Here is a 48,205-nt window from a genome sequence, read left to right as displayed (position 1 = left end):
CCCCTGCACCGGTCCGCGCTGTGCGTACGCCTGCGCCTGCGAGGGCTGCGCCAACCCCGGCGCCACAGCCGAAAGCCCAGCCCCGCCCGAATCCGCGGTCGTCGGACGGGATGCGATCCCGGCAAAAAGGCCGGGTTGGCAACAATCAGAACTAGATGGGAATTTTACCGCGCGTCCTGGTCTGCGCGCGGGTCGTTCCATTCCGCGGCGATGCCGTAGCCGCCGCGCCGCGTCAGCCAGAACATGCCGATCAGGTCGAAGATCCCGGCACCCAGCCGACCGAGAAAGCCGTATTTCGACACGCCAGCGAGACGCTCGCGATCATTGACCTTTTCCTCGCGTACATCCCAGCCGGCCCGCTTCACCAGTGCCGGCAGGAAGCGGTGCATCGAGGCGAAGAAGGGCAGGTCGCGGAACGCCGCCGTGCGGATCATTTTCCAGCCGCAGCCGGTATCGGTCGCGTCGTCTCGCAGCACGAAACGGCGCACGCCATTGGCGACGCGGGACTGCAGCCATTTGAAGCCGGAATCGTTGCGGCTGTTGCGCTTGCCGGCGATGATGCCGAGCCGGGGCGGCGCGCCGGGCGCGATGATCTCGGCCCAGAGGCGCGCGGTATCGTGCGGATCGTTCTGGCCGTCGCCGTCGAGCAGCTGGACCCATTGTCCCCGGGCCGATTTGAGACCGGTGAACAGGGCCGCCGACTTGCCGCGCCGGGCGACATGATTGAGCACAATGACCGTGTGCGGGTGTCTTGCCGCAGCCTCGGCCAGCTCAGCGCTGGTCGCATCGGCTGAACAATCGTTGACGCAGATGATCTCGAACGTGATGCCGGACAGCGCCGAATGCACCTCGTCGATCACGGGGTGCACGTTTCCCTCCTCGTTGAAAAACGGAATCAGGACAGAAAGCGCTGGAGAGTTCACCATGTATCCTCCCGTATAGAACATGTCTGCGGCGCGCAATTTTCGTGCTCAGAACGGGCTGAAAAATGCACGGACAAATCCACGAATACAGCACGGAAAATGCCCGGTCAGTGCCCGTAGCGCGCCAAGGCATGCATTCGATTGCACGAACATGACGTTCCGCCTGTGCCCGACCGCCAGAATCGGGTCCGGTCCTGACGGGTACGTGTTGCCAGACTTGCCAGATCAGCCCATCCCAACGCGCATGAACCCTTCCATAGAGACGATCCAAGAAAAAATCCGCGGGCTCGAGCTGGAACTCGAAGCTGAATTCGCCAAGCAACGCACGGGCCTGAAATTTGGCCTGGAGCGCGGCCGGGTCAGGTTCGAGGAAGAGGTCAAGCGACGCCATCGCCAGTTGCGCACGCACCTTGCGCGTTACGTTTTCACCGCCCGACCGCTTGTATGGCTCTCCGCACCAGTCATCTACTCGCTGATCGTGCCGTTTGCAGTGGTTGATCTCTGGGTCTCGATCTACCAGGCGATCTGCTTCCGGATATATGGCATCCCGCAGGTCCAGCGGCACCGGTACCTGGTGTTCGACCGTAGCGGGCTGGCCTATCTCAACCTGATCGAGAAGCTGAACTGCGCCTATTGTTCCTATGTGAATGGCGTGATCGCCTATGTCCGCGAAGTCGGTTCCCGCACGGAACAGTTCTGGTGCCCGATCAAGCAGGCCCGGCGTGTCATCGGCGCCCATGCCCGCTATGCCGGGTTCGAGGAATATGGGGATGGCGAGCATTACCATGAGCGACTGAAGGCGCAGCAAGCCGAGGTCAGGACGACACAGGACCCGGCCGTCCCGCTGGCAGACGGCTGAGACCGGCACATCGTGACCTGCAAACAGACTCGAACATGCGAGGCGACCGGAATACCGGGCGCTGGTTCACAGCAGTCGTGACGGAAGCTGCGACGGAGGCCGCAGCTTCCGAGAGGGCCTAGATGCGCGCGAAATCGTTGCGTGCGAGGCTGGCGACCGTGTCGAGCGTGACGGCCTTGTCGCCCAGACGGCGGCGCTGCAGATCTGACAATTCGAACGGCGCAGCATGGCCGTAATTTTCAGCCCAGACGCGGTCGACTTCCGATTTGGAGAGAGCGGCGGTCATTTTGACTTCCGACATCTCGTCCTCGTTGGAGGAATGCTTGGTTCCAGGCAGGTAGATCGTGCCGTTCGAGAAATCGACGGCGAAGGCAACGAGTCCGGGAATGAGGAACAAGAGCAGGCCGATGCCATCGAGAATGGCGACGCTCGGGTCGATGCGCCCGCCGGACTGGCCCTTGCGTTCGGGATAGAGAAGCGTGCCACAGCCGGAGAGGGCTGCGGCCAGAACGGCCGTTGAGCCACCAATCAGAAATCGGCGTTTGGTCGTGTCCATGAGTTGATCTCCCGTGATCGGACCGTGCTCACACGCAGGGCCCCTGACCCTTAAAGCCGCGGGCGGGTTAAAGGTTCCACTCCCTGGTTGCCATGCCTGCCGGGGCAAACCTCCAAGTCCCGGCGAGAGGGTTACACATCCCTGATCATTTCCAACTGGTAAACGAACGCTCACGAAATGACGGTCCCAAGTTTGGCGGATATTTGTCTAATTGCGATAGAAGAAGGGTAGCTCAATTGGGGGGGCAGGATGCCAGGCTCGATCAGATTACGCGATGTTCTTGAATCGCTCACGTTCTTCGCTTTCGTTGCAATTACAGCGCTTTGCCTGTCATTCACCTTTTCCATGGTGGTGTACCAGCTCGGCTTGCCGGCGAACCCCAGGGTATTCGTCCTGACCAATCTGGTGGTCTCGGCCTGCGTCGCCGTCCCGACAGCCGTGCTCGCGTCGCAGCATGAATACCGGCTGCGAATCTACCAGCGGCGCCTCGAGGCCCTGGCAGCGACCGACCCGCTCACTGGCCTCTACAATCGTCGTTTTTTCAGACAGGCGATGGATGACGAACTCAACCGCATGCGCCGGACGCGCCAGACGGCGGGCCTCGTTTTCTTCGACCTCGACCATTTCAAGCGGATCAATGATCGCTTTGGTCACAAGACCGGCGACGTCGTGTTGCAGGAAGTCGCTGAAAGCGCTTTCGCCGAATTGCGTGGCCCGTTCGACCGGTTGGGACGCTGGGGCGGTGAGGAATTTGTCATCCTGCTGAGCGATGTGACGTTGGAGCAGGCTGAATCCGTGTGTGAGCGGATCCGGATGCGCATTGAAAGCCTCACCGTCGAGCACAAAGGCCAGGTCATTTCTGTTACGGCGAGCTTCGGCACATGCCTGCTGGCACAGGGCGGCAATGCCGACATCGCACTTGAAACCGCAGACGCAGCGCTCTTCGAGTCCAAGAATTCGGGACGTAACAAAGTGTCGTCGCGCCGCGCCCTGGAGCTTGTCGCCTAGTCCTGGCCCATCGTTGCCAAGGCCTGCGCCACGTCCAGTTCGGCTGACAGTTTGTCGACATAGCGTGCGAAACTGCGCGCATAGAGCGGTCGGCTTTCGGCCCACCATTCGCGAATGCCGGGATTGCTGAGCGATTCCCGGAGGCGCGCTTCAGAGCCTTCCCAGAGTTCGTCCTCGAACACGCCGAAGCGGCGATGCGTGTGCAGCACTTCGAAATGCCGGAACGAGATGCTGAGGAAGTTCGAGACACGCAGGAATTCGGCCGGGGTCCAGGTTTCGCGACCGTTTTCACGCGTGATCAGTTCGGCCAGTTCGGCGCTCTCTGCGATGCGGCCGAGATTGGACGAGAGAAGCTGGGCCGATGTCTGCGCCGCAGCCATGCGGGTGAGATGGGCATTCTGGCGCAGTTGCAGGCCGATAAAGACCAGAGTCAGGACCACGGCGCCGGAAGCCATAATATTGGCGATCGTGGCAATCGTATCGAGATCCATGCGGCCCTCCCCGTTTTTCCGCCATCAAGCGCCGAGGGGCAGCGGGCGTCAACGGGAGCGGGGTGACGGCGTCCCGCGTCTGGGCTAGATGCGCTACATGTTCACGACCACGCTCATCACCCTTGTGCCAGACGCCTTTCCCGGGCCGCTCGGCGTCTCCATCCTGGAGCGCGCGCGTGAAAAGGGGATCTGGAGTCTCGAGACGGTAGACCTGCGCACCTTTGGCGTGGGCAAGCATCGCAATGTCGATGATACGCCGGCCGGCGGTGGGGCGGGCATGGTGATCCGCCCGGACGTGGCTGCGGCGGCGATTGACGGCATTCCGCGTGACGGGCGGCCACTTATTTATCTGTCCCCGCGTGGCAAGCCGTTTGACCAGCAAAAAGCGCGGGACTGGGCGGCCGGGCCGGGGCTCGTATTTTTCTGCGGTCGCTTTGAGGGACTCGATGAACGCGCCATCGAAGGGCGCAATATGGAAGAGGTATCGCTGGGCGACTTTGTATTGGCGGGAGGCGAAGTAGCGGCGATGGCCTTCATCGAGGCGACGGTGCGCCTGCTGCCCGGTGTGGCTGGAAACGAGGCCTCGCTGACAGAGGAATCCTTCGAGCAGGGCCTGCTGGAACATGCTCATTATACGATGCCGCGCGAGTGGGAAGGCCGCCCTACGCCGGACATTCTGCTGTCAGGTGACCACAAGCGGATAGAAGAATGGCGTGCGAACAGCGCAAAGACGTTGACAAAGCAGCGTCGCCCCGATTTATACGCCGCTTACTCCAAGACCCCCAAATTCCAGCCGCCGGAGACTGGCGATGAATATGATTGAACAGCTTGAGGCGGAAGAACGCGTCCGTGTCCTCGGCGACAAAAAGATACCCGCATTCTCGCCCGGCGACACGCTGGCGGTGAACGTGAAGATCAAGGAAGGCGACCGCGAACGCGTCCAGCGTTTCGAAGGCGTCTGCATTGCCCGTTCGGGCGGCAGCCTGAGCGAGAGCTTCACGGTTCGCAAGATCTCCTTCGGCGAAGGCGTCGAGCGGGTTTTCCCGCTGGTCTAGCCACTGATCGAGTCGATCGAAGTGAAGCGCAAGGGCCGCGTCCGCCGTGCGAAACTCTACTACCTGCGTGATCGTCGCGGTAAATCGGCGCGTATCGCCGAGCGTACGACGGGCCACGGTATCGAGGCTGTCGAGATCGCCGTCTCGAAGACCGAGCGCCGTCGCCAGAAGGACGCCGAGAAGCTGGCCCGCAAGGAAGCTGCTGCGGTCGATCGCGAAAACGCTGCCAAGGCCAAGCTCGAGGCTGAAAAAGCCGCTGAGGCTGCCGCTGAGGCCGAAGCCAAGGCCGCCGAAGCTGCTGCGGCTGCCGCTGCTGCCGAAACGCCAGAGGCTGCTCCGGAAGAATAGGCTCTTTCAGGCCAACCAGATCAAAAACGCCCTTGCCTCCCGGCAGGGGCGTTTTTCGTTCAATCGCTGTTGATTGGCTTGAGCCGGCCCTCCCGCCTTCCCAAATAAGGGGGGTGACCGCGACGGCATGGTGCAGACGGGCCGGTGCGGGCTTCCATCGCCCGCATCTGGCGCTATTGTGCGGCGCAACAGTGAGGAAGAACAATTCGAATGGCCGGCAAGACACTTTATGACAAGATCTGGGATGCGCATGTCGTCCATACCGATGCAGCCTCGGGCGAGAGCCTGCTCTATATCGACCTGCACCTGATCCATGAAGTGACGACGCCGCAGGCTTTTGACGGGCTGAAGACGGCGGGCCGCAAAGTGCGCCGCCCAGACCTGACACTGGCCGTGGCCGATCACAATACGCCGACCGAGCACCAGGCGCTTGGCATGGCGGGCGTGATCGATCCGGAAGCACGCAACCAGCTTGAGACGCTGACGCGCAATGTCGCCGAATACGGCATCGAATATTTCCCCATGGGCGATATCCGCAATGGCATCGTGCATGTCGTGGGGCCCGAACAGGGTCGCACCCAGCCCGGCATGACGATTGTCTGCGGCGATAGCCATACCTCGACCCACGGTGCCTTCGGCGCCTTGGCGCATGGTATCGGCACTTCGGAAGTCGAGCATGTTCTGGCGACGCAGACCCTGCGCGCGCGCAAGATGGGCAATTTCGCGGTGGAGGTATCCGGACGCCTGCAGGACGGCGTGACCGCCAAGGATCTCGCACTGCACATTATCGGCCTGATCGGCACGGCCGGTGGCACGGGCCATGTCATCGAGTTTCGCGGCGAGGCAATTGAAGCCCTGTCGATGGAAGGTCGCATGACCTTGTGCAATCTCGCGATTGAAGGCGGCGCACGGGCGGGCCTGATCGCGCCGGATGAGAAGACACTGGATTATATGAAAGGCCGCCCGGCCAGCCCGAAGGCGGGCGCATGGGAAGTGGCCGAGACCTATTGGAAGACGCTGTATTCCGACGATGACGCGGCCTGGGATCATGTTGTGCGGATTGACGGCAGCGCGGTCGAGCCGACGATCACCTGGGGCACCAGCCCGGAACAGGCGATCCCGGTATCGGGCAAGACGCCTGTGCCGGAGGAGATTGCCGACCCGGTGAAACGCGCCGCTGCCGAGCGGGCGCTGGATTATATGGGTCTTGAGCCCGGTGTGCCGATTGCCGGAACGCCGGTGCAGCGCGTGTTTATCGGCTCGTGCACGAACAGCCGGATCGAAGACCTGCGCGCCGCTGCCGCGATTGCCAAGGGCAACAAGGTGGTTGACGGCGTGCGGGCGATGGTCGTGCCCGGGTCGGGCCTGGTGCGGGCGCAGGCCGAGGCCGAGGGCCTCGACATTGTGTTGATGGAAGCGGGCTTCGAATGGCGCGAGCCGGGCTGTTCCATGTGCCTCGGCATGAACCCGGACATCCTGTCGTCGGGCGAACGCTGCGCGTCGACCTCGAACCGGAATTTCGAAGGCCGGCAGGGACGCGGCGGACGCACCCACCTGATGAGTCCGGCGCTCGCTGCGCGCGCGGCCATCACGGGCGTGATTGGCTGACAAGGCCCGCAAAAATCGGAGATATCCAATTGGCGGCGCCTCGCCCATAAGAGAGGCATTCAATTCAGGAAACGCGACATGACCCGATACACACTGCACGGCATCTTCGCCTCCGGCCCGACCTACAAGGTCGGCCTGATGCTGCACATGACAAGCACGCCCTTTGACTATGTTCATGTCGACCTGCGCTCGGGGGCGCACAAGGCGGACGCCTTCCTCGCCAAGAACCGGTATGGCCAAGTGCCGGTGCTGGACGATCACGAGAAGGACATTTGCCTGTGCCAGTCCTCGGTCATTCTCGACTACCTGGCCGACGAGACGGGCCGGTTTGGCGGCAAGGACCGGGCTGAGCGCCTGCGCGCGCGCGAATGGCAGCTCTGGGGCGCCGGACAGCTGACGACGGGCATCTATCGCACGCGGGCCCTGAAGCTCGGCTTCTTCCAGTTCCCGGAACAGGTCGCTGAAGCGAACTTCAACGCCGCGAACGGCGCGCTGAAAGAACTCAACGGCCTGCTCGACGGGCGCGACTGGCTGGTCGGCGCCGGGCCGACGATTGCCGATCTCGATATTTACGGCATTGCCGCCTATGCCCATCAGGCAGAGGTGGATCTTGCGAATTATGCCCATTTGCGCCGCTGGATGGCGAAAGTGGAAGCGCTGCCGGGGTTCAAGAATGTCGACACCGCCTTGCCAAAGGAAAGCGTGAAGGCGTGATTTCAGGACTCGACCATATCGTGCTCGTCTGCCCGGAGATTGTCTCCGGTACGGCGGTCTATGCGGCGCTGCTGGGACGGGCGCCGGACTGGCAATCCGTTTCGGAAGATGGCGCAGCGACCGCCATCTTCAGGGTCAACAATACGGCGCTGGAACTGATGGCGCCGCAGGGCGATGGCCCGGTTGCCGAGCGCCTTGGCGAGATCATTACAGAGGATGGCCCCGGCCTGAAAAGCCTCGCCTTCACGACAGCCGATATCGAGCATGCCCATCATCGCCTCACCCGGCGCGGGCTCAAGCCGCACGAGATCATGCCCGGCGAAAGCCGGAGCGATATCAGCGGCAAAACGCGAACCTGGCGCCGGTTTCGGTGTGACGATGCGGAAACGGGTGGAATCAAGACATTCCTCATCGAGCATGTGACCGGGGCGCTGGTGCCGGCGGATGCGCCGGATGGCGCGGTCGTCGGCCTTGACCATATCGTCATCAACACGCCGAACCCGGACCGGGCCGCAGCGCTTTACGGGGCCCGGCTCGGCCTTGACCTCGCGCTCGACCGGACGGCGCCGGAATGGAAGACGCGTTTCCTGTTCTTCCGGACGGGCGGCCTCACGTTCGAAGTAATCAACCGTCTCGGCGAAGACCACGATGCCAGCGCCAATGACACGATCTGGGGCCTGACCTGGGAGGTGCATGACCTCGCAGCCGCGCATGAGCGCCTGCTGGAGGCCGGGTTCAGCGTGTCGGAGATGCGCAAGGGCCGCAAACCCGGCAGCCATATCTTCACCGTTCGCGACGGCACGCTGAATGTGCCGACCCTGTTCATTTCCCATGACCCGAAATAGAATGACCCCATGAAAGCTTTCCGTACCCTCACAGGCACCGCCGCGCCCCTCATGGAGAAGGGCAAGCCGATGTCGAATGTCGACACCGACATGATCATCCCGAAACAATTCCTGAAGACGACGACCCGCACCGGCCTGTCGAAAGGCCTGTTCCACGAGTTGAAAACAAAGGCGGACGGCTCGGAAAATCCCGATTTCGTGCTCAACAAGCCGCAATATGCCAAGGCGAGCATCCTGATCGTGGGCGAGAATTTCGGCTGTGGCTCGTCGCGTGAGCATGCGCCATGGGCGCTGCTCGACCAGGGCATCACATGTGTCATCGCCCCGAGCTTTGCCGATATCTTCCACAATAATTGCTACAAGAACGGTATCCTGCCCGTGCGCCTGCCCGTGGATGTGTGTGAACGGCTCGCTGCGCAGGCGGGCGGGGCGAACCATGTGTTCACCGTCGACCTTGAAACCCAGATGGTGACGACGCCGGATGGCGCCCAGCACCCTTTCGATGTCGATCCGGGCCGCAAGGCGAACCTGCTCGAAGGTCTCGACGAAATCGGCGCCTCGCTCACATCGGCTGATGACATCAGCGAATTCGAAACCAAGCGGCGCCTGATGACGCCGTGGCTGGAGCCGGCAATCTGAACCGATCACCCGTGGAGGGAAATGGCATGTCTCGATGGAAATTCGCACTCGCTGCAATGGTGGCCCTGCCGCTGCTGGGCGCCTGTCACGGGGATATCTTCAGCATAAAGCCTGAAACGAACGCGAGCGTTCCGAAAAAGACGCCTGACGCGGACCCGGCGCCGCAGGCAGAGCCATCTGATGATGCCGAGACGCCCCCGCAATGATCGTGATCGAGGGCACCGTGCGTATTCCGCCTGCCAGGCTGGACGCGGCGCGCCCCGTGATGGAACAGATGATCCGTGCCAGCCGCGCCGAAGCAGGTTGCCTCGATTATGCCTACAGCGTGGACGTGCTGGACCCGGGCCTGATCCGGGTGTCGGAACGCTGGATGAGCCGTGAGGCACTGGCGGCGCATTTCAAGACAGCGCACATGGCGACATGGCGGTCTTTTTTCCCGCAACTTGGCATTACCGATCGGTCGCTGCGCCTTTATGAGGCAGAGCCTGAGCCGATCTGAGCCGGAGGCATTTGCAGGACAGATTCCTTGCTTGCGGCCATAAGCGCTCGTATGAAACTCGCAAGGAAAGTGAAGGATCCGGAAAATGAAACGCAAACTTGCCCTCGTATTTGTGCCTCTTTTCGTGGCGCTCGTGGCAGCGTGTCAAAGCGCGTCCGCACCGACCGAAGCCGCAGCACTGGCAGTTGTTGCGCCGACTGTTGCTCCGCCCGCCGCCGCCGAGACCGAGGTCGCTGACGCCACCCCGGAATCAACGGAGGATGTGAAAGTCGCGTCAACCGATGTCAAAGTGATCTGCCGTTCGATCAAAGTTACTGGCTCGCGATTCGCCAAGCGCGAATGCAAGACTGCTGACGCCTGGAAAAAATTTGACGAATACACGAAGCAGAACGCCAGAGAAGCCACGGACAAGGTCCAGCGCGTTGGCACAGGCAGCTCGACAGGCGGTACCTGATTGCGCCCTGCCACTTTGACGTAGAAAACCATCAAATCATGCACAGGAAATTAGAGATGAAATATATCACATCTGCCATTTCGGCCCTGATGATCGTTGGATGTCAGGCCGCGCCGGTCGTTCCTGAGGCCGTAGCTCCCGCCATGGCGACGGCTGCGCCTGAGGCGACTCAGAACGTCCAGGTTGCTGACGCGGAGGACGATATCTCGTGCCGTTCGATGAAGGAGACGGGCACCCGGTTTATCAAGCGGGAGTGCAAGACGATCACGGCCTGGAAACAGTACGATGCCTACACCAAGCAGAACGCCAAGGAAGCGACCGATGGTTTCCAGCGGCTCAGGTCCGGCTGTTCGACCCAGGCACAAGGCACCTGCTGATTGCGTGCAGGGCTTTGGGGCGTTAGACGCCGTTGCTCAGGGCACGCGCGTGTATTTCGCCTGTGCCCATAGCAAACATGTTCAGGAGGCGTCCCCGTGACATCGCAAACTATCCTGCTTCTGCCCGGTGACGGCATTGGCCCCGAAGTCATGGTGCAGGCGCGCCGCGTAGCCGAAATTCTCGTGCCCGACCTCAAGTTCGAGACAGGTCTTGTGGGCGGTTCCTCGTTTGACCTGCACGGCGAGCCTCTCACCGAAGATACGCTGGAGAAGGCGCTTCGCGCTGATGCGGTGCTTTTGGGTGCGGTCGGCGGGCCGAAATGGGCAGATGTTGCGCGCGACAAGCGTCCGGAGGCTGGCCTTCTCGCACTGCGCAAAGGACTCGATGTCTTTGCAAACCTCCGCCCGGCCTATTGCTTCCCGGCCCTGGTCGACGCCTCCAGCCTGAAACGCGAGATCATCGAAGGCCTTGACCTGATGATCGTGCGCGAGCTGACCAGCGATGTCTATTTTGGCCAGCCGCGCGGCATCGACGTGGATGATGAAGGCTATCGCCGCGGCTATGACACGGCGGTCTACACGCACCCCGAAATCGAACGCGTCACACGCGTGGCGTTCGATATCGCCCGGGGCCGGTCGGGCCGGGTCTGTTCGGTCGAAAAATCGAACGTCATGGAGTCCGGCCTGTTCTGGCGGCAGGAAGTGACGCTCGCCCATGCCGAGTTCGGCGGCGGTATCGACCTGATCCACATGTATGCCGATGCCTGCGCCATGGAACTGGTCCGTGCGCCCAAGCAGTTCGACGTCATCCTCGCGGGCAACCTGTTCGGCGACATCCTGTCGGACGAAGCCTCGATGCTGACTGGCTCGATCGGCATGCTGCCATCAGCTTCGCTCGGCGGCCCTGGTGTGCCTGGCTTGTATGAGCCTGTGCACGGGTCGGCGCCGGACATTGCCGGTCAGGGCATCGCCAATCCCTGCGCGATGATCCTGTCGCTGGAAATGGCCCTGCGCTGGTCGCTGGACCGCGAAAAGGCGGCCGACGCGCTGTTTGCCGCCGTCGGCAAGGCGCTCGACAAGGGCGCGCGCACGAAAGACCTTGGCGGCGACCTCGGCACCGAAGGCATGGCTGACATGATTATCGCCGCACTCTGAGTCGTCCCGCCGCGATTGTCGTGCTGCCGAGCCTGTGACATCTTCCTCCAAAAATAGTCGGAGGAAACGAAATGACATATGCAGGCAGCCGCCTTGTGCACGATGCTGATAGCCACCTGATGGAGTCGAGCGACTGCCTTGACCCCTATTTCGAGGCGAAACTGCTCGCGCGCTATCATGATCTTCCGGTCTACAAGTCGAAGACATCCTTCGACGATTTCGTGAATGGCCAGCTCGGCGCGCATGATGATCCAGCCTTCCGCGCGGGCGTGGCCGAGAACATTCTCCTGCGCAAGAATTACGAGGCGCATGGTGCCTTCCGGTCTGCCGACCGGCCTGAAGTGCTCGACCTGCTCGGCTTTGCCAGCCAGCTGGTGTTCACGACGTTCTGCCTCGGCAATTTCGGGCTCGACCAGGGCGACGACATGGAGCTCTGCTACGCTGCTGCCGAGGCTCATAACCGGATGATGACGGACTTCTGCGCGGTCGACCACCGCCTGTTGGCCACCGCCTATATTCCACTGGAAGATATTGACCGGTCCATCGCAACCGCGCGCAATGCCATCAAGATGGGCGCAAAGGCGCTGATGGTGCCGTCCATGTGCCCGCAGCATCATGCGCCGAGCCATGTCGGCCTCGACCCGGTCTGGGCCATGGCCGAGGAGGCGAGCCTGCCGGTTCTGTTCCATGTCGGTGGCGAGGACAAACTGAACCCGGTCTACAAGGAGAATGGCCTTCCGCCCGTGCCGGACTTTCATGGCGGCGACGACAATTTCACCTCCGTCAGCTACATGCCGATCCCGAATGCCGCCATGCAGACGCTGGCGACGATGATTTTCGACGGCGTGTTCGATCGATTCCCGAACCTGAAATTCGGCGCCATCGAGCTCGGCGCGTCATGGGTGCCCGGTTGGATGCGGTCGATGGATTCAGCGGCACATGCCTTCATGCGCAACGAGACCCGCCTGCAGGCCCTTTCGGCGAAGCCGTCCGAGATCGTGAGACGCCAGTTCCGCGCCGCGCCTTACCCACATGAGGATGCGGGCTGGATCATCGCCAATGCGGGCGAGGAGATCTGTATGTTCTCGTCGGACTATCCGCATGTCGAAGGTGGCCGCAATCCGCTCAAGCGCTTTGACGAAAGCCTGAAGGGTGCCTCGACACGTGCGGTGGAGGCCTTCTATTCCGGCAACTTCATTGACCTGATGGGCGAGGGCCTCGCGCCTGACCTGCGCCGGGAAGCGTTCCAGCAGGCCGGCTAGCTGTAGTCCGCGATCCGGCAGAGCAGGTTGCCGCGGAATTCGAAGAAGCTGGCACCGCGAATTTTCACGGTCTCGCCGGCCCGGATGCCGTTTGGAAGATCGACGGCGGCTTTGCCTTCGAATTCGATTTCGGCAGCGGCCTTGCCGGCGCCGGTGACGACATTGACCAGCCGCTGGCGGCGATAGGAAAAGGCGTTGCCTGACAGGTCTGCCACCTGACGCATCATGTCCTTGCCGTCGAGCCGCATCGACTGGCCGGAATTCGAAATATTCTCGAAGACGACGTCGTCGGTTACGCAGTCGATCATGCCGTCAATGTCGCGGGCATTGTAGCTGGCGATGTAGCGGGCAATCACTTCATCAAGCACGGACAGGTCTCCTAGGGCTCAGGGCAGGCTTTGGTCGTGCCTTACACATAACACGATGGCAACAGGCTTTGCACATGGGACAAAGATGCGTCATAAGCCTGCGGATTACAGGACGGAGCATTACATATCATGGCCACGCGGATTGCAGTTGTCGGTGCAACAGGAAATGTCGGACGGGAATTGTTCAATATTCTCGATGAGCGCCTGTTTCCCGCAGACGAAGTCTTTGCGATCGCGTCACGGCGTTCGATGGGCAAGGAAGTGAGCTATGGCGACCGGACGCTGAAATGCCACGACCTAGAGACGTTTGACTTTTCGCGCGTCGACCTGGTCCTGATGTCGGCAGGCGGCACGGTGTCGAAGCAGTGGGCGCCCAAGATTGCAGCTGCCGGCGCCATCGTGATCGACAATTCCTCGGCCTGGCGCATGGACAAGGACGTGCCGCTGGTCGTGCCGGAAGTGAATGCCGATGCCGTGATGGGCTATGCCAAGAAGAACATCATCGCCAATCCGAACTGCTCGACAGCGCAGCTGGTTGTCGCCCTCAAGCCGATCCATGACGCTGTCGGCATCACGCGGGTCGTGGTTGCGACCTATCAGTCGGTCTCTGGCGCAGGCAAGGACGGCATGGACGAGCTGTGGAACCAGACCAAGGGCATCTTCGTCAATGATGAGCCGACGCCGCAGGTCTTCCAGAAGGAGATCGCCTTCAACGTGATCCCGCAGATCGATGATTTCATGGAGAATGGCTTCACCAAGGAAGAATGGAAGATGCGCGAGGAGACGAAGAAGATCCTCGACCCCGCGATCGAGCTGGTGGCGACCTGCGTTCGCGTGCCGGTTTTTGTCGGCCATTCCGAAGCCGTGCATATCGAACTGGCTGGCCCGATGAGCGCAGCTGAAGCCAAGGCGCTCCTGCGCGAAAGCCCCGGCATCATGCTGGTCGATGATCCGAAGGAAGATCTCTATATCACGCCGAAGGAATGCGTTGGCGACTGGGCCACCTTCATCAGCCGCGTGCGCAAGGACCCGACCGTCGAGAATGGCCTCGCCTTCTGGTGCGTCTCGGACAATTTGCGCAAGGGCGCGGCCCTCAACGCGGTTCAGATCGCGGAAGAGCTGCTGAACCGGGGCGTGATCAAGTCCGAGAAACAGGCTGTCCCAGCAAATTAATCTGGCCACTTGGCTTTGATGCACGGGACCCAAATCTTGCCTGCGCAAGAATTGGGTGGCGGGAGCGTGCGGCTGGGCCTACATCGCAGGCCATGAGCACGCCGTCCTCCTCCCGCCTCGGATTCTCCGCCGCTCTCGGCGCCTATGTCATCTGGGGGTCGCTGCCGCTTTATATCCGCGCGATGAAACATATCGGTGCGGTCGAGTTTCTCGCCCACCGCATTCTGTGGTCGGTGCCGACCGCCATCCTGCTGATTGCACTGGCGGCGAACTGGCGCGATATCCGCACCGCGTTCAAATGGCACAACCTGAAATGGCTCGCTTTGTCGGGCCTGCTGATCGGGGTGAACTGGCTGATCTATATCTGGGCGGTGAACCAGGGCCGCACGATGGAGGCCTCGCTCGGCTATTATATCAACCCGCTGGTCAACGTCTTGTTCGGCATGCTGATTTTCTCTGAACGCCTGCGCCCGGCCCAATGGGTCGCCGTGGCGGTCGCTGCAATCGGTGTCGGCGTGATGACGATTGCCTTCGGCCGTGTGCCCTGGGTGGCGCTGGGGCTCTGCTTCACGTTCGCCTTCTACTCGGTGATCCGCAAGAAGGTGGCGATTGACAGCCGCGCCGGATTCCTCGTCGAGGTGGCGGTTTTGACGCCGCTGGCGCTGGCCTGGTTCAGCTGGTTCCTGCAGCAACCAGACGGTCGCCTGATGGGCACTGGCGGATGGGACATCCCCCTGCTCATGCTGGCCGGGCCGATCACCGCGACGCCGCTGATCCTGTTCGGGCTGGCGGCCAAACGCCTCAAACTCTCCACCGTCGGCATGATGCAATATATCGGGCCGACCCTGCAGTTCCTGATTGCAACGCTGGTGTTTCACGAGGCGTTCGGCTGGACCCACGCGATTGCGTTCGGGTGTATCTGGGCCGCGCTGGCAATCTATACGACCGACAGCGTGCTGGGTGAAGCCAAGGCACGGCGTCTTGCGCGCACCGCACGTCCGGCCTGAATGCAAAAAAGCCCTGACGGTCAGGGACCGACAGGGCAGGAATTGCATGTTGAGGGACCAATGTGTCCGATCTGATTGTTGCAATGCCCGTGCCAGATGGCGGTCAGATCGGCCGGCCCGTCGATACGCCAATCCAGACGGCAATCGCGACAAGTGCCAGCGCAAAGCCGATCCGGGCCGGCAAGGAGGTGCGCCAGCGCTCGAATGCGGCGCCAAGGCTGGCGCCCATGAGCACGATGGACACATGCACCCCAATGGCCAGGGCGAGGTGGATGAGGCCCAGAATAACAATCTGCTTCCAGATCGGGCCGGCAGCCGGGTCGGCAAACTGTCCCACGATGACGAGATAGAAGACGAGCGCTTTAGGGTTCAGGAGGTTCGCCACGAGGCCCCGGCGGAATCCCTCTCGCCCGTCATGCTGCAGGGCTGAGGCAGAGCCGGTGTCGGAAAAAGCCTCCCAGGCGAGATAGAGCATGAAGGCAACGCCGGCCCAACGCAGCGATTCATAGAGAACGGGCGATTCCGACAGCAAGGCCGACAGGCCGGTCGCGGCAGCAACCAGCTGGACAAACAAGCCCAGCGTCACGCCCGCGACGGCCATCATGCCCGCCCGCCGTCCTGATTTGGCCGACAGCGCGGCGAGCCAGCCCATATTCGGGCCCGGAGTCAGCTCGACGGCCGCCATGGCGATCAGGAAAGCCGGCCAATCGACATGACTGAGCATCTTAGAGACACCCGTAAACGGCGTTCACCAGGCGCACGGCGCGCGGGTCGCCGACGAGCACATTCGACTGCTTGTTCATGACATAGGCGCAGGTCAGTCGCCGGCCCGCGTCGGCGATGGCCATCGAGCCACCCCAGCCGCAATGCCCGACTGTATCCGGATTGGGCCCGAACAGGCCGTGCGTATTGCGCATGATGCCGGCACCGAAACTGGTCGACATGTTGAGCACAAGGTCCGGCCCATCGACCCTGGGTCGCACGAGGTCCTGAAAGGTGCTCGCGGGCATCAGCTTTGTGCCCGTCACCGCGCCATCATGCGCGTAAGCATCATACAGCGCGGCGACGCTTGCAGCCGTCCCATGTCCATTGGCCGACGGAATTTCGATTTCCCGCCAGATCGCACCGCCGCGATTGGGAGACGACCATTTGGTGCCAAAGGCGGCGCGCTTCGGCGCGGTCATCTCGCCCAGTTCGGGCAGGGCAGATGGTCGGCGAATGTCGGCGCAGCGTGCGTGCTCGCTGGCGGGCAGGCCGATATGGAAGTCGATTCCCTTGGGTTCGCAGACCGTTTCGCGCAGCCATGTGCCCAGCGTTCTGCCGCTGAGGCGACGGGCGAGTTCGCCGACGAAATAGCCCCATGTCAGCGGATGGTAGCCATGGGCGGTTCCGGGCGGCCAGAGGGGGGCGAGCTCGGCTATGGCCGCCGCGCAGGCGGGCGGGTCAAGCCAGAGGTCAGGATCGATTTCGTGGATGAAGCCGGGCAGGCCGGCCTGGTGGCTGACCAGCTCACCGATCGTCACCGCCTCTTTGCCATTGGCGGCGAATTCCGGCCAGATATTGGCGACCCGCGTTTCATAACCCTCATCAAGTTCCGCCACGAGCGCGGCCAGCACGATCGCGGAAATGCCCTTTGTGGTCGAATAGATCGGCACCAGCGTTTGCGCGTCCCAGGCCTTGGTCTTCTGCCGGTCGGCCCAGCCGCCGAGGAGATCAACGATGAGTTCCCCGTCCTGCAACACGGCAAAGCCAGCGCCGAGTTCGCAATCATCTGCGAAGTTTGCTGCGAACGCCTCCCGGACGGGTTCGAACCCCGTCGCGACGTGTCCTGAAACCGGAAAGTCTGGCATGGCGTTCCCTTTGGTCATCTTGATCTTTTTGAACAATGAGGCCACCCCTTCCCCAATCCCGAGTCAACCGTCAAGGACCACCCCATGTCAGCCCAAGCCCACCGCCCGCGCCGCTCCTGCCTCTATATGCCGGGTGCCAATGCCCGGGCGCTAGAAAAGGCAAAGGGCCTGTCGGCCGACACGTTGATTTTCGATCTCGAAGATGCCGTCGCACCTGAGGCCAAGGCAGACGCACGCGCGGCGATCCTGAATGCCGTACAGGGCGGCGGTTATGATCCGCGTGAGATCGTCGTGCGGATCAATGGTCTCGACACAGAATGGGGCGAAGAAGACCTGAAAACGGCAGTCAAAGCGGGCGCAGACGCCATTCTTGTGCCGAAAGTCGTGTCGGGCGCCGATATTGACCGCCTCGACACCGCGCTGACGGCTGCGGGCGCGCCGGCCGACTTTGGCCTCTGGGTGATGATCGAGATGCCGCTCGCCATTCTCAACATCAAGGAGATTGCCGAAGCGGCTCAACGCACACGGCTTGTCGCTTTCGTGATGGGCACGAACGACCTCGCCAAGGAATACCGCGCCCGTCCGACACCTAACCGGATCGCTTTCCAGACCGCGCTTGGCCTCAGCATGGCGGCGGCCCGGGCCTATGGCCTCGTCGCGATTGACGGCGTGTTCAACGATATCAAGGACGAAAACGGCCTGATGGACGAATGCGAACAGGGCCGTACGCTCGGATTCGACGGCAAGACGCTGATCCATCCGTCCCAGCTTGAGTCAGCGAACCGGATCTTCGCGCCGAGCCCGCATGATGTCGAACAGGCGAAAGCCGTGATCGAGGCCTTCGCCGACCCCGAAAATGCCGGCAAGGGCGTCCTCAAGGTCAATGGCAAGATGACCGAACTGCTTCATCTTGATGAAGCGCGCCGCACGGTGGCCATGGACCAGGCCATCAAGGCGTTTGAAGCCGCCTGAACCGGAGACCATCATGACCTATACCCTTCTCCACAATCCCGGATGCAGCACCTCGCGCAAAGGGCTGGAACTGCTGCACGAGAGCGGAATCCAGCCGCGCGTGCGCAAATACATGACCGTGTCCGAGCAGCTCAGCCTGGAAGAGCTCGTGGATCTTGCCGCGAAACTGGGGGGCGTTTCGCCCCGTGACTTCCTGCGCCAGAAGAATGCCGCTGATGCGGGTCTGTCCGAGACGGCCAGCGACGCCGAGGTCTTCGCCGCCATGGCCGAGAACCCGAAACTGATCCAGCGCCCGATCGGCATCAAGGGGAAGAAAGCTGTCCTCGGTCGGCCCGTCGAACGCCTGCTCGATCTGAGCTGATACGGAATTTGCTGCGAAAACCCGCCTGCGGGGTCGGATTCGATCAAATTTCACCGATTGCGGCGACAGAAAATCAGCCTTGATGCGCGATAGTGCGCCCATGATGCTGATCCTGTTCACCCTTGCGGCCCTGCTGATCGCCTTTTCCGGCTTCTGCATGTTTGGCCTGCCCTACATGCTGATGGGGCCGCGGGCCGTCGACCAGTTCATCGAACGGACGGACCAGCAGGTTATGGCTGCCTGTCTTGTGGCTGCGGCGATTTCGCTCGTTCTGCTGCCTTTTTCCGCTTCCGGCTTGATTTCGAACGGCAGCCACGTGCAGGTGTTTGCAGAAACCCTGACTGGCTTCATCGGACGCGTCTGACCTCCTGAACGCGCCGGCTGGAGCCTCACACGTGCGAGGCGGCAGATGGCGAGCGAACAGAAATCCAAACCCGGAAACTATTTCGAGGACTTCCATGTCGGCATGGATATCGTCCATGCGACGCCCCAGACGCTGACTGAAGGCGATATCGCCCTCTACCGCGCCATGACCGGCAATCGTTTCGCCCAATATTCCTCGGCCGAGTTCGCCAAGTCTGCCGGCCTGCCGGGCCTCTGTATCGACCCGCTGCATGCTTTCCATGTCGTTTTCGGCAAATCCGTACCGGACATTTCTCTGAATGCCGTGGCGAACCTTGGCTATGCCGACGGGCGTTTCTTCCTGCCGGTCATGCCGGGCGATACGCTGAACACCGTATCCAAGGTGATCGGCATCAAGGAAAATTCCAACGGCAAGACCGGTGTTGTCTGGGTCCGCACGACCGGGTTTAACCAGCACGGCGAGACAGTCATGTCCTTCGTGCGCTGGGTCATGGTCAACAAGTACGAGATGGACAATCCGGCACCCGAGCCCGTCCTGCCTGATTTGCCAGCGGCCGTGCCCGCAGGCGAACTCGTCGGTTACCCGGAGATGAAAACCTGGGACATGGCCCTCGCTGGCAGCCCCCACACGTTTGGCGACTATGCGGTGGGCGAGAAGATCAACCATGTCGACGGCATGACGGTGGAAGAGGCTGAACACCAGATCGCCACCCGCCTCTACCAGAATACGGCGAAAGTGCATTTCGATGCGCATGGGCAGAAGGACAGCCGCTTCGGCAAGCGTCTGATCTATGGCGGCGTCGTCATCTCGATTGCCCGTTCGCTCGCATTCAACGGCCTTGCCAATGCCGGCCAGATGCTGGCCATCAATGCCGGCAGCCATGTCAGCCCGCTATTTGCCGGTGACACGATCTATGCCTGGAGCGAAGTGCTCGACAAAGCAGAACTGTCGGACACGTGTGGTGCCTTGCGCCTGCGCCTCGTTGCCGTGAAGGACCAGGATCCGGGCGCTTTCGCCTACAAGGGCGATGACGGCAAGTATGCCAGCGGCGTCCTGCTCGACTTTGACTATTGGGCCGCCATCCCAAAGCGTTGACCGCTTAGTGCTTCCGTCCGGACGCGGCATGCCTATATAGTCGGGCATGAGCGGATATGGCCCTTTTGACGGTTTTACGATTGCGGCCATGGTGCTGGCGGTCGTCTTGTCTGCACTGGTCAGCCTGATTGGCACGTCGGCCCGGCGGCGCTCGATCGCCATCGGGGAAGCGCGGGCTGCGGATCTGGCCGAAATGACGGGCATTCTCGACCCGAAACAGCTTCTGGCAGAGTTCGGTCCGCCCGACATGGGCCGGGTCTGGCGTACCGTGACACTGCATGACGTGCGCCGTGCCCGCCAGCCGCAGGGCTGGCTGATGTCCAGCGACCTTGTCGACTATGGCTGTGTGGCGATTGCGATCCTGTCGCTCTTCATCTCCCACACGCTGATGTATGGTGCATTGGTGTTTGTCCTGTGTGTACAGGTCGGCGGCTGGGTGGTTGCCAGCCGGCTCCCAAAGTAGCGATTTGAATCGCCCGGTTTGACGCCGGCAAAAAACGGAATACACAACCGCAATGAGAGTCTGGAAGATGAATGGTGCCGGCAATGCGTTTGCCGTGTTTGATGCCCGCTCGACGCCCTTTGCGCCGACGGTTGAGCAGGTGCGCCAGATCGCGGCTGACCTGCAGGCCGATCAGGTGATTGCGCTCGAACGCGATGCGACCAAGGACGTGTTCATGCGGATCTGGAATGCCGATGGCGGCGAAGTGGCGGCCTGCGGCAATGGTGCCCGCGCCGTGGCCTACCTGATCCTCGAAGAAACCGGCAAGCCGATGGTCACGATCCAGACCGAGGCCGACATGCTGAAAGGCTACAAGGCCATCGACGGCCTTGTCAGGGTCGATATGGGCTCGCCGCTGATGGGCTGGGAAGACATTCCGCTGGCAGAAAAGATGGACGTGCGCGGCGTCGACGTGAAGATCGGCCCGATGGACAAGCCCATCCTGTCGCGCCCGGCTGTTGTCTCCATGGGCAATCCGCATGCCGTCTTCTTCGTGAAAGATGTCGATGCCTATGACATTCCGGCGATCGGACCTCTGGTGGAGTGGCATCCGCTGTTCCCGGAGGGCACGAATGTCGGATTCGCGCAGGTGCTCGACAGGAACAATATCCGGCTGCGTGTCTGGGAACGTGGGGCCGGGCTCACCAAGGCCTGCGGCACAGGCGCCTGCGCGGCGCTCGTCTGCGCGGCCCGAGCCGGGCTGACAGAGCGCACGGTCAAGATGATTCTGGATGGCGGCGAACTGCTGATCGACTGGCGCGAAAGCGACGACCATGTCTACATGACAGGCCCCGTCGAGCTGGAATTCGAGACGGTAATCTGAACGCCGACTGGCCCCTGCGACTTGATTCCCGGCCCAGACGGCGCGATGTGGCCGGTGAAACCAGCCATGACTGATACGACAGCCCCTTCCAGCCCGACGCTGATCACGCTCGGATGCCGCCTCAACACCTATGAATCGGAGGTGATGCGCAGCCATGCGACAGACGCTGGCCTCGGCGATGCGGTCATCATCAATACGTGCGCGGTGACGTCCGAAGCCGTCCGCTCCGCCCGCCAGGCGATCCGCCGCGCGGCCAAGGATCATCCCGGCGCGCCGATCCTTGTGACAGGCTGCGCCGCGCAGATCGACCCGGCCATGTTCGCTGCCATGCCGGAAGTCACCCGCGTCATCGGCAATCACGAAAAGATGCAGGCCGAGACATGGCAACCGGGCACGCTGCTCACCGGCCATGAAAAGGTCCGGGTCAACGACATCATGGCCGTGCGCGAAACCGCTGCCCACCTGATCGACGGCATGGAGGGCCGGGCACGTGCCTATGTGCAGGTCCAGAACGGCTGCGACCATCGCTGCACGTTCTGCATCATCCCTTATGGCCGGGGGAACTCCCGCTCCGTGCCGGCTGGCGAAGTCGTGGCGCAGGTGCGTCGTCTCGTCGAGACCGGGCATCATGAAGTCGTGCTCACCGGCGTGGACCTGACCAGCTGGGGCGCAGACCTGCCCGGCACGCCGCAGCTCGGCAACCTCGTCCAGCGCATCCTGAAACTGGTGCCTGACCTTGCCCAGCTGCGCATCTCGTCCATCGATGCCATCGAGATTGACGACGCACTGGTTGAAGCGCTCTCCGAGCCTCGCCTTGCCCCCTACATGCACCTCTCGCTGCAACATGGTGACGACCTCATCCTCAAACGCATGAAACGCCGCCATTCGCGCGGCCAAGCAATTGCGCTGACACAGCGCCTGCGTGATGCCCGCCCGGACATGGCCTTCGGCGCAGACCTGATCGCCGGCTTTCCGACGGAAACCGAAGCGCATTTCGAGAATTCTCTGCGCCTCGTCGACGAGTGCGGCATCAGTTTCCTGCATGCTTTCCCTTATAGCCCCCGTCCCGGCACCCCGGCGGCCCGCATGCCGCAACTGGACAAGGCTACGATCAAGGCCCGCGCCGCCCGTCTTCGCGCCGCCGGCGAAAAAGCGCTTGTCGCCCATCTTGATCGCCATGTCGGCAGCCGTGTCGACGCCCTTGTGGAGCGTGATGCGTCGGCCCGCCTGCCCGACTTCACACCCGTGCAGCTGGAAAGCAATTTGCCGCCTGCTGGACGCGTCGCACGTACCCATATAACCGGGCACAACGGCACGCAGCTTATTGGGATAATTGAATGATCCTCTGGTTCGGGAAGAAAAAGGCGCAGGACGCGGCAAAGGCGGCCGGTGCCGCGATGGCCGAGCCGGAACTCTCGGCCGACGAGATGGCTGCACGCGACGCTGAAATCGCCGCTAAAGCCGCCGAAAAGGCCGAAATCGAGCGCGTCGTCGCCGAGGCGAACAAGGCCTGGGAAGACCGGCAGGCGCGTGAAGCCGCCGACGCCGAGACCGAAGCCGCCCGCCTCGACGAAGAAGCCCGCAAGGCTGACACCGCTCGCGCCGAAGCCCTTGCCCGGGCTGACGAAGCCGAGGCGAAGCGTCTTGAGGCCGAGGCCGAAGCCGCCCGGCTGGCCCGCAAAGAGCGCGAAGCCGCCCGCGCCAAGGCCGCCGCCGAACTGAAACTGCTGGAAGACCGCCGCGAAGCCGTGCGCCTGCGCGAAGAACGCGAAGCGGCGGCCCGTGCTGCGCTGGAAGCTGAAGCCATGATCCCGGCTTTGTCGCCAAACTCGGCTCGGGCCTCGCACGCTCCTCGTCCCGTCTTGGTTCGGGCCTCGCCGCCTTCAACAAGCGCAAGCTGGACGACGAGACGCTCGAAGATCTCGAGGACCTGTTGATCACGTCAGACCTCGGCGCCGCCGTCGCCCGGCGCGTGACCAGGAACCTGTCAAAAGAGCGGTACGACAAGGAAATCACTGAAAACGAGATCAAACAGGCCCTCGCAGCCGAAATTGAGTCCGTCCTCGCGCCGCGCGAGCAGATTGTCGACTTTTCAGACGGTCCGCGCCCGCGTGTCGTGCTGTTCGTCGGCGTCAATGGCTCCGGCAAGACGACGACGATCGGCAAGATTGCGTCCAAGCTGAAGGATCAGGGCGCCAAGGCCTTGCTGGTTGCTGGTGATACGTTCCGTGCAGCGGCTATCGAGCAGCTCACCGTATGGGGTGATAGGGCAGGCATCCCCGTCATGTCCAAGCCCACAGGCGCGGATGCGGCGGGTCTCGTCTACGAAGCCATAGAGCGCGCCAAGGCTGAAGACCTCGATCTCGTCCTCGTCGACACGGCTGGCCGCCTCCAGAACAAGGCCGAACTGATGGCCGAACTGGAAAAAGTGGTCCGCGTCGCGCGCAAGCTCGATCCCGAGGCGCCGCATGACGTTATCCTCGTGCTCGATGCCACGGTCGGACAGAATGCGCTGAGCCAAGTTGAGGCGTTCCGACATACAGCCGGTGTCACGGGCCTGGTGATGACGAAGCTCGACGGTACGGCCAAGGGCGGGGTGCTCGTCGCCATCGCCGAGGCGCACGACCTGCCGATCCACTTCATCGGGGTCGGCGAAGGGGCCGACGACCTGCGCCCGTTCAGCGCCCACGCCTTCGCGCAAGCGCTGGTCGGGGCAATCGATTAGGGCTTATTCCGCCGCCATCGCACGCACAGGTGCCGCTTGCGCGCCGCGCAGCAAACGCCCCGGTTTCGCGCCCGTTGGCTTGCCATCGCGGAAGGTCACCTGCCCGGCCAGGATGGTCGCCGTATAGCCGCTCGCCCTCTGCATCAGCCGCCGCCCGCCAGCTGGCAGGTCATACTGGACTTCCGGCAGGTGCAGTTTCAGGTTGGTCAGATCGATGACGTTGAGATCGGCCCGGTAGCCCGGCGCGATCAGCCCGCGATCATTGAAGCCCATCCAGTTTGCTGTTTTCTGCGTCTGGCGGTGGATCAGGTATTCCAGTGGCAGTTTCGGCCCGCGCGAGCGGTCGCGGCCCCAATGGGTCAGCATGGTGGTGGTGAAACTGCCATCGCAGATCATGCCGACATGGGCGCCGCCATCGGACAGACCCGGCAGCGAGACCGGGCTTTCCATCATCGCGCGGATCGGCTCGAGGCTGCCTTGCGAATAATTGAGGAAGGGCAGGTAGAGCATGCCGCGTCCGCCGCGTTCCAGCATCAGGTCGAGGGCGGCCTCTTCATTGCTGACGCCGCGCCCGGCCGCTATCGCCTCGATCGTGCGCTCGGGGCCCGGCTCATAGTCGACCGGGTCTGACAGCTGGAACATCTTGCCGAAACTGCGCAGCATGACTTTCAAGAACGGGTTGTCGGTCGCCGGCTCATCGGCGAGCAGGCGTGCCCGGAAAACCGGGTCATTCAGGCGGCGCACCTTTTCCTCAAACGGCAGATCGGCAATTTCCCTGAATACAGGATGCGCACTGAATATATTGAGTGTGAGTTCGAGACCTAGCAAAACGCCCACGGGGCGCGGTGCCACCTGGGCGGCCATCGGCAGTCCGTTTTCGGCGGCTTGTTCAATGGCGCCCAGCAGCGCACGCCAGCCTTCCGGCGCGACATCGGCCTGTGCCAGCGACACGGATAATGGCCGACCCGACGCCTCGACGATCCGGCGCAGCATTGCGGCTTCCTTTTGGGGGTCGTTGAAGTCCGACACGAATTGCAGGACGCCCCGTCCGGCGTCTGAAAGGCCCATGGCGATTCCGGTCAATTCTGCTTCGCTGGCGGTCAGCGTTGGTGTCGGTTGGCCGTCAGACGTGCGGTGATTGAGTGTACGCGACGTCGAAAAGCCGATCGCCCCGGCCATGACCGCCTCTTTCGCCAGCCGCGCCATTTCGGCGATCTCGGCTGGTGTTGCATCCTCGCGATTGGCGCCCCGGTCGCCCATGACGAACACGCGCAATGCGGCATGCGGCAGCTGGGCGGCGATATCGACGTCGAATTCACGGTCGCCAAGGAAGTCGAGATAGTCCGGAAAGCTCTCCCAGGCCCAAGGCAGGCCTTCGGCCAATACCGGAAACGGAATATCCTCGACGCCCTCCATCAGGCGGATCAACCGGTCATGGTCTTGGCTGCGGCACGGCGCAAAGCCGACCCCGCAATTGCCCATCACGACGCTGGTAATGCCGTGCAGGGAGGATGGGCTGATTTCGCTGCCCCAGGCCGCCTGTCCGTCATAATGAGTGTGAATATCGACAAAGCCCGGCGTGACGATCTGGCCGCGCGCGTCGATCTCCTCGCGGCCCTTGCCATTAACCTTGCCCAAGCCTGTAATCACGCCGCCATCGACCGTGACGTCCATCTCGCGGGGCGCGGCGCCACTGCCGTCAAAAACGAGCCCGCCGCGCAGGATGATATCGTGGGTGGCCATGACGTTCGTCTCCCTCATTTTGGCAAAGAATGAACCTCAGGCGGCATGAGTCAAACCCTGACGCGGCGTCGGGCTTCCCCCCTGGTTCAAACCCGCGCATACACCGCCCGCCATGACCAGCACGCTCCTCCCCGTCGCGATCTGCCTGATGTCCGCCATCTCGCTGGCGGCATCGAACGTGCTCGTCAAACGCGGCGGCGACATCCTCACGTCCCGCATGGTCCTGTCCATCGTCATGGCGCTGAGCGTCCTCCCGCTCGCGTTTTTTGTGCCGTTGCCGCCACGTGAAACCCTACCCTTTCTTGCGCTCTCGATCGCGGTGCACTGGTTCTACCAGTTCAGCGCCGTCCGGGCCCTGCATCGTGGCGACCTGTCGCTCGTCTTTCCGGTCATGCGTGGCCTTGGCCCGCTTGCGACGGCAACCATTGCCAGCATCGCGCTGCACGAGTCGCTCTCATTCTGGCAGATTGCCGGCCTTGTCGCCGCCAGCGCCGCGATCATTGTCTTCGCCATGCCGACCGGCGCAACCGTCCACGCGCGCCGTCTCGACCGGTCAGCACTGTTCTGGTCGGTGATGACAGCATTGGGCGTCGGCCTCTACGCGGTTGCCGACGCGCGGGGCGTCCGGGAAATGCCGAACCTCCTGACCTTCGTCGTCTGGTTGTTCCTGTTCGACTGGATCGGCGTGACGCTCGTCGCGCTCTGGCAGCGCCGGGGCGGTATCATGACGGCGATCCGTCCGCAGATCCGTGGCGGCATCATCGCTGGTATGCTCGGAGCGTTCTCATACGGCCTCGCCATTTTTGCCTACACGCTGACCGACGCGGCGATCGTGACGGCCCTTCGCGAAACGTCAGTGGTGTTCGCGGCCGGGTTCGGTGCGTTCCTGCTTCACGAGGGTTTCGGCCGGCGCCGCACCATCGCTGCTGCCGTGCTGGGCTGTGGTCTCGTGCTGATGCAGGTCGGGGCGTGATCCCGTCTGGCGGTGCGTGTCGCTTTATGCAAGACAGTCGCAAAGCATCCAGGGGCGGCATGGCCGCGTAAGATACCGTATGACAGACACTTCAAAACCACCGGTCGCCAACGACACTGCAGCCAAGAAAGCTGGCAGCATCTGGAGCGAACTCGGCCCGACGCTCGCCTTCATCCTGATCTACAATGTGTTGTTGCGCTTTCCAGAGGGCGATGGACTGCTGACGAAGGACACCGCGCTTTACTGGGCCACCGGCGCATTGATCGTGATTACATTTGCGGTTGTCATCCAGAAACTCATCAAGGGGCAGAGAATCCCGCCCTTCCTTCTCGTCTCGTCCGCCCTGATCGGGAGTTTCGGGATTGCCGGGATCCTGCTCCAGTCGAAAATATTTCTCTTCGTCAAACCGACAATCATCAACCTGATCTATGCCAGTGTCATTTTTGGCGGTCTCGCGGTCGGACGAAACATCTGGAAAATGCTGTTTCACACCGTATTCGAGCTGCCCGATTTTGCCTGGAAGACTTTGGCGATCCGTTGGGGACTGTTCTTCATTGCGATGGCGATCTGGAACGAGTTCCTGTGGCGCAGTTTTACCGAAGCCACCTGGGCCAATTGGAAGCTCGGCAATATCGTCATCACTTTCCTGTTTGCGCTCGCCAACACGCCCTACACGCTCAAACATATGACGGCGCCCGCAGAGCCGGATGACGCCTAGCGCGTGACTTTTTCTGTTCCCGGCGGATTGGTGAACGGCGGGAACGCGCTGAGGTGCCGTGTGGCGGCAAACTGTGTCAGCGCCCAGACGACCGTCGGGAAGGCCAGTTCGGACCAGAGAATATCTTTCCACGCAAACAGCCCGACCTCTTCGCTTTCGGGGCCTGCGGCAATGCCGGACGCGAGGCTGGCCCGGAACATCACCTGAACCTGGCTGATGCGCGGCACGGAATAGACCGCCAGGACCTGTTCGATCCGGATATCGGCACACGCTTCTTCCTGCGCCTCCCGGCGCGCGGCATCCTCGACGGTTTCGTTCTCTTCCATGAAACCGGCGGGCAGCGTCCAGAATCCCTTGCGCGGTTCGATTGCCCGGCGGCAGAGCAAAATCTTGTCGCCGCGCGTGACCACCGAACCGGCGACAATCTTCGGATTCACGTAGTCGATAAAGTTGCAATTATTGCAGATTCGGCGCGTTCGATCGTCGCCATCGGGCACATCCAGCCTGAAATCAGGCAAAATGGAACCATTTGCTAAGTCATCCGTCATCAAATCTTCAGCCTATCCCTCTTATGGAGAAAACAGTTGATCCGCACACGGGCCTCCTGCTTTAAGCAATCCACCAACCCAATTTCGGCGGGAAACCGCGCCAAAACCTGAAAGTAGACAATATCATGGCTTCCACAACCAGTTTCAAACTCAACAAATCGCCCAGCCACCTGTTGCACCGCGCGCAACAGATTGCTGCCAACCATTCGGCCGTCGCCCTCAAGGCTGCCGGCGTCACGCTGCGTCAGTTCTCGGTTCTCGCCGCCCTGTCCGGCAATGAAGGCGTCAGCCAGTCCGACCTCGTGAATGCGACGGGTATCGATCGCTCGACGCTAGCCGACATGGTCGCCCGCATGGAAAAGGCTGGCCTCATCAAGCGCGTTGCATCAAAAGCCGACGCCCGCGCCAAATCCGTTTCGCTGATGGCCAAGGGTCGCAAGGCGCTCGAAAAAGCACAGCCTGCTGTTGACGCTGCCGACGCCGCACTGTTCGACGCCATGCCGAAGACCAAGCAGGACGCGCTCCTGTCGGGTCTTTCGAAACTGGTGGAAGATGCCGAAGCGCCCGTGGCAAAACCTGCCGCTGCGCCAAAGCCAGCCCCAGCGCCGAAAGTCGTGACCAAAGCCAAGCCGAAGCCAAAAGCCAAAGCCAAGCCGAAAGCGAAGGTTGCCGCCAAGGCCACGCCAGTGCCGAAGCCTGTCACCAAGGCCAAGCCGGTTCGCCGCAAAAAGAAGTAAGACTTCGAGGTCAGTTGCGGGGCGCATTCAGCGCCCCGCTCACCTCACGTACGTCGTCCGGCCCAAGCGGCCCCGAGACATGTACCAGGATCTCGCCCTTGCTTGAGATCACGAATGTTTCCGGCACGCCGGTCAATCCAAAATCCAGCCCGCCTTGCCCGTCCGGATCCAGCGCCACCTCGGTAAAGGGGTCGCCCATCCGGTCCAGGAAGTCGGCGCCGTTGGCTTCTGTATCCTTGTACAGCACACCATAGACTCGGCCGGGAAACGCTTCCGACAGCGTCATTAGCTGAGGATGCTCGGCCTCACACGGCGCGCACCAGCTGGCGAACAGGTTGACTACCACGCTCTGGCCGCCTGGCGGCGGCGCGAACGTCAGGGCTGAACCTTCGAGCGTTTCGAACGACCGATCCGGCGCAACCCGCGAAATGCGTTCAAAGTCGCCCTTCTTGGGGCTCAGCAGCTGGGACAGCGCCAGTCCTGCAAACAGCAGCAGCGCCACTACCGGGATTGCGGCCAGCCAGCCCTTCATGACGCGTCCTCGTCGCTGACATTCATCCGTTCCAGCGCAGATTTTGCGGCGCGGGCTTTCAGCATGACGCCGATTACAGCGCCGCCGATCAATACAAGGCCCAGCCCGTAGCAGGCCCAGATATAGGCGGCATTCTTGTCGAGGTGCGGCAGGAAATCCATCATGCGCCCGCCAATAATCTGGCGCGCTGGCGCGCGGCCCGGCGCGTCCATATTTCCGCCCGCATCAGGGTCATCACCAGGGCGCCGAAGAGCAGGGAGTGGCCCAGTCCGCTCATCAGCAGGGGCCAGAGATAGACAGCCGCCATTTTCGGTCCTTCAGACGTGATGACGCTGGAATCCTGGTGCAGCGAGGTGAACATGTCGACTGAGAACTTGATCAGCGGCACATTCAATCCCCCCACCATGGCAAGGATCGCGCCGGCGCGCGCCGCCTTTTGTCGCGAATCCATTGCTGCGCGCAGGGCCATGTAACCGAGGAAGAGGAACAGTAGGAACAGGACGCTCATCATCCGCGCATCATCCCATTGCCACCATGTGCCCCAGGTCGGCTTGCCCCAGACAGAGCCTGTGGCGAGGCAAAGCGCGGTCCATGTCGCGCCGAGCGGTGCAATCGCCTTGGCGGCAATATCGGCCAGTTCATGTCGCCAGACGAACCAGATGAAACTCGCCACCGCCATTGCCGAATAGCTCGCCATGGCCAGCCATGCTGCGGGAACATGGATGAACATCACCCGCATGATGTCGCCGCCCTGGTATTCATCCTTCGGCACCATCCACAGGCCCTGCCATAGGCCCCATGCGATCAGGGCCGCACCCAGCGCATAGAAGAGCGGCGCCAGCCAGTTCGACAGCGCCAGAAACCGGTGCGGATTTGCAAATGACGATAACATGCCCATCAGATAGCCTTCCCTCAATCCGCCGCCAAGCGCAGCGCCGCAGCCATGGCGAACGGCGCCAGCGCCAGCGCAAACAGTGTTGATGCGACCAGTAACAGGGGCGCGCTGTCACCGCCCGCTGCACCGCTCATCGCCATCGACCCGAAAATCGCCGTCGGCACGTAAAGCGGCAGCGCAATCAGGGCAATAAGTAATCCTCCACGCCGAACCGTTGCCGACAGGGCGGCGCCGACCCCGCCCCAGAAGAAGAAAGCGAGCCCGCCGAGCCCGTAGATCAGCGCGCCTGCCAGCAGGTCCGCGCCCGCCTCGGCCTGGAACATCAGCGCCAGGACAGGGCTCATCAGCGCCAGTGGCAGGCCGGCCGTTAGCCAGTGCGCGAATGTCTTGGCCGCGGCGATGGCCGAAACAGGCGCGCCCGCCTGCAGCCACAGGTCCAGCGCGCCATCCTCGACATCGGCCTGGAAGATCCGTTCCAGCGTGACAAGGCTGGATAGCGCAAGTGATACCCAGAGAATGCCCGGGCCGACCGCGCGCAACATGCCGGGTTCGGTTCCGATACCCAGCGGCACCAGAACGGCGGCCCCGGCAAAGAAACCAAGCGGCAATAGTGCACCTGCGCCGCCCGCCCAGGCTTCGCCGAGCGCCTGCCGGAAGGCGGAGAGGATCGGGGCCGGGCTCACAGCACCATCTCCCGGCTCGCCGCGAAACCCGCATCGCCATGCACCGCTGCCACCACCGCGCCACCCCCTTGCCGATGCCCTGCCACCATCGCAAGGACCCGCTCGCGCCCCTCTGCGTCCAGCGCTGTGAACGGCTCGTCCAGCAGCCAGACCGGGCGTATTTCCAGCATCAGCCGCGCCAGCGCCGTGCGCCGCCTCTGGCCGGCGGACAGGTAGCGCGCGGCGACGTCCGTAGGCCGCGAAAGCCCCATGTCATTGAGAATTACGTCCACATCGGCGGTTGCCCCCCAGGCTTTCGCCCAGAGTTTAAGATGCGTGCGCGGTGTTTCGTTTGGCTTCAGGCCATCGCGATGGCCCACCCAATGGTGGGCGGCCTCCCGGTCCACACTGCCCGCTTCCGGCCGCGTCAGCCCGGCCAGTACGCGCAGCAAAGTGGTCTTGCCGGCGCCGTTGGGGCCCCTCAGCACCACGGCCTCGCCCGGCGCCACTGCCAGTGACACCCCTTCAAACAGCACCCGCTCTCCGCGCAGGATGCCCAGTCCGGACGCTGTCAAAAGCTGCACATCATCTCCCGAATAGACCCTTTGCCCCAATTGCATCAGGCCCTTAGCACCTATATGACACGAGGTAACGCGCCGCACCGCTGCGGCACCACCTTTCACTCCAAGACGCGAGGTCTCCCGCATGCCGTCTCTCGACAGCTTCAAATCCAAACGCACGCTTACCGCTGCTGGCAAGACGTACACTTATTATTCGCTCGCCGCAGCCTCTGAAAACGGACTTGGCGATGTGTCGCGCCTGCCGGCCTCGCTGAAAGTGCTGCTGGAGAACATGCTGCGCTTTGAAGATGGCAAGACGGTCACCAAAGCCGACATTCTCGCGTTCAGGGCCTGGCTCGACAACAAGGGCGCCACCAGCCACGAGATCGCCTACCGCCCGGCGCGCGTGCTGATGCAGGATTTCACCGGCGTTCCGGCCGTGGTTGACCTCGCCGCCATGCGCGACGCCGCAGCCAAGCTCGGCGCGTCACCGGAAGCGATCAACCCGCAGGTGCCTGTCGATCTCGTGATCGACCACTCGGTCATGGTCGACAGTTTCGCTGGCCCCGGCAGTTTCGAAAAGAATGTCGAGATGGAGTACAAGCGCAACCAGGAACGCTATGAGTTCCTGCGCTGGGGCTCGACCGCCTTCAAGAATTTCCGTGTCGTGCCTCCGGGCACCGGCATCTGCCACCAGGTGAACCTCGAATATCTCGGCCAGACCGTCTGGACGAAAGAGGAAAACGGCGAGAACGTTGCCTACCCTGATACCTGCGTCGGCACCGACAGCCACACGACCATGATCAACGCTCTCGCTGTGCTCGGTTGGGGCGTCGGCGGAATCGAAGCCGAGGCCGCCATGCTGGGCCAGCCGGTTTCAATGCTCATTCCTGAAGTCATCGGCTTCAAACTGACCGGCAAGATGGCTGAAGGCGCCACCGCAACGGATCTCGTGCTCACGGTTGTCCAGATGCTGCGCAAAAAAGGCGTCGTCGGGAAGTTTGTCGAATTCTTCGGCCCCGGCCTTGCCAGCCTCACGCTCGAAGATGAGGCAACGATCTCGAACATGGCGCCGGAATACGGCGCAACATGCGGCTTCTTCCCGGTTGATGAGGATACGGTCAAATACCTCAAGAACACGGGCCGCGACGCTGACCGCGTGGCGCTGGTGGAAGCCTATGCCAAGGCGCAGGGCTACTGGCGCCCCGAACAGGCCGAACCGATCTTCACCGACACGCTCGAACTTGATCTCGGCGCGGTCGTGCCGTCGATCTCCGGCCCGAAACGCCCTCAGGACCGTGTGCTGCTGTCTGAAGGCGACACGGCGTTCGCGGACGCCATGGTCAAGGAATTCGGCAAGCTGGCAGACGCAGCTGAGCCGATCACCGTTGAAGGCGAAGACTATACGGTCACGCATGGCGATGTGTTCATTGCGGCGATCACGTCGTGCACCAACACATCGAACCCCAGCGTCATGGTGGCGGCTGGCCTGGTGGCTCGCAACGCCGCAGCGCTCGGCCTGAAGAGCAAGCCATGGGTCAAGACCTCGCTTGCCCCCGGCAGCCAGGTCGTCACGGATTATCTCGACAAGGCTGGCCTGTCAGACGACCTTGATGCGCTCGGCTTCAATCTCGTCGGCTATGGCTGCACCACCTGTATCGGCAACTCGGGCCCGCTCGATGCGCCACTCGCCAAGGCGATTGCAGACGGCGACCTCGTCTCCTGCTCGGTCCTGTCTGGCAACCGCAACTTCGAAGGCCGGATCGGTCCCGACATCAAGGCGAACTATCTCGCCTCCCCGCCTCTGGTCGTCGCCTATGCGATTGCCGGGTCGTTGCGCGTCAACCTGACAACGGATCCTTTGGGTCAGGACAAGGATGGCAATGATGTCTATCTGAAGGATATCTGGCCGTCATCGCACGAGATTGCCGAAGTGATGGCCGTCGCCGTGACGCCGGAAATGTTCGCGGCGCGCTATTCCGACGTGTTCAAGGGCGACGAGCATTGGCAGGGCATCGAAGTGTCCGGCGGGCAGACCTATAGCTGGCCACCTGGATCGACCTATGTTCAGAACCCGCCTTATTTTGAAGGCATGGGGCTTGAGCCTGACACACCGACCGATATCGAGAATGCCCGGGTGCTGGCCCTGTTTGGTGATTCAATCACGACCGACCACATTTCCCCGGCCGGTTCGATCAAGGCTTCCAGCCCGGCTGGCGAATATCTGCAGGCCCACCAGGTCAGCGCGTTGGACTTCAACTCCTACGGCTCGCGGCGCGGCAACCACCAGGTCATGATGCGGGGCACATTCGCCAACATCCGTATCAAGAACCAGATGGTGCCGGGCGTCGAGGGCGGCGTGACCGTTCACTATCCTGATGGCGAGCAGATGGCGATCTACGACGCCGCAATGCGCTACCAGAAGAAAGATGTGCCACTGGTGATCTTCGCGGGCGACCTCTATGGCAATGGCTCGTCGCGCGACTGGGCCGCAAAGGGCACGATCCTGCTCGGCGTGCGCGCCGTGATCGCAGGCAGCTTCGAGCGGATCCACCGCTCCAACCTGATCGGCATGGGCGTCCTGCCACTTGAGTTCGCAGACGGCGAAAGCGCGGAAACCCTGGGTCTTACCGGCAAGGAACAGGTCTCGATCGAAGGCGTTGCCGACATCCAGCCCCGCCAGACCATGGACGTGAAAATCACGCGCGAAGACGGCACGACCTTCATTGCAAAAACGACGCTTCGTATCGATACGGAAAACGAGCTCGATTATTATCGCAATGGCGGCATTCTTCACTACGTGCTGCGCAATCTTGCCCGCGAAGCCCTGTAGGGAAAAGCCGGCAGGACCCACGCTTATCAAAGCCCTTCGCGTTTCGGCGCGGAGGGCTTTTTAGCAGTCCTCACACCCCTGTGATTGTCATGCGATTTGGCATGGGCCTATAACGAGGCTGTAATGAAACATGCACACCTGCCTTCCCTGATACTGCTTGCCCTGACGGCATTTCCGGCAGCGGCGCAAAAGCCTGCGCCGGTCGACGCACCGGCGCCCGTCCTCGTCGAGCTCTTCGCCTCGCATAATTGCCGGGCCTGTCCCAAGGCGCATCGCACGATGACGACAGTCGACGCGGAGCGCGATGACGTGCTGATCCTCACCTGGTCGGTCGATTACTGGGATTACCTGGGTGAAAAAGACCCGATGGCCCTGGTCGAATCCAAGGATCGCCAGAGGGCCTATGTCGACAGGTTCCGGCTGCGCGGTCCCTATACGCCGCAGACCGTCTATAACGGCCTTGAGCAATGCCCGGGCAGCAAACCGGCTCAGGTCGAGTCTGCACTCGAGCGCGTCAGCCATGCCGCCCCTTCGCCAGCGCATCTCGCACGCAAGGGCGAGAAAATCGAACTGACGGGTTCCGTCACCGGCCTCACCGATATCTTTGTGGTTGATTACCTCGACGGCGATGCAAACCCGACCAACATGGTCCATCCGGTCACGCACGTGACATCGATCGGGCCGTGGATCGGCGGGCGTGTCGAAATCGACCCGTCTGTCTGCAAAACGACCTGCGCGCTTGTTGTCCAGGAAGCGGGCTTCGGCCGCGTCCTCGCTGCGATGGATATCAGCCGTTAGGCCTCAGGGCTGGGCCGGCGCGTCCGTTTCATCGGGCAAAGGCGGGCGCACGATCGATGCGATGGATGGCGTAAAGTCATTCCAGTCGAATTCAGTCACCTCGAACGCCCATCCGGCCGCCTTCTGATTGATTGTGCTGCCACGCTGGGCGCCTTCGCCCGCTTCGACGGCCCGCAACGTGACGAAATAGCCATCCGGTTCGCGATAGGCCCTCAGCTCCACTTCCAGACCATCATGCGTTTCCGTTATGTGGCGCGCCGCCATCCGTGTCGTCAATTTCGCGGCAGGCTTTACCCCGATCGGCTGGAGTCGCGTGAGGGCAAGCGCCGGCGTCGAGGCGGCGATACGACTAACAAGGCGATAGTCCTGATACGGCGGTGCCGGGCGAAAACTCCGCTCGCTGCTGCCGACCGAACGTTGAAGGTACAGGCTGTTGCCGCCGGCGTCGTACAGGCGAACGGCCGAAACGGCGTCCTCATGGATGTCGATGATGTCGAGATCGAGCCAGGCGTCGTGATTGTAGAGCGGCGGCAAGTCGCCATTGACGCGGAAAGCCTGCGCTTCGCCGGGTAGCCTTGCATAGACATTCGGACCCTTGCGGCCCGTCAGAAGCGCGGCGGTGACGGTGCCGGCTTCGTTCACGATTTCAATCAGGGCGCCTGTGCCGCCGTCGCGTGGATCCCCAAGACCGATACGGTTCATCTTGCCGGGGTCGCGCGTGCGTCCCTCGCCCCAGGTCAGCGTCTCTAGTCCGCCGGCGAGGTCGGCCAGCCTGTCGGCACGAATGGGGTAGCCATCAGTTCCGCCAAGTGTCCAGCCGTGCGGTCCGTTGACCAGGCTGTAGGCTTCATCAGCCAGTGTAACCCGGATCTCGCTCGCTTCCGCGCGTACGGCAGCGAAGCCCGGCAGGACCGGATCCCCCATGCGTTCGGAGCTTTGCGGCGAGTCCTGGCCACCGAGGCTGAAGAGGAAAGCCAGCACGGTCAGCGCCCCCGCCACCGCGCCAAGCACTTGCAGGCGCCGCACGCGCCTTTGAGACGGAACGTCTGTCATGCGCCCCGACCCTCCCGGAAGTTCTGACGCCGCCATACAAGCAGGCCAATCAACCCGATCAGGAGGGGGCCGCCCCAGATGTTTATCAGTTTGAGCATGCCTTCCAGCCGGTCGATATCGCGCCGATAGTCCCGCTCGATACTGCGCAACCGCTCGCGCAGTTCGACGATATCCGCGCGCAGTTTTGCAAGTTCCGCACGTTCGTCTTCAGACAGGACAGATTCGAGGTCGCCTGAGAAAAAGCCGTCTGTTGCACTGATATCCTGTAACTCCTCGAGCCGGGACTGCGCCGTCGCAAGGCGGTTCTCGAGTTCGGCCTGCTGGCGGAAATATTTGGCCTCTGCGCTTTCGCGCATCCGGTCGATCCGTGTCATCGGCCTCAGGCTCGGCGCGCGCGACCTGAGGCGAGACAGTTCCCCGCCGCCTGACAGGGCATCAATCGCGTTCAGTACAAGCGCGCCATTGTCGGCCACGACGACATCCCGTCCGGGAATGATGTAGAAATCGTCTGCCAGCGCATCGACGTCCGCGATCAGCACGATCTCCGCATCTGTCACGCTTGTAGAGATGTGTGGCTGGGCGTTCGCCGCCTCGGCGCGGGCCAGCTCGGCCAGCCCCGGGTCGTTTGGTTCGTCCAATGCCGGTGCACCGGCAGGAAAGGCCGTCGTGAGCGATCCCGACAGACGGGCTGCCAGGACGAGAGGCTGCGGCGACGTCTTGTAGGATTTCAATACGTCACCGGGCGTCATGTCGCGAACGGCTTCCCCGGCATCGATATAAGACGGGCTCGGACCGGTTGAGATGAGTGGTGAGAAAACGGCACCGTCCGGCAGGGTACCGGCAAGCAATGCGCCGGGGGCACCGAAATTCACGTTTCGCGTCAGGTCTGCCGTCACAAGGTCGTTCGCGTTCATGTCTGCCGCAGGCGCACCGATGAAAAGCGGGTGTGCGAGCTCCTCCATGCGGCCATTGCCCGTATCGACGGGCACCGGCAATGCGTTCGCGGCGTCTGCGACAGCGTCCTCAGACAGGGTGACGCCCCATGCCTTGCCAAGCGCGCCAAGGTCAGACCGGGGATGATCACGTGACATGCCGAGAAGACCACCGCCCATGGCGGTCTTCGCTGCCGGGTCGACCATGATGACGGCGCGGCCTTGGCGCAGGATGTATTGGTCGATCAGCCATTCCTGACGAGGTGACAGTTCCGGCGGGTGAGCGACGAACAGCACATCCAGGTCTTCCGGCAGCGACTGGAACGCGTCAGATATGCGAACAACGTCGAACGACTTGGTAATATCAGCCAGCAGCGTGTAGCCGCCTTCGCCGCCCGGCGCGGTCATGCCCGGCAGGGACGAGAGTATCCCGACGCGTGGCGGATCCGGGTCATCAAGCCGCGCAACCATCCTTGTCAGGTCGTATTCCAGAGTCACTTCCCGTTCGGGCGCAAGGAAAGGGATCACCCGCTGGTCATCGACGGCGTTGCGTCCGATGATCCCGAAATAGAGCGGGTCGGTGCCATTCGTGCCCACCGCCGTGATGCCCGCAGCCAGGGCCTCGTCTTCGGCCTTCGAGAAAGGCGAAGGGTCGATCTCGTGAACGATGACCTGCCCGCCCGACTGGCTGCGATACGATTCGAGCAATTCGCGCACGCGTGCCGCGTAGGCACGCACAGCCGGATATTCCTGGCCGACACCGCGTGTGTAGACGAACGTGATTTCTACGGGTTCGGCGACGCTTGCCAGCGCGTCCTTGGTGCCTTTCGACAACGTGTAGAGATTGTTCTCGGTGAAATCCACACGTGCGCCTGACAGGGCATTCTGGATAACCAGGTTTCCCGATACGAAGATCGTGGTAGCCAGCGCCGTCGCGGCGAGAAGATAATGTTTCGCCTTCATGGTCTATCCGAGCCTCTGACGCGCGGCCCAGAGCCCGTTGAGCACCGCCCAGAACGCTGTGAAGCCAAGGAAGAACATGACGGCGCGTAATTCCAGCACGCCGCGTTGAGCGCCTTCGAACTGGGTCAGGAAGGAAAAGGATGCGACGATTTCCGCCGTGCCCGTACCGAACACTGACTGCACACCGGAGAGGACAAGCGGCCACCCGGCCGCCGTGAAGACAAAGGCGATGACAACGCTGATGACAAACGCCGTCACCTGGCTGCCGGTCAACGCGGAAACCGCGGCACCGATCGAAAGATAAGCCCCGGCCATCAGGAAGCTGACCATATAGGTCAGTGCGATGGCCGCATTGTCGGGACTGCCGAGCAGGTTGACCGTCACCCACATTGGCGCTGTCAGTGCGAGACCGACGCCCGCGACTGTCCAGGCCGCAAACAATTTGCCAATCACGAGCCCCGGCATGCCGAGCGGCAGCGACAGGAGCAGCTCGTCCGTTCCGGCGGTGCGCTCGTCGGCCCAGAGCCGCATGGCGAGTGCAGGCAGGAAGATCATGTACAGCCAGGGATGCCAGACGAAGAAGGGGGCAAGATCAGCTGACCCCGTATCAAAAAAGCGCGACGCCTCCCAGGTGAACACGCCAAGCGCCAGCAGGAAGACGGCCAGGAAGACATAGGCCATCGGCGTGGCGAAATAGGCGCCCAGTTCGCGCCGATAGGTGGCGGTGAAGCCGCCGAACTGTTCCTTCAGCCAGGACATCATGCCGTTTCCGCTTCGGCCTGGTCTGTCAGGCGCATGAAGGCGCCCTCCAGCGAGCCGTCCTCGGATCGCTTGGCGAGGGCGTCCGGTGTGTCGTCAGCCACGACAATGCCCCGGTCGATGACGAGGGCGCGTGTGCACATGGCCGGCACTTCGGTCAGTGTATGGGTCGAGATCAGGATCGCCTTGTGCGGTGCCATGCGCGCGATCAGTGCTCGCACTGCCCGCTTCTGGTTCGGATCGAGCCCGTCAGTCGGCTCGTCGAGCAGCAGGACGGGCGGGTCATGCAGGATGGCGCCTGCGAGGCCCACGCGGCGGCGATAACCTTTCGACAGCGATCCGATACGCTGGTCGCAGACGGTCGAGATACGGGCATCGGCAATCGCCCGCTCGACCCCGTCCTTGCGCGCGGCACCCTTCATGCCCCGGGCCGAGGCCATGAAGACGAGGAATTCCGGCGGCGTCATGTCTTCGTAAAGCGGCGCGCCTTCCGGCAGATAGCCCAGCGCGCGCTGGGCCTCGCGCCGGTCTGTCAGGATGGATTTTCCGTCGATCAGGGCGTCGCCGCCATCCGGTTCCAGCACACCGGCGATCATGCGCATCGTGGTCGACTTGCCGGCCCCGTTCGGGCCAAGGAATCCGAGCACGGTTCCCTTCTCGAGCCGGAAGGAAACGCCGCGCACCGCGTGCTTTGCGCCAAATGATTTTTCCAGCCTCTGAATGTCGAGCATGTATCCGGTTCGCACGCCTTTCTGGAAGCCTGTTTTGATACCGCCCTTCTGACCCTCTGGCCAGAGTCTGAACTGAGGTCGCGCGTTACACCTTATTCAGAAAACCGCATCACGTCGTCGATCATGGCCCGGGCGGCTGCCTCGACAATCTTCTCGCCATCGGCCGCATTCGACTGGGTCGGGTCAGAGCCGATCCGGCCATCGGGAAAGTCGCGCCGATACTGCACCGCGTCGCCAATCTTGCCGTTTGGCGCGATTTTCGGGCTCATTTCGACCTCGGGCCGTGCGCGGTCCGGATAGGCGTAATAGGTGACCGATACTTCCGATGCCGTCGCGTGGCTGCCATGGCCGACCGGATAAAGCTTGTTGCACAGGCCCATCACGTCCTTGAAGTCCCACCAGTCACGCCGCTTCAGGCTGAGGCCGGGCCGGTTGTCTTCGCCGCGCGGATCGAAGCTGCGCCGCGCATGAATCTCGCTGAACGCGGCCTCGATGGTCGAAATGTTCCCGCCATGGCCATTGTACCAGTAGATTCGCTCGAACCCGTGCCGCATCAGGCTTTCGGTCCAGTCTGCCATGGCGGCAATCATGGTCGATGGCCGCAGCGTGATCGTGCCGGGAAAGCCGAGATGGTGCTGCGCGCAGCCGACATTGAAGGTTGGCCCGACCAGCATGTCATCCGGCGCAAGGCTCTCGGCGTGGCGCGCAATGATTTCCGGGCAGAGCGCATCAGTTCCGATGAAGCCGTTCGGTCCGTGCTGTTCCATCGAACCGATCGGAATGACGATCGTCCGCGATTGTGTGAGCCATTGCTCGATGTCCTGCCAGGTCGATACGGGAAGCAGCATGGGTTCAGTCCTTTCGGGGGCTGAGGCGGCGGGTGATGTGGCCCATCTTGCGTCCGGCACGCGCCTCGCGCTTGCCATAGAGGGTCAGCGTCTCGTTCGGGGCAAGGCTTGACGGATCGACCAAGCCTGCCGTGCCGATCAGGTTTATCATCTCCGCATCGAAAAGCCGATGCGTGTCGCCCAGCTTCCAGCCGGCAATCGCCCTGATGTGTTGCTCGAACTGGCCGGTCTGGCAGGCTTCCGGCGTCCAGTGCCCGGAATTGTGGACCCGCGGGGCAAATTCATTGGCGATCAGGCGACCATCCGCCATGACGAAAAACTCGAGCGCCAGCACACCGACATGGCCCAGCGCATCGACCAGCATCACGGCCTGCCTGCGCGCTTCGGCCTCGACCGCCTGGTCAAGGCCCGACGGCACAGTCGAACGCGCCAGTATGCCATCCTCGTGGACATTCCTCGGCGGCGCCCAGCTGGCGGTTTCGCCCGTGCTGGACCGGGCAACAATGACCGAAATTTCGCACTGGAACCCGATGGCCGCTTCCAGCACGCACGGCGCCCGCCCGACGCTTTCCCACCCCGCGGCAATATCTGTCTCGTTCTTCAGCCAGGCCTGACCCTTGCCGTCATATCCGTCACGCCGGGTCTTGAGCACACCTTTGCCGCCGAGTGCGGTGAACGCGGGCGCAATGTCGGCGTCCGAATCGATAATGCGATAGTCCGCCGTGGCGATGCCGATGCTTTGCAGGAACGCTTTCTCGTCCGCCCGGTCCTGGGACAGGGCCAGCGATTTCGCGCCCGGGTGCAGGGGCGTGCCGGTGGCAACAATCGCCTCGACCGCACTGACCGGGATGTTCTCGAATTCCAGCGTGACGACATCGCAGGCCCGGGCAAAGCCGGTTAGCGCGTCGCTGTCGCTATAGTCGGCCTGCCAATGTTTCATGGCGACACGCGCAGCCGGCGCGTCCGATTCCGGGCAGAATACATGCACGTCAAAGCCGAGCTGGCTGGCCGCACTGGCCAGCATCCGGCCCAATTGTCCGCCGCCAAGGATTCCGATGGCCGCGCCGGGAGGCAAGGCTGTCATCCCTCGGGCGCCTCGGCCACGGCGTCTGTCTGGGCGGCGCGATAGGCATCGAGTTTCGCTGCCACATGCTTGTCCACGAGCGCGATGATCGCGGCGGCCAGGAGCCCCGCATTCACGGCGCCGGCCTCACCGATGGCCAGCGTGCCGACCGGAACACCGCGCGGCATCTGCACGATCGATAGCAGGCTATCGAGGCCCGACAGGGTTTTCGACTGGACCGGTACGCCCAGCACCGGCAGCGGTGTCATGGCCGCCGTCATGCCCGGCAGGTGAGCGGCGCCGCCCGCCCCAGCAATGATCACTTTCAGGCCCCGGCCTTTGGCCGCCTTGGCATATTCCACCAGCCGGTCGGGCGTGCGGTGCGCCGAGACGATGCGTGATTCATGCGCAATGCCCATCTCGTCGAGGATCGCGGCGGCATGGTGCATCACCGGCCAGTCCGACTGGCTGCCCATGATGATGCCGACTTTGGGAGATGTAGTCATGGTTTTCAGGATCCTCGCCGCCGGAAAGCGCGCACCATAGGAAAGCCGCGCCTGCGGTCAACTGGCGCTTGAGCGGGGCCGGCATGTGCAAATCATGTTCCTGCCGTCTCCCCTTATGTTCAAATCGGGTATAACCTTACTCAATGACGGAAGAATTCCATCAGGTATCGCAGGATCAGCGCCGCGCTCTGCTCGACATTCTCGGTGTCGATCTTGATGCGCTCGGCTTGCGTGAGCGGGCTGCGCTGGAAGCCTTGAGCGAGGAAGTCATCGCGCTGCGTGACGAGGTTGCCCGTCTGCGCATCGAACTTTCCGACGCCGAACTGCTTGCCGACAACGATGCCTTGTGCCCGATTTTCAACCGCCGGGCGTTTGAACGCGAAGTCCGGCGCGAGATTGCGCTCGCCGACCGGTTCCGCACGCCCCTGTCCCTGATCTTCATCGACCTCGACCATTTCAAGAAGGTCAACGACGCGTTCGGCCACGCTGCCGGCGACGACGTCCTGATGCGCGTTTCAGACATCCTGCTGCAGAACACGCGGGAAACCGACATTGTCGGCCGGCTTGGTGGCGACGAATTCGGCGTCGTGCTCGCCCATGCCAGTCATGCAGACACAGTGGCCAAGGCGGCCCAACTCACGACGCTGATCGACCAGCTTGTGGTCTGTAATGGTGACGAAAATCACGTTGCGCCGGTGCATATCGGCGCGTCCTGCGGCATCGCCGAATGGCAGGACGGGCAGGGGGCTGACACGTTGATCGCTCTGGGCGACCAGGACATGTTTGCCCAAAAAGCACGCAGGAAATCGGCCCGCCCGCTGCACGTCTGACGTTTCTACGTTAAACTCGTGAAATCCTTCATTCCGGCCCTTAACGTCGGCCCGCTTCTATGATTTAGTGTTGCATTAAGGACACAAATTCTTAACCGCAAAAGGAGACTGCCCATGTCGCTCAACGGTCGGATCAGTGAGCTTTCCAACAAGCACCGCCAGCTGGACCAGAAAATCTCCGAAACCCAAAAGCACCCCTCGGTAGATCCGCTTGAGCTAAAGGATTTGAAGCGACAGAAACTGAAGCTTAAAGAACAGCTGCGATGGTTGGAAGCCAGCTAGCGCGGCACAGGCGGAACGAGTCCTCCGTCAGCGTGCCGGGCACTGGTGCAGGTAACGGGCGGAGGACGACCCATGAGAGATATATTTGACCAGGATCGGCCGATGACACTCGGTGCCGTCAAGATGGCGACCGCCCTTCTGGGACTCGCCCTGTTGGCCGCCGGACTTCTCGTCCTTCTCAACGCGTCTATTTTCCTGTTTCAGGGCCATCCTTTGGTGGCGCTGACGAAACTGGTTGTCGGCGTTGTCGCTGTGATCTTCCTCTTCGTGACGGTGCGGTTGCTTGGAGAAATTCTCGCCGCGCTACATCGCCTGAATGACCGGCTTGCCATTCTCGGCGATGACATCCGCAATCCGCGCCGCGTGACGGCCACGCCCGCCGATCCGTCCGGAGACTAGGCAAAATGGGTGTCCCCGTTACAGCCATACTCGGCCTCGGCCGGGAAGTCGGCGATGCCATCGCGCGTCGTTTCGGCGAAACCGGCCACCGCGTCCTGGCGGCCGACCCCAGCGCCGAACGTCTCGCGACCGCGCGCAATGCCGTGCCCGATGACGTTATCTTCCACCAGGGCGAGCTGTTTACCCGGCTCGGCCTGCGCAATGCCTTCACCGCCGCCATCGAAGGCTTCGGTCGCATCGATAATGCCGTGATTATTCCCGAGCTTGAAGAGCCGGACACATTGCTCGAGTTTTCGACGGAGAAATTCGACAAGGCGATTGCCAAATCGATCCGGGGAACCGCGCTTGCACTCCAGGTGTTTGCAGAGCGAATCGCCGAACAGGAAGACCTGCCCACCGTTGGCGTCGAACGCCTGCGCCAGAAGGGCACGATTACATTCGTGCTCTCCTATTCGGCGATTGCGTCAATGCCGGGCCAGTTCACCGAGACGATTTCGCAGAGCGGCGTTCTGGGCGTCATGCGCGCCGGCTCCGTGGAACTTGCGGATCTCTCGATCCGGGTGAACGCCATTGTCGCCGTGCGCCCCAGTGAGGAACGCATCCAGAGCTGGACGATGCGCCGGACACCGCTCGGCCGTACCGCCCAAGCCGACGAAATCGCCGATGCCTGCCGTTTCCTCGCTTCGCCTGAGGCGGCGTTCATTACCGGCGAGGCGCTGCGGCTTGATGGCGGCCGCAGGGGCCTTTCCGGCTTGCTGGACTAGGCGACCTCAGACCTTGCTGAGGGCGGATACGCCATTGCCGTCCGGCACGGCTGCAAACGTAACCACACGCTCTGCCGTGTAATCGGACTCAAGCACTGTCGAGACTTTGACGAACTCTCCGCTGACCCGGTCCGGCGTCAGCGTGACGATCGTATAGCCATGTCCGAATGGGTCATGCCATTCAACTTCCGTATTGGCATCTGCGAACTGTTCACCGAGATCCGGCACGTTGGGGAGGTAGGCGCCCGTTCCCGGTGACGTGATCGAGGTGCAACCGAATTCCACGCCCACCCGGGCGCCTTCAGAATCATGGAGCATATTGGCCCATGCTGTATGCGTGTCGCCCGCCAGGGTCACGAGACGCCCACCAGCCGCCTGAACACTGTCATACAACCGCTCGCGCGCGGCGGGGTAGCCATCCCAGGCATCCAGATTCATCGGCAGGCCCAGCGCGGAGAAACCGATCATGGCTTGCACGAAGGGGTGGTCGAGATCGGAGATCTGTTCCGGCGACAGCGTCTCCTGGAGTTTTGGCATCGCAACCCGTGCCATCACCACCTGGTTGGCCAGAACCTGCCAGGTCTTCCCGGCCTGCACCGACTTGGTCATGGTTTCGCCAAGCCAGGCTTCCTGCGCGGCGCCCATCATCGTGCGGGCAGGATCATTCATGACGTCCATGTGTGCCATGGCCTGCGTGGCAATGTCGTCGGGATCGGATGTCGCGCTGAGCACATCGGCCCAGCCGATGGTCGGCGAGCGGCCCGTCAGGCGCGTTTCGGTCGCATAGATCGTGGCCACGTCGCCGAAGCTGAAGCTGCGCCAGACGGCGGATGTGATATCTCCGGATTCCGGCTCGCGCATCGGCATCCATTCGAAATAGGCCTGCAATGCTGCCTGCTTGCGGTCCGACCAGTCGCCTTCACCCTCTTCCGGATTGTGATTCTGGGCACCGGTCCGGTAGCTGTCATTGGCGCTCTCATGATCGTCCCATGTGCAGATCCAGGGCGCGATGGCGTGCGCCGCCTGCAGGTTCGGGTCCGACTTGTATTGCGCGTGGCGCATCCGGTAGTCGCCGAGTGTCACGATCTCGGTGATCGGGTCATGCAGTCGGCCCAGCGCCTGCGCGGTTTCGGCGCCATAGCCGTCAATGCCGTATTCATAGAGATAATCGCCAAGGAACACGATCGCGTCGAGGTCCGGCTCGGCGGCCAGCGCCTTGTAGGCGTTGAACTGGCCGAACTGCCAGTTGGCGCAGGAGGCCACGCCCAGTTTTACCGGCGCAGTACCTGAGGCGGCGGTCGTGCGTGTGCGACCGTCCCGAGAGGCCACTTCGCCCGCACTGGTCAGGGCCGTGAAGCGATACAGATAGGCGGTCGCCGGGCTGAGGCCTTTCACATCGACCTTGACGCAATAATCGTGCGACGCGTCTGCCGTCACCAGTCCCGAGAGCAGAGGAGTCGCGCCATCGCTCTCGCCAAAGACATCATAGCGGACCGGGATCGGGCCGGAGCCGGTTGTCGGCGTGACGCGGGTCCAGAGGATCACTTGTGTCGGCAGCGGATCACCCGAGGCAACGCCATGGCCGAATTCGACCGCGCCATCATAAGCGGGTGCGGTCGGGACCAGTGTGTTGGTGGCTGGCGTCGCACACGCTGCAAGGCTAAGGGCTCCGGTGGCGGCGGCGCCGAGCAGGCCGCGTCTGGTAACTGCGTTCATGATATCCTCCGTGGTTTCGCGCCGCTTATATGCCGCGACTACGACAGCACCATGACGCGGAGACCAGTTCACGTCTATAAGGCCGGATAATGGAAAAGATTACACTCACTGCCCGTCCTGCAGACGCAGGCCTCCGCCTCGACAGCTTTCTCGCCGAACAGGCGGGCACCCTGTCGCGCTCCCGTGCCAAGGCGCTCATCAAGGAAGGCGCCGTGACCATCGACGGCGCAGCAACCGACGATCCCCGCAAGGCGGTCGTCGTCGGCAGCGTCTATATATTGTCCCTGCCCGATCCCGTGGCTGCGGTGCCGCAACCGGAAGACATTCCACTCGATATCCTTTTCGAGGACGAACACCTGATCATCATCAACAAGCCGTCCGGCATGGCCGCGCACCCGGCGCCCGGCAGCTGGGACGGTACGCTGGTCAATGCCTTGCTGCACCATTGCGAAGGCCAGTTGCCCGGCATTGGCGGCGTTGAGCGGCCCGGCATTGTCCACCGGCTCGACAAGCTGACGACCGGGGTCATGGTCGCCGCCAAGACAGAGGCCGCCCATGTCGGTCTCTCCAATCTGTTTGCCGAACACGATATCGAACGGGCCTATCTCGCCCTGACCCGCGGCGCGCCACGGCCTCTCGCCGGCACGATCGACGAGCAGATTGCGCGCTCATCCGGCGACCGCAAGAAAATGGCCGTGGTCCGCAATCCCGACGGCACGCACGGGCGCCAGGCGATCACCCATTACAAGGCCCTCGAAACCTTCGGCCTGCGCGACAAGGGCACCGGCCTGCCTGCCGCCGCCCTCATCAAGTGCACGCTCGAAACCGGCCGTACGCACCAGATCCGCGTCCATATGAGTCATGTCGGCGCCAGTCTGATCGGCGATCCGGTCTATGGCCGGTCAAAAGGGATTACCGCCTGGGGGTCGGGCAAGAAGTTTGACGCCGCAAAAGCCGCGGCCCGCGCATTTGAACGCCAGGCACTGCATGCGGCGGTTCTGGGGTTCGTCCATCCGGTCACCGGCGAGACGCTTCACTTTGAAGCCCCGATGCCGGATGACATGGCCGGGCTGCTGGCGGCCTTGCGCCTGTTGCCCCAGGATGATCGCGGCTAGGTCAGCCGCCGCCTGGCGTTGCCGCCGCTTCTTCCATCACGATGGGCTCGAAACGCAGCTTGCTGGCCTGCAGCGTGATCTTGCCGATCTTGTCAGTGTCGGCCTGGATCTTCACTGGCACCGTCACGCCGTTCTCGAGCGGCGCCAGCCACATGCGCAGCGGCCCGTCGATGCCTGACAAATTGTCCTTGTTGGACTCGCCCTTCTTGTAGCCGGCCACTTTTTCCATCGTGACATGGCATTCAATGGCGTCGCCCGACCAGGCGTCGGTCTTCACATGTTTCATGCCGGCATTCTTGAGGTGCAAATAGGTCAGCTGGCGCCCGTCAAAGATGCGGATCGGCCCGCCACACGGGTCGGCGCCGGGTGCGCGCGGCTCCAGCGCAAACGTGATCAGCGCCGTGATCGGGTCATTCGTCTTCAATACCTGCTGCGTCGTGGCCGCCGGGTCGCCGAGGTTCCCGAATTGCGGGTCGGCTTTCATCTTGAAACTGTCAGGCCCGATGGTGAGGTTCACCTTGCGGTTCTTCTTCCCGTCGCGGTTCTGCGAGACATAGGAATAGGTCTTCAGCGCGTCGCTGCGCGTATAGCCCGATGCCTGCAGCACCATGTCATAATTCACGAACCAGTCGGCAATGCCGGTCACCTTGACCCGTGAATTGATCACGTAATTGTCCGGCTGCATCGCGACATCGAAGCTGGCCCGGCCGGTGGCGGGAATGAACAGGACATAGGCCTTCGCCTCCAGTTCATAGATCATGCGCGTCGGTGTGCCGGCCTTCACATTCGCCAGCAGTGCGGGCGTGGCGGTGCTGTTACGGCTCGCCGTATCGGCCACGGCGAGGCCCGCCACAGTGAGGGCAAGTCCGGAAGCAAGCAGAATAGCGCGTTTCATCAGGTAAAATCCTTCGGAACTGGTCCCCATCACCCCCTATATAAGGTGGCATCGCCAACGGCGCCTGAACAAGATTGCCCCTATAATGCCCCAATCAACCAGGTGGTTGCAGTCAATAATCATGACAGGGCATGACATGGGGCTGTAAAACTGTACGCCAGCCTGTCGCTTCGGAGTTGACAGGATAGCCTCCTGCCTTGTAACGACGCGCCTTCGAGACAACCCTGAACATGCAATCGGAGCGAGGCCCATGTCCCGCGAATGTGAACTTACCGGCACCAAGCCGATCGTTGGCCACCTGGTCAGCCACTCCCAGC

At 62.5% G+C, this 48,205-nt stretch carries 56 protein-coding genes and 1 pseudogene; 35 read left to right on the top strand and 22 right to left on the bottom strand.

Going from position 1 to position 48,205, the window contains the following annotated elements; translation table 11 throughout:
- Positions 1–164 precede the first annotated feature (164 nt).
- Positions 165–926: a glycosyltransferase family 2 protein gene (locus AADA04_RS06175; protein ID WP_340692375.1), complete on the bottom strand. Its 762-nt coding sequence runs from the start codon at positions 924–926 to the stop codon at positions 165–167.
- Positions 927–1,167: 241 nt separating this feature from the next.
- Here AADA04_RS06175 and AADA04_RS06170 point away from each other — a divergent pair, with 241 nt between their 5' ends.
- A complete protein-coding gene (locus tag AADA04_RS06170; protein ID WP_340692374.1) occupies positions 1,168–1,782 on the top strand; it encodes a hypothetical protein in 615 nt (204 codons plus the stop codon).
- Between the two features lie 118 nt (positions 1,783–1,900).
- On the opposite strand, the gene AADA04_RS06165 is transcribed toward AADA04_RS06170, so the two are convergent.
- Entirely contained in the window at positions 1,901–2,338 is a 438-nt protein-coding gene (locus AADA04_RS06165) for a hypothetical protein (RefSeq protein ID WP_340692373.1), read from the bottom strand.
- Between the two features lie 249 nt (positions 2,339–2,587).
- On the opposite strand from AADA04_RS06165, the gene AADA04_RS06160 reads away from it, so the two are divergent.
- Entirely contained in the window at positions 2,588–3,346 is a 759-nt protein-coding gene (locus AADA04_RS06160; protein ID WP_340692372.1) for a GGDEF domain-containing protein, read from the top strand.
- Here AADA04_RS06160 and AADA04_RS06155 read toward each other — a convergent pair.
- Entirely contained in the window at positions 3,343–3,837 is a 495-nt protein-coding gene (locus AADA04_RS06155; protein ID WP_340692371.1) for a hypothetical protein, read from the bottom strand. The genes AADA04_RS06160 and AADA04_RS06155 overlap by 4 nt on opposite strands.
- A gap of 97 nt (positions 3,838–3,934) precedes the next feature.
- On the opposite strand from AADA04_RS06155, the gene trmD reads away from it, so the two are divergent.
- From trmD to AADA04_RS06095, 12 genes and pseudogenes are all read left to right on the top strand, one after another.
- Positions 3,935–4,660 (top strand): tRNA (guanosine(37)-N1)-methyltransferase TrmD, encoded by a 726-nt coding sequence (gene trmD / locus AADA04_RS06150; protein WP_340692370.1) that lies wholly within the window; start codon positions 3,935–3,937, stop codon positions 4,658–4,660.
- Positions 4,647–4,994: pseudogene (rplS, locus tag AADA04_RS06145) on the top strand (50S ribosomal protein L19); the annotation flags it as partial. The gene trmD and the pseudogene rplS, both read left to right, overlap by 14 nt.
- Before the next feature lie 456 nt (positions 4,995–5,450).
- Positions 5,451–6,848, top strand: coding sequence for a 3-isopropylmalate dehydratase large subunit (leuC, locus tag AADA04_RS06140; RefSeq protein WP_340692369.1), 1,398 nt, complete (start codon positions 5,451–5,453; stop codon positions 6,846–6,848).
- A gap of 78 nt (positions 6,849–6,926) precedes the next feature.
- Positions 6,927–7,562 (top strand): glutathione S-transferase family protein, encoded by a 636-nt coding sequence (locus AADA04_RS06135; RefSeq protein ID WP_340692368.1) that lies wholly within the window; start codon positions 6,927–6,929, stop codon positions 7,560–7,562.
- Positions 7,559–8,407, top strand: a complete 849-nt coding sequence (locus AADA04_RS06130) for a VOC family protein (RefSeq protein WP_340692367.1) — start codon at positions 7,559–7,561, stop codon at positions 8,405–8,407. Before AADA04_RS06135 ends, AADA04_RS06130 begins: the two co-directional genes overlap by 4 nt.
- 9 nt (positions 8,408–8,416) lie before the next feature.
- The gene (leuD, locus tag AADA04_RS06125; protein ID WP_340692366.1) at positions 8,417–9,046 is read left to right on the top strand and encodes a 3-isopropylmalate dehydratase small subunit; all 630 of its coding nucleotides are present in this window, start codon (positions 8,417–8,419) and stop codon (positions 9,044–9,046) included.
- A 26-nt stretch (positions 9,047–9,072) separates the two neighbouring features.
- A complete protein-coding gene (locus AADA04_RS06120) occupies positions 9,073–9,252 on the top strand; it encodes a hypothetical protein (protein ID WP_340692365.1) in 180 nt (59 codons plus the stop codon).
- Complete coding sequence (locus AADA04_RS06115) at positions 9,249–9,545, top strand: putative quinol monooxygenase (protein ID WP_340692364.1); 297 nt, start codon at positions 9,249–9,251, stop codon at positions 9,543–9,545. Before AADA04_RS06120 ends, AADA04_RS06115 begins: the two co-directional genes overlap by 4 nt.
- A gap of 85 nt (positions 9,546–9,630) precedes the next feature.
- Positions 9,631–9,999, top strand: coding sequence for a hypothetical protein (locus AADA04_RS06110; protein WP_340692363.1), 369 nt, complete (start codon positions 9,631–9,633; stop codon positions 9,997–9,999).
- Positions 10,000–10,055: 56 nt separating this feature from the next.
- Entirely contained in the window at positions 10,056–10,376 is a 321-nt protein-coding gene (locus AADA04_RS06105) for a hypothetical protein (protein WP_340692362.1), read from the top strand.
- 96 nt (positions 10,377–10,472) lie between these two features.
- Complete coding sequence (leuB, locus tag AADA04_RS06100; RefSeq protein ID WP_340692361.1) at positions 10,473–11,531, top strand: 3-isopropylmalate dehydrogenase; 1,059 nt, start codon at positions 10,473–10,475, stop codon at positions 11,529–11,531.
- Positions 11,532–11,602: 71 nt separating this feature from the next.
- Positions 11,603–12,793 carry an amidohydrolase family protein gene (locus AADA04_RS06095; RefSeq protein ID WP_340692360.1) on the top strand — a complete coding sequence of 397 codons (1,191 nt, stop codon included), beginning with the start codon at positions 11,603–11,605 and terminating at the stop codon, positions 12,791–12,793.
- Here the strand turns inward: AADA04_RS06095 and AADA04_RS06090 are convergent.
- A complete protein-coding gene (locus AADA04_RS06090) occupies positions 12,790–13,161 on the bottom strand; it encodes a nuclear transport factor 2 family protein (RefSeq protein ID WP_340692359.1) in 372 nt (123 codons plus the stop codon). The genes AADA04_RS06095 and AADA04_RS06090 overlap by 4 nt on opposite strands.
- A 129-nt stretch (positions 13,162–13,290) precedes the next feature.
- Here AADA04_RS06090 and AADA04_RS06085 point away from each other — a divergent pair, with 129 nt between their 5' ends.
- Together AADA04_RS06085 and rarD are read left to right on the top strand one after the other, a co-directional pair.
- Positions 13,291–14,334, top strand: coding sequence for an aspartate-semialdehyde dehydrogenase (locus AADA04_RS06085; RefSeq protein WP_340692358.1), 1,044 nt, complete (start codon positions 13,291–13,293; stop codon positions 14,332–14,334).
- 92 nt (positions 14,335–14,426) lie between these two features.
- Positions 14,427–15,341, top strand: coding sequence for an EamA family transporter RarD (gene rarD / locus AADA04_RS06080; protein ID WP_340692357.1), 915 nt, complete (start codon positions 14,427–14,429; stop codon positions 15,339–15,341).
- Between the two features lie 103 nt (positions 15,342–15,444).
- Here rarD and AADA04_RS06075 read toward each other — a convergent pair whose 3' ends face one another.
- Together AADA04_RS06075 and AADA04_RS06070 are read right to left on the bottom strand one after the other, a co-directional pair.
- Positions 15,445–16,065 carry a LysE family translocator gene (locus AADA04_RS06075; protein WP_340692356.1) on the bottom strand — a complete coding sequence of 207 codons (621 nt, stop codon included), beginning with the start codon at positions 16,063–16,065 and terminating at the stop codon, positions 15,445–15,447.
- 1 nt (position 16,066) lies between these two features.
- Entirely contained in the window at positions 16,067–17,209 is a 1,143-nt protein-coding gene (locus tag AADA04_RS06070; protein ID WP_340692355.1) for a serine hydrolase domain-containing protein, read from the bottom strand.
- A 66-nt stretch (positions 17,210–17,275) separates the two neighbouring features.
- Between AADA04_RS06070 and AADA04_RS06065 the strand changes: the two genes are divergently transcribed.
- The 9 genes from AADA04_RS06065 to ftsY all read left to right on the top strand — a co-directional run bounded on the left by AADA04_RS06065 (position 17,276) and on the right by ftsY (position 24,033).
- Positions 17,276–18,163: a CoA ester lyase gene (locus AADA04_RS06065; protein ID WP_340692354.1), complete on the top strand. Its 888-nt coding sequence runs from the start codon at positions 17,276–17,278 to the stop codon at positions 18,161–18,163.
- Positions 18,164–18,176: 13 nt separating this feature from the next.
- A complete protein-coding gene (locus tag AADA04_RS06060; protein WP_340692353.1) occupies positions 18,177–18,524 on the top strand; it encodes an arsenate reductase family protein in 348 nt (115 codons plus the stop codon).
- A 79-nt stretch (positions 18,525–18,603) separates the two neighbouring features.
- On the top strand, positions 18,604–18,888 hold the full coding sequence (locus AADA04_RS06055) for a hypothetical protein (protein ID WP_340692352.1): 285 nt from the start codon (positions 18,604–18,606) through the stop codon (positions 18,886–18,888).
- Between the two features lie 45 nt (positions 18,889–18,933).
- Positions 18,934–19,983 (top strand): MaoC family dehydratase, encoded by a 1,050-nt coding sequence (locus AADA04_RS06050; RefSeq protein WP_340692351.1) that lies wholly within the window; start codon positions 18,934–18,936, stop codon positions 19,981–19,983.
- Between the two features lie 46 nt (positions 19,984–20,029).
- Positions 20,030–20,446, top strand: coding sequence for a hypothetical protein (locus AADA04_RS06045; RefSeq protein ID WP_340692350.1), 417 nt, complete (start codon positions 20,030–20,032; stop codon positions 20,444–20,446).
- A gap of 52 nt (positions 20,447–20,498) precedes the next feature.
- Positions 20,499–21,308: a diaminopimelate epimerase gene (gene dapF, locus AADA04_RS06040; protein WP_340692349.1), complete on the top strand. Its 810-nt coding sequence runs from the start codon at positions 20,499–20,501 to the stop codon at positions 21,306–21,308.
- A gap of 66 nt (positions 21,309–21,374) precedes the next feature.
- On the top strand, positions 21,375–22,649 hold the full coding sequence (gene mtaB, locus AADA04_RS06035; RefSeq protein WP_340692348.1) for a tRNA (N(6)-L-threonylcarbamoyladenosine(37)-C(2))-methylthiotransferase MtaB: 1,275 nt from the start codon (positions 21,375–21,377) through the stop codon (positions 22,647–22,649).
- On the top strand, positions 22,646–23,245 hold the full coding sequence (locus AADA04_RS06030) for a hypothetical protein (RefSeq protein WP_340692347.1): 600 nt from the start codon (positions 22,646–22,648) through the stop codon (positions 23,243–23,245). Before mtaB ends, AADA04_RS06030 begins: the two co-directional genes overlap by 4 nt.
- Positions 23,242–24,033: a signal recognition particle-docking protein FtsY gene (gene ftsY / locus AADA04_RS06025; RefSeq protein ID WP_340692346.1), complete on the top strand. Its 792-nt coding sequence runs from the start codon at positions 23,242–23,244 to the stop codon at positions 24,031–24,033. Before AADA04_RS06030 ends, ftsY begins: the two co-directional genes overlap by 4 nt.
- Positions 24,034–24,036: 3 nt before the next feature.
- Here the strand turns inward: ftsY and AADA04_RS06020 are convergent, their stop codons facing one another.
- Positions 24,037–25,776 (bottom strand): amidohydrolase family protein, encoded by a 1,740-nt coding sequence (locus tag AADA04_RS06020; RefSeq protein ID WP_340692345.1) that lies wholly within the window; start codon positions 25,774–25,776, stop codon positions 24,037–24,039.
- 112 nt (positions 25,777–25,888) lie between these two features.
- Between AADA04_RS06020 and AADA04_RS06015 the strand changes: the two genes are divergently transcribed.
- Together AADA04_RS06015 and AADA04_RS06010 are read left to right on the top strand one after the other, a co-directional pair.
- On the top strand, positions 25,889–26,749 hold the full coding sequence (locus tag AADA04_RS06015) for a DMT family transporter (RefSeq protein ID WP_340692344.1): 861 nt from the start codon (positions 25,889–25,891) through the stop codon (positions 26,747–26,749).
- A 79-nt stretch (positions 26,750–26,828) separates the two neighbouring features.
- Entirely contained in the window at positions 26,829–27,467 is a 639-nt protein-coding gene (locus tag AADA04_RS06010) for a septation protein IspZ (RefSeq protein ID WP_340692343.1), read from the top strand.
- Here the strand turns inward: AADA04_RS06010 and AADA04_RS06005 are convergent.
- Positions 27,464–28,015 (bottom strand): NUDIX hydrolase, encoded by a 552-nt coding sequence (locus AADA04_RS06005; RefSeq protein WP_340692342.1) that lies wholly within the window; start codon positions 28,013–28,015, stop codon positions 27,464–27,466. The genes AADA04_RS06010 and AADA04_RS06005 overlap by 4 nt on opposite strands.
- A gap of 125 nt (positions 28,016–28,140) precedes the next feature.
- Here AADA04_RS06005 and AADA04_RS06000 point away from each other — a divergent pair, with 125 nt between their 5' ends.
- The gene (locus AADA04_RS06000; RefSeq protein ID WP_340692341.1) at positions 28,141–28,752 is read left to right on the top strand and encodes a MarR family winged helix-turn-helix transcriptional regulator; all 612 of its coding nucleotides are present in this window, start codon (positions 28,141–28,143) and stop codon (positions 28,750–28,752) included.
- A 10-nt stretch (positions 28,753–28,762) separates the two neighbouring features.
- Here AADA04_RS06000 and AADA04_RS05995 read toward each other — a convergent pair whose 3' ends face one another.
- From AADA04_RS05995 to ccmA, 5 genes are read right to left on the bottom strand one after another with little or no spacing between them, the layout of a single operon-like run.
- Positions 28,763–29,284, bottom strand: coding sequence for a redoxin family protein (locus AADA04_RS05995; RefSeq protein ID WP_340692340.1), 522 nt, complete (start codon positions 29,282–29,284; stop codon positions 28,763–28,765).
- Positions 29,281–29,448, bottom strand: a complete 168-nt coding sequence (ccmD, locus tag AADA04_RS05990) for a heme exporter protein CcmD (RefSeq protein ID WP_340692339.1) — start codon at positions 29,446–29,448, stop codon at positions 29,281–29,283. The genes AADA04_RS05995 and ccmD overlap by 4 nt, the downstream gene beginning before the upstream one ends.
- Positions 29,445–30,182: a heme ABC transporter permease CcmC gene (ccmC, locus tag AADA04_RS05985; protein WP_340692338.1), complete on the bottom strand. Its 738-nt coding sequence runs from the start codon at positions 30,180–30,182 to the stop codon at positions 29,445–29,447. Before ccmC ends, ccmD begins: the two co-directional genes overlap by 4 nt.
- A 14-nt stretch (positions 30,183–30,196) precedes the next feature.
- Positions 30,197–30,862 carry a heme exporter protein CcmB gene (ccmB, locus tag AADA04_RS05980; RefSeq protein WP_340692337.1) on the bottom strand — a complete coding sequence of 222 codons (666 nt, stop codon included), beginning with the start codon at positions 30,860–30,862 and terminating at the stop codon, positions 30,197–30,199.
- A complete protein-coding gene (ccmA, locus tag AADA04_RS05975) occupies positions 30,859–31,425 on the bottom strand; it encodes a heme ABC exporter ATP-binding protein CcmA (RefSeq protein ID WP_340692336.1) in 567 nt (188 codons plus the stop codon). The genes ccmB and ccmA overlap by 4 nt, the downstream gene beginning before the upstream one ends.
- A gap of 121 nt (positions 31,426–31,546) precedes the next feature.
- Here ccmA and acnA point away from each other — a divergent pair, with 121 nt between their 5' ends.
- Together acnA and AADA04_RS05965 are read left to right on the top strand one after the other, a co-directional pair.
- Positions 31,547–34,234, top strand: a complete 2,688-nt coding sequence (acnA, locus tag AADA04_RS05970) for an aconitate hydratase AcnA (RefSeq protein ID WP_340692335.1) — start codon at positions 31,547–31,549, stop codon at positions 34,232–34,234.
- A 123-nt stretch (positions 34,235–34,357) separates the two neighbouring features.
- Positions 34,358–35,032, top strand: coding sequence for a DUF1223 domain-containing protein (locus AADA04_RS05965; RefSeq protein WP_340692334.1), 675 nt, complete (start codon positions 34,358–34,360; stop codon positions 35,030–35,032).
- 3 nt (positions 35,033–35,035) lie between these two features.
- Here the strand turns inward: AADA04_RS05965 and AADA04_RS05960 are convergent, their stop codons facing one another.
- The 7 genes from AADA04_RS05960 to purE form a co-directional block, all read right to left on the bottom strand.
- Positions 35,036–36,085 (bottom strand): DUF4340 domain-containing protein, encoded by a 1,050-nt coding sequence (locus tag AADA04_RS05960; RefSeq protein WP_340692333.1) that lies wholly within the window; start codon positions 36,083–36,085, stop codon positions 35,036–35,038.
- Entirely contained in the window at positions 36,082–37,980 is a 1,899-nt protein-coding gene (locus tag AADA04_RS05955; protein ID WP_340692332.1) for a Gldg family protein, read from the bottom strand. Before AADA04_RS05955 ends, AADA04_RS05960 begins: the two co-directional genes overlap by 4 nt.
- A 3-nt stretch (positions 37,981–37,983) precedes the next feature.
- Positions 37,984–38,742 (bottom strand): ABC transporter permease subunit, encoded by a 759-nt coding sequence (locus AADA04_RS05950; RefSeq protein ID WP_340692331.1) that lies wholly within the window; start codon positions 38,740–38,742, stop codon positions 37,984–37,986.
- Positions 38,739–39,470 (bottom strand): ATP-binding cassette domain-containing protein, encoded by a 732-nt coding sequence (locus tag AADA04_RS05945; protein WP_340692330.1) that lies wholly within the window; start codon positions 39,468–39,470, stop codon positions 38,739–38,741. The genes AADA04_RS05950 and AADA04_RS05945 overlap by 4 nt, the downstream gene beginning before the upstream one ends.
- A 92-nt stretch (positions 39,471–39,562) precedes the next feature.
- Complete coding sequence (locus AADA04_RS05940) at positions 39,563–40,318, bottom strand: creatininase family protein (protein ID WP_340692329.1); 756 nt, start codon at positions 40,316–40,318, stop codon at positions 39,563–39,565.
- Positions 40,319–40,322: 4 nt separating this feature from the next.
- Complete coding sequence (locus tag AADA04_RS05935; RefSeq protein WP_340692328.1) at positions 40,323–41,402, bottom strand: 5-(carboxyamino)imidazole ribonucleotide synthase; 1,080 nt, start codon at positions 41,400–41,402, stop codon at positions 40,323–40,325.
- Positions 41,399–41,887: a 5-(carboxyamino)imidazole ribonucleotide mutase gene (purE, locus tag AADA04_RS05930; RefSeq protein WP_340692327.1), complete on the bottom strand. Its 489-nt coding sequence runs from the start codon at positions 41,885–41,887 to the stop codon at positions 41,399–41,401. Before purE ends, AADA04_RS05935 begins: the two co-directional genes overlap by 4 nt.
- A 143-nt stretch (positions 41,888–42,030) precedes the next feature.
- Here purE and AADA04_RS05925 point away from each other — a divergent pair, with 143 nt between their 5' ends.
- From AADA04_RS05925 to AADA04_RS05910, 4 genes are all read left to right on the top strand, one after another.
- Positions 42,031–42,717, top strand: coding sequence for a GGDEF domain-containing protein (locus AADA04_RS05925; protein ID WP_340692326.1), 687 nt, complete (start codon positions 42,031–42,033; stop codon positions 42,715–42,717).
- 114 nt (positions 42,718–42,831) lie between these two features.
- On the top strand, positions 42,832–42,999 hold the full coding sequence (locus AADA04_RS05920; protein WP_340692325.1) for a DUF465 domain-containing protein: 168 nt from the start codon (positions 42,832–42,834) through the stop codon (positions 42,997–42,999).
- A 72-nt stretch (positions 43,000–43,071) separates the two neighbouring features.
- Positions 43,072–43,398, top strand: coding sequence for a hypothetical protein (locus AADA04_RS05915; RefSeq protein WP_340692324.1), 327 nt, complete (start codon positions 43,072–43,074; stop codon positions 43,396–43,398).
- 5 nt (positions 43,399–43,403) lie between these two features.
- On the top strand, positions 43,404–44,162 hold the full coding sequence (locus AADA04_RS05910; RefSeq protein WP_340692323.1) for an SDR family oxidoreductase: 759 nt from the start codon (positions 43,404–43,406) through the stop codon (positions 44,160–44,162).
- A gap of 6 nt (positions 44,163–44,168) precedes the next feature.
- On the opposite strand, the gene AADA04_RS05905 is transcribed toward AADA04_RS05910, so the two are convergent.
- Complete coding sequence (locus AADA04_RS05905) at positions 44,169–45,878, bottom strand: alkaline phosphatase D family protein (RefSeq protein ID WP_340692322.1); 1,710 nt, start codon at positions 45,876–45,878, stop codon at positions 44,169–44,171.
- A gap of 89 nt (positions 45,879–45,967) precedes the next feature.
- On the opposite strand from AADA04_RS05905, the gene AADA04_RS05900 reads away from it, so the two are divergent.
- Positions 45,968–46,993, top strand: a complete 1,026-nt coding sequence (locus AADA04_RS05900) for an RluA family pseudouridine synthase (protein WP_340692321.1) — start codon at positions 45,968–45,970, stop codon at positions 46,991–46,993.
- 1 nt (position 46,994) lies between these two features.
- On the opposite strand, the gene AADA04_RS05895 is transcribed toward AADA04_RS05900, so the two are convergent.
- Positions 46,995–47,888, bottom strand: coding sequence for a DUF3108 domain-containing protein (locus tag AADA04_RS05895; RefSeq protein WP_340692320.1), 894 nt, complete (start codon positions 47,886–47,888; stop codon positions 46,995–46,997).
- Between the last annotated feature and the right edge of the window lie 317 nt (positions 47,889–48,205).

Source organism: Hyphomonas sp. (genome assembly GCF_037969335.1).
Taxonomy (GTDB): Bacteria; Pseudomonadota; Alphaproteobacteria; order Caulobacterales; family Hyphomonadaceae; genus Hyphomonas.
This window is presented reverse-complemented; position numbering and strand designations above follow the sequence as displayed.

Excerpts from the sequence above, each read along its gene's own strand:
- AADA04_RS06065 (WP_340692354.1), top strand. The coding sequence starts at position 17,276 with ATGTCAGCCCAAGCCCACCGCCCGCGCCGCTCCTGCCTCTATATGCCG.
- AADA04_RS05905 (WP_340692322.1), bottom strand. The coding sequence starts at position 45,878 with ATGAACGCAGTTACCAGACGCGGCCTGCTCGGCGCCGCCGCCACCGGA.
- AADA04_RS06005 (WP_340692342.1), bottom strand. The coding sequence starts at position 28,015 with ATGACGGATGACTTAGCAAATGGTTCCATTTTGCCTGATTTCAGGCTG.
- AADA04_RS05960 (WP_340692333.1), bottom strand. The coding sequence starts at position 36,085 with ATGACAGACGTTCCGTCTCAAAGGCGCGTGCGGCGCCTGCAAGTGCTT.
- AADA04_RS06110 (WP_340692363.1), top strand. The coding sequence starts at position 9,631 with ATGAAACGCAAACTTGCCCTCGTATTTGTGCCTCTTTTCGTGGCGCTC.
- AADA04_RS05900 (WP_340692321.1), top strand. The coding sequence starts at position 45,968 with ATGGAAAAGATTACACTCACTGCCCGTCCTGCAGACGCAGGCCTCCGC.
- AADA04_RS06115 (WP_340692364.1), top strand. The coding sequence starts at position 9,249 with ATGATCGTGATCGAGGGCACCGTGCGTATTCCGCCTGCCAGGCTGGAC.
- AADA04_RS05955 (WP_340692332.1), bottom strand. The coding sequence starts at position 37,980 with ATGAAGGCGAAACATTATCTTCTCGCCGCGACGGCGCTGGCTACCACG.
- dapF (WP_340692349.1), top strand. The coding sequence starts at position 20,499 with ATGAGAGTCTGGAAGATGAATGGTGCCGGCAATGCGTTTGCCGTGTTT.
- AADA04_RS06095 (WP_340692360.1), top strand. The coding sequence starts at position 11,603 with ATGACATATGCAGGCAGCCGCCTTGTGCACGATGCTGATAGCCACCTG.
- AADA04_RS05910 (WP_340692323.1), top strand. The coding sequence starts at position 43,404 with ATGGGTGTCCCCGTTACAGCCATACTCGGCCTCGGCCGGGAAGTCGGC.
- leuD (WP_340692366.1), top strand. The coding sequence starts at position 8,417 with ATGAAAGCTTTCCGTACCCTCACAGGCACCGCCGCGCCCCTCATGGAG.
- AADA04_RS06060 (WP_340692353.1), top strand. The coding sequence starts at position 18,177 with ATGACCTATACCCTTCTCCACAATCCCGGATGCAGCACCTCGCGCAAA.
- AADA04_RS05925 (WP_340692326.1), top strand. The coding sequence starts at position 42,031 with ATGACGGAAGAATTCCATCAGGTATCGCAGGATCAGCGCCGCGCTCTG.
- rarD (WP_340692357.1), top strand. The coding sequence starts at position 14,427 with ATGAGCACGCCGTCCTCCTCCCGCCTCGGATTCTCCGCCGCTCTCGGC.
- AADA04_RS06075 (WP_340692356.1), bottom strand. The coding sequence starts at position 16,065 with ATGCTCAGTCATGTCGATTGGCCGGCTTTCCTGATCGCCATGGCGGCC.
- AADA04_RS06010 (WP_340692343.1), top strand. The coding sequence starts at position 26,829 with ATGACAGACACTTCAAAACCACCGGTCGCCAACGACACTGCAGCCAAG.
- purE (WP_340692327.1), bottom strand. The coding sequence starts at position 41,887 with ATGACTACATCTCCCAAAGTCGGCATCATCATGGGCAGCCAGTCGGAC.
- AADA04_RS06155 (WP_340692371.1), bottom strand. The coding sequence starts at position 3,837 with ATGGATCTCGATACGATTGCCACGATCGCCAATATTATGGCTTCCGGC.
- AADA04_RS06165 (WP_340692373.1), bottom strand. The coding sequence starts at position 2,338 with ATGGACACGACCAAACGCCGATTTCTGATTGGTGGCTCAACGGCCGTT.
- AADA04_RS06050 (WP_340692351.1), top strand. The coding sequence starts at position 18,934 with ATGGCGAGCGAACAGAAATCCAAACCCGGAAACTATTTCGAGGACTTC.
- ccmD (WP_340692339.1), bottom strand. The coding sequence starts at position 29,448 with ATGATGGATTTCCTGCCGCACCTCGACAAGAATGCCGCCTATATCTGG.
- AADA04_RS05995 (WP_340692340.1), bottom strand. The coding sequence starts at position 29,284 with ATGAAGGGCTGGCTGGCCGCAATCCCGGTAGTGGCGCTGCTGCTGTTT.
- AADA04_RS06085 (WP_340692358.1), top strand. The coding sequence starts at position 13,291 with ATGGCCACGCGGATTGCAGTTGTCGGTGCAACAGGAAATGTCGGACGG.
- leuC (WP_340692369.1), top strand. The coding sequence starts at position 5,451 with ATGGCCGGCAAGACACTTTATGACAAGATCTGGGATGCGCATGTCGTC.
- acnA (WP_340692335.1), top strand. The coding sequence starts at position 31,547 with ATGCCGTCTCTCGACAGCTTCAAATCCAAACGCACGCTTACCGCTGCT.
- AADA04_RS05945 (WP_340692330.1), bottom strand. The coding sequence starts at position 39,470 with ATGCTCGACATTCAGAGGCTGGAAAAATCATTTGGCGCAAAGCACGCG.
- AADA04_RS06160 (WP_340692372.1), top strand. The coding sequence starts at position 2,588 with ATGCCAGGCTCGATCAGATTACGCGATGTTCTTGAATCGCTCACGTTC.
- mtaB (WP_340692348.1), top strand. The coding sequence starts at position 21,375 with ATGACTGATACGACAGCCCCTTCCAGCCCGACGCTGATCACGCTCGGA.
- AADA04_RS05950 (WP_340692331.1), bottom strand. The coding sequence starts at position 38,742 with ATGATGTCCTGGCTGAAGGAACAGTTCGGCGGCTTCACCGCCACCTAT.
- AADA04_RS06070 (WP_340692355.1), bottom strand. The coding sequence starts at position 17,209 with ATGACCAAAGGGAACGCCATGCCAGACTTTCCGGTTTCAGGACACGTC.
- AADA04_RS06045 (WP_340692350.1), top strand. The coding sequence starts at position 20,030 with ATGAGCGGATATGGCCCTTTTGACGGTTTTACGATTGCGGCCATGGTG.
- AADA04_RS05940 (WP_340692329.1), bottom strand. The coding sequence starts at position 40,318 with ATGCTGCTTCCCGTATCGACCTGGCAGGACATCGAGCAATGGCTCACA.
- AADA04_RS06015 (WP_340692344.1), top strand. The coding sequence starts at position 25,889 with ATGACCAGCACGCTCCTCCCCGTCGCGATCTGCCTGATGTCCGCCATC.
- AADA04_RS06000 (WP_340692341.1), top strand. The coding sequence starts at position 28,141 with ATGGCTTCCACAACCAGTTTCAAACTCAACAAATCGCCCAGCCACCTG.
- ccmC (WP_340692338.1), bottom strand. The coding sequence starts at position 30,182 with ATGGGCATGTTATCGTCATTTGCAAATCCGCACCGGTTTCTGGCGCTG.
- trmD (WP_340692370.1), top strand. The coding sequence starts at position 3,935 with ATGTTCACGACCACGCTCATCACCCTTGTGCCAGACGCCTTTCCCGGG.
- AADA04_RS06135 (WP_340692368.1), top strand. The coding sequence starts at position 6,927 with ATGACCCGATACACACTGCACGGCATCTTCGCCTCCGGCCCGACCTAC.
- AADA04_RS06120 (WP_340692365.1), top strand. The coding sequence starts at position 9,073 with ATGTCTCGATGGAAATTCGCACTCGCTGCAATGGTGGCCCTGCCGCTG.
- AADA04_RS05965 (WP_340692334.1), top strand. The coding sequence starts at position 34,358 with ATGAAACATGCACACCTGCCTTCCCTGATACTGCTTGCCCTGACGGCA.
- AADA04_RS05935 (WP_340692328.1), bottom strand. The coding sequence starts at position 41,402 with ATGACAGCCTTGCCTCCCGGCGCGGCCATCGGAATCCTTGGCGGCGGA.
- AADA04_RS06030 (WP_340692347.1), top strand. The coding sequence starts at position 22,646 with ATGATCCTCTGGTTCGGGAAGAAAAAGGCGCAGGACGCGGCAAAGGCG.
- AADA04_RS05915 (WP_340692324.1), top strand. The coding sequence starts at position 43,072 with ATGAGAGATATATTTGACCAGGATCGGCCGATGACACTCGGTGCCGTC.
- AADA04_RS06175 (WP_340692375.1), bottom strand. The coding sequence starts at position 926 with ATGGTGAACTCTCCAGCGCTTTCTGTCCTGATTCCGTTTTTCAACGAG.
- AADA04_RS06170 (WP_340692374.1), top strand. The coding sequence starts at position 1,168 with ATGAACCCTTCCATAGAGACGATCCAAGAAAAAATCCGCGGGCTCGAG.
- AADA04_RS05920 (WP_340692325.1), top strand. The coding sequence starts at position 42,832 with ATGTCGCTCAACGGTCGGATCAGTGAGCTTTCCAACAAGCACCGCCAG.
- AADA04_RS06020 (WP_340692345.1), bottom strand. The coding sequence starts at position 25,776 with ATGGCCACCCACGATATCATCCTGCGCGGCGGGCTCGTTTTTGACGGC.
- AADA04_RS05895 (WP_340692320.1), bottom strand. The coding sequence starts at position 47,888 with ATGAAACGCGCTATTCTGCTTGCTTCCGGACTTGCCCTCACTGTGGCG.
- AADA04_RS06105 (WP_340692362.1), top strand. The coding sequence starts at position 10,056 with ATGAAATATATCACATCTGCCATTTCGGCCCTGATGATCGTTGGATGT.